Annotated in this window: 53 protein-coding genes and 2 CRISPR repeat arrays (2 of these 55 running past the window's edge); of the genes, 31 read left to right on the top strand and 22 right to left on the bottom strand. The window is 68.2% G+C overall.

Annotation, left to right across the window (positions count from 1 at the left end; all coding sequences use genetic code 11):
- Positions 1 to 101 carry the final stretch of an RHS repeat-associated core domain-containing protein gene (locus ACZ6TI_RS17090; RefSeq protein WP_465346019.1) on the top strand. Its footprint begins 4,273 nt before the window's first position, so the window shows 101 of its 4,374 coding nt (coding positions 4,274–4,374); the start codon falls outside the window, past its left edge; the stop codon is at positions 99 to 101.
- 78 nt (positions 102 to 179) lie between these two features.
- Positions 180 to 3,053: a hypothetical protein gene (locus ACZ6TI_RS17085; RefSeq protein WP_465346018.1), complete on the top strand. Its 2,874-nt coding sequence runs from the start codon at positions 180 to 182 to the stop codon at positions 3,051 to 3,053.
- Here the strand turns inward: ACZ6TI_RS17085 and ACZ6TI_RS17080 are convergent.
- The 6 genes from ACZ6TI_RS17080 to ACZ6TI_RS17055 form a co-directional block, all read right to left on the bottom strand.
- Positions 3,050 to 3,994 (bottom strand): phosphotransferase family protein, encoded by a 945-nt coding sequence (locus ACZ6TI_RS17080; protein WP_465346017.1) that lies wholly within the window; start codon positions 3,992 to 3,994, stop codon positions 3,050 to 3,052. The genes ACZ6TI_RS17085 and ACZ6TI_RS17080 overlap by 4 nt on opposite strands.
- A gap of 30 nt (positions 3,995 to 4,024) precedes the next feature.
- The gene (locus ACZ6TI_RS17075; protein ID WP_465346016.1) at positions 4,025 to 5,044 is read right to left on the bottom strand and encodes an ABC transporter permease; all 1,020 of its coding nucleotides are present in this window, start codon (positions 5,042 to 5,044) and stop codon (positions 4,025 to 4,027) included.
- Entirely contained in the window at positions 5,041 to 6,012 is a 972-nt protein-coding gene (locus ACZ6TI_RS17070; protein ID WP_465346015.1) for an ABC transporter permease, read from the bottom strand. Before ACZ6TI_RS17070 ends, ACZ6TI_RS17075 begins: the two co-directional genes overlap by 4 nt.
- Positions 5,999 to 7,534, bottom strand: coding sequence for a sugar ABC transporter ATP-binding protein (locus tag ACZ6TI_RS17065; RefSeq protein ID WP_465346014.1), 1,536 nt, complete (start codon positions 7,532 to 7,534; stop codon positions 5,999 to 6,001). The genes ACZ6TI_RS17070 and ACZ6TI_RS17065 overlap by 14 nt, the downstream gene beginning before the upstream one ends.
- A gap of 96 nt (positions 7,535 to 7,630) precedes the next feature.
- A complete protein-coding gene (locus ACZ6TI_RS17060) occupies positions 7,631 to 10,384 on the bottom strand; it encodes an AbfB domain-containing protein (RefSeq protein WP_465346013.1) in 2,754 nt (917 codons plus the stop codon).
- Positions 10,385 to 10,534: 150 nt separating this feature from the next.
- A complete protein-coding gene (locus tag ACZ6TI_RS17055; protein WP_465346012.1) occupies positions 10,535 to 11,620 on the bottom strand; it encodes an ABC transporter substrate-binding protein in 1,086 nt (361 codons plus the stop codon).
- 253 nt (positions 11,621 to 11,873) lie between these two features.
- On the opposite strand from ACZ6TI_RS17055, the gene ACZ6TI_RS17050 reads away from it, so the two are divergent.
- The 3 genes from ACZ6TI_RS17050 (at position 11,874) to ACZ6TI_RS17040 (ending at position 13,989) form a co-directional block, all read left to right on the top strand.
- The gene (locus ACZ6TI_RS17050) at positions 11,874 to 12,191 is read left to right on the top strand and encodes a hypothetical protein (RefSeq protein ID WP_465346011.1); all 318 of its coding nucleotides are present in this window, start codon (positions 11,874 to 11,876) and stop codon (positions 12,189 to 12,191) included.
- A gap of 89 nt (positions 12,192 to 12,280) precedes the next feature.
- Complete coding sequence (locus tag ACZ6TI_RS17045; protein ID WP_465346316.1) at positions 12,281 to 12,904, top strand: helix-turn-helix transcriptional regulator; 624 nt, start codon at positions 12,281 to 12,283, stop codon at positions 12,902 to 12,904.
- Positions 12,905 to 12,945: 41 nt separating this feature from the next.
- Positions 12,946 to 13,989, top strand: coding sequence for a S66 peptidase family protein (locus ACZ6TI_RS17040; protein ID WP_465346010.1), 1,044 nt, complete (start codon positions 12,946 to 12,948; stop codon positions 13,987 to 13,989).
- Here ACZ6TI_RS17040 and ACZ6TI_RS17035 read toward each other — a convergent pair.
- Positions 13,983 to 14,612 (bottom strand): TetR/AcrR family transcriptional regulator, encoded by a 630-nt coding sequence (locus ACZ6TI_RS17035; RefSeq protein WP_465346009.1) that lies wholly within the window; start codon positions 14,610 to 14,612, stop codon positions 13,983 to 13,985. The genes ACZ6TI_RS17040 and ACZ6TI_RS17035 overlap by 7 nt on opposite strands.
- A 128-nt stretch (positions 14,613 to 14,740) precedes the next feature.
- Here ACZ6TI_RS17035 and ACZ6TI_RS17030 point away from each other — a divergent pair, with 128 nt between their 5' ends.
- The gene (locus ACZ6TI_RS17030; protein ID WP_465346008.1) at positions 14,741 to 15,634 is read left to right on the top strand and encodes a helix-turn-helix domain-containing protein; all 894 of its coding nucleotides are present in this window, start codon (positions 14,741 to 14,743) and stop codon (positions 15,632 to 15,634) included.
- A 7-nt stretch (positions 15,635 to 15,641) separates the two neighbouring features.
- A complete protein-coding gene (locus tag ACZ6TI_RS17025) occupies positions 15,642 to 15,875 on the top strand; it encodes a mycothiol transferase (RefSeq protein WP_465346007.1) in 234 nt (77 codons plus the stop codon).
- 4 nt (positions 15,876 to 15,879) lie between these two features.
- On the opposite strand, the gene ACZ6TI_RS17020 is transcribed toward ACZ6TI_RS17025, so the two are convergent.
- Both ACZ6TI_RS17020 and ACZ6TI_RS17015 read right to left on the bottom strand, forming a co-directional pair.
- Positions 15,880 to 16,479, bottom strand: coding sequence for a methyltransferase domain-containing protein (locus ACZ6TI_RS17020; protein WP_465346315.1), 600 nt, complete (start codon positions 16,477 to 16,479; stop codon positions 15,880 to 15,882).
- Positions 16,480 to 16,676: 197 nt separating this feature from the next.
- Positions 16,677 to 17,807: a hypothetical protein gene (locus ACZ6TI_RS17015; RefSeq protein WP_465346006.1), complete on the bottom strand. Its 1,131-nt coding sequence runs from the start codon at positions 17,805 to 17,807 to the stop codon at positions 16,677 to 16,679.
- A gap of 465 nt (positions 17,808 to 18,272) precedes the next feature.
- On the opposite strand from ACZ6TI_RS17015, the gene ACZ6TI_RS17010 reads away from it, so the two are divergent.
- Together ACZ6TI_RS17010 and ACZ6TI_RS17005 are read left to right on the top strand one after the other, a co-directional pair.
- The gene (locus ACZ6TI_RS17010) at positions 18,273 to 19,154 is read left to right on the top strand and encodes a DUF2637 domain-containing protein (RefSeq protein ID WP_465346005.1); all 882 of its coding nucleotides are present in this window, start codon (positions 18,273 to 18,275) and stop codon (positions 19,152 to 19,154) included.
- Between the two features lie 298 nt (positions 19,155 to 19,452).
- Positions 19,453 to 20,829: a helix-turn-helix domain-containing protein gene (locus ACZ6TI_RS17005; protein WP_465346004.1), complete on the top strand. Its 1,377-nt coding sequence runs from the start codon at positions 19,453 to 19,455 to the stop codon at positions 20,827 to 20,829.
- Here the strand turns inward: ACZ6TI_RS17005 and ACZ6TI_RS17000 are convergent.
- Complete coding sequence (locus ACZ6TI_RS17000; protein WP_465346003.1) at positions 20,826 to 21,389, bottom strand: NUDIX hydrolase; 564 nt, start codon at positions 21,387 to 21,389, stop codon at positions 20,826 to 20,828. The genes ACZ6TI_RS17005 and ACZ6TI_RS17000 overlap by 4 nt on opposite strands.
- Before the next feature lie 339 nt (positions 21,390 to 21,728).
- Between ACZ6TI_RS17000 and ACZ6TI_RS16995 the strand changes: the two genes are divergently transcribed.
- The 12 genes from ACZ6TI_RS16995 to ACZ6TI_RS16940 all read left to right on the top strand — a co-directional run bounded on the left by ACZ6TI_RS16995 (position 21,729) and on the right by ACZ6TI_RS16940 (position 32,702).
- On the top strand, positions 21,729 to 21,974 hold the full coding sequence (locus tag ACZ6TI_RS16995) for a hypothetical protein (RefSeq protein WP_465346002.1): 246 nt from the start codon (positions 21,729 to 21,731) through the stop codon (positions 21,972 to 21,974).
- 166 nt (positions 21,975 to 22,140) lie between these two features.
- On the top strand, positions 22,141 to 22,917 hold the full coding sequence (locus ACZ6TI_RS16990) for a GOLPH3/VPS74 family protein (protein ID WP_465346001.1): 777 nt from the start codon (positions 22,141 to 22,143) through the stop codon (positions 22,915 to 22,917).
- Between the two features lie 66 nt (positions 22,918 to 22,983).
- Complete coding sequence (locus tag ACZ6TI_RS16985; protein ID WP_465346000.1) at positions 22,984 to 24,474, top strand: APC family permease; 1,491 nt, start codon at positions 22,984 to 22,986, stop codon at positions 24,472 to 24,474.
- Positions 24,475 to 24,492: 18 nt separating this feature from the next.
- Positions 24,493 to 25,098, top strand: a complete 606-nt coding sequence (locus ACZ6TI_RS16980; RefSeq protein WP_465345999.1) for a GNAT family N-acetyltransferase — start codon at positions 24,493 to 24,495, stop codon at positions 25,096 to 25,098.
- Between the two features lie 73 nt (positions 25,099 to 25,171).
- Positions 25,172 to 25,981 carry an SAM-dependent methyltransferase gene (locus tag ACZ6TI_RS16975; protein ID WP_465345998.1) on the top strand — a complete coding sequence of 270 codons (810 nt, stop codon included), beginning with the start codon at positions 25,172 to 25,174 and terminating at the stop codon, positions 25,979 to 25,981.
- Positions 25,982 to 26,226: 245 nt separating this feature from the next.
- A complete protein-coding gene (locus ACZ6TI_RS16970) occupies positions 26,227 to 27,351 on the top strand; it encodes a radical SAM protein (protein WP_465345997.1) in 1,125 nt (374 codons plus the stop codon).
- Positions 27,348 to 27,515 carry a hypothetical protein gene (locus tag ACZ6TI_RS16965; protein WP_465345996.1) on the top strand — a complete coding sequence of 56 codons (168 nt, stop codon included), beginning with the start codon at positions 27,348 to 27,350 and terminating at the stop codon, positions 27,513 to 27,515. The genes ACZ6TI_RS16970 and ACZ6TI_RS16965 overlap by 4 nt, the downstream gene beginning before the upstream one ends.
- A gap of 85 nt (positions 27,516 to 27,600) precedes the next feature.
- A complete protein-coding gene (locus ACZ6TI_RS16960) occupies positions 27,601 to 28,410 on the top strand; it encodes a protein kinase family protein (protein WP_465345995.1) in 810 nt (269 codons plus the stop codon).
- A 233-nt stretch (positions 28,411 to 28,643) separates the two neighbouring features.
- Positions 28,644 to 29,501 (top strand): hypothetical protein, encoded by an 858-nt coding sequence (locus ACZ6TI_RS16955; protein WP_465345994.1) that lies wholly within the window; start codon positions 28,644 to 28,646, stop codon positions 29,499 to 29,501.
- Positions 29,502 to 29,761: 260 nt separating this feature from the next.
- Positions 29,762 to 30,655: a replication-relaxation family protein gene (locus tag ACZ6TI_RS16950; RefSeq protein WP_465345993.1), complete on the top strand. Its 894-nt coding sequence runs from the start codon at positions 29,762 to 29,764 to the stop codon at positions 30,653 to 30,655.
- Positions 30,656 to 30,895: 240 nt separating this feature from the next.
- A complete protein-coding gene (locus tag ACZ6TI_RS16945) occupies positions 30,896 to 31,183 on the top strand; it encodes a hypothetical protein (RefSeq protein ID WP_465345992.1) in 288 nt (95 codons plus the stop codon).
- Between the two features lie 817 nt (positions 31,184 to 32,000).
- Entirely contained in the window at positions 32,001 to 32,702 is a 702-nt protein-coding gene (locus ACZ6TI_RS16940; protein WP_465345991.1) for a hypothetical protein, read from the top strand.
- Between the two features lie 334 nt (positions 32,703 to 33,036).
- On the opposite strand, the gene ACZ6TI_RS16935 is transcribed toward ACZ6TI_RS16940, so the two are convergent.
- The 3 genes from ACZ6TI_RS16935 to ACZ6TI_RS16925 form a co-directional block, all read right to left on the bottom strand.
- Positions 33,037 to 33,537, bottom strand: coding sequence for a hypothetical protein (locus ACZ6TI_RS16935; protein ID WP_465345990.1), 501 nt, complete (start codon positions 33,535 to 33,537; stop codon positions 33,037 to 33,039).
- Positions 33,530 to 35,209, bottom strand: a complete 1,680-nt coding sequence (locus ACZ6TI_RS16930; RefSeq protein WP_465345989.1) for a tetratricopeptide repeat protein — start codon at positions 35,207 to 35,209, stop codon at positions 33,530 to 33,532. The genes ACZ6TI_RS16935 and ACZ6TI_RS16930 overlap by 8 nt, the downstream gene beginning before the upstream one ends.
- A 436-nt stretch (positions 35,210 to 35,645) precedes the next feature.
- The gene (locus ACZ6TI_RS16925; RefSeq protein WP_465346314.1) at positions 35,646 to 35,885 is read right to left on the bottom strand and encodes an STAS domain-containing protein; all 240 of its coding nucleotides are present in this window, start codon (positions 35,883 to 35,885) and stop codon (positions 35,646 to 35,648) included.
- A gap of 589 nt (positions 35,886 to 36,474) precedes the next feature.
- Here ACZ6TI_RS16925 and cas3 point away from each other — a divergent pair.
- From cas3 to cas2, 8 genes are all read left to right on the top strand, one after another.
- Entirely contained in the window at positions 36,475 to 38,727 is a 2,253-nt protein-coding gene (gene cas3, locus ACZ6TI_RS16920; protein ID WP_465345988.1) for a CRISPR-associated helicase Cas3', read from the top strand.
- Positions 38,724 to 39,431, top strand: a complete 708-nt coding sequence (gene cas5c / locus ACZ6TI_RS16915) for a type I-C CRISPR-associated protein Cas5c (RefSeq protein WP_465345987.1) — start codon at positions 38,724 to 38,726, stop codon at positions 39,429 to 39,431. Before cas3 ends, cas5c begins: the two co-directional genes overlap by 4 nt.
- Entirely contained in the window at positions 39,431 to 41,248 is a 1,818-nt protein-coding gene (gene cas8c, locus ACZ6TI_RS16910; RefSeq protein ID WP_465345986.1) for a type I-C CRISPR-associated protein Cas8c/Csd1, read from the top strand. Before cas5c ends, cas8c begins: the two co-directional genes overlap by 1 nt.
- Positions 41,245 to 42,111, top strand: a complete 867-nt coding sequence (gene cas7c / locus ACZ6TI_RS16905) for a type I-C CRISPR-associated protein Cas7/Csd2 (RefSeq protein ID WP_465345985.1) — start codon at positions 41,245 to 41,247, stop codon at positions 42,109 to 42,111. Before cas8c ends, cas7c begins: the two co-directional genes overlap by 4 nt.
- Positions 42,112 to 42,194: 83 nt before the next feature.
- Positions 42,195 to 42,425, top strand: coding sequence for a CRISPR-associated protein Cas4 (locus ACZ6TI_RS16900; protein WP_465345984.1), 231 nt, complete (start codon positions 42,195 to 42,197; stop codon positions 42,423 to 42,425).
- 34 nt (positions 42,426 to 42,459) lie between these two features.
- Positions 42,460 to 42,837 (top strand): CRISPR-associated protein Cas4, encoded by a 378-nt coding sequence (locus ACZ6TI_RS16895; protein ID WP_465345983.1) that lies wholly within the window; start codon positions 42,460 to 42,462, stop codon positions 42,835 to 42,837.
- Positions 42,830 to 43,861 (top strand): type I-C CRISPR-associated endonuclease Cas1c, encoded by a 1,032-nt coding sequence (gene cas1c / locus ACZ6TI_RS16890; RefSeq protein ID WP_465345982.1) that lies wholly within the window; start codon positions 42,830 to 42,832, stop codon positions 43,859 to 43,861. Before ACZ6TI_RS16895 ends, cas1c begins: the two co-directional genes overlap by 8 nt.
- Entirely contained in the window at positions 43,858 to 44,151 is a 294-nt protein-coding gene (cas2, locus tag ACZ6TI_RS16885; protein ID WP_465345981.1) for a CRISPR-associated endonuclease Cas2, read from the top strand. Before cas1c ends, cas2 begins: the two co-directional genes overlap by 4 nt.
- A gap of 135 nt (positions 44,152 to 44,286) precedes the next feature.
- A CRISPR array of direct repeats spans positions 44,287 to 46,154; the repeat unit is 37 nt; unit sequence CCAGCGCCGACGGTTCGCCGTCGGCGAGGATCTCAAC.
- Positions 46,155 to 46,253: 99 nt separating this feature from the next.
- Positions 46,254 to 46,693: a CRISPR direct-repeat array (repeat unit 37 nt; unit sequence CCAGCGCCGACGGTTCGCCGTCGGCGAGGATCTCAAC).
- A gap of 496 nt (positions 46,694 to 47,189) precedes the next feature.
- On the opposite strand, the gene ACZ6TI_RS16880 is transcribed toward cas2, so the two are convergent.
- The 9 genes from ACZ6TI_RS16880 to ACZ6TI_RS16840 form a co-directional block, all read right to left on the bottom strand.
- Positions 47,190 to 48,674, bottom strand: coding sequence for a recombinase family protein (locus ACZ6TI_RS16880; RefSeq protein WP_465345980.1), 1,485 nt, complete (start codon positions 48,672 to 48,674; stop codon positions 47,190 to 47,192).
- Positions 48,675 to 48,806: 132 nt separating this feature from the next.
- Positions 48,807 to 49,247, bottom strand: coding sequence for a sigma-70 family RNA polymerase sigma factor (locus tag ACZ6TI_RS16875; RefSeq protein WP_465345979.1), 441 nt, complete (start codon positions 49,245 to 49,247; stop codon positions 48,807 to 48,809).
- Between the two features lie 262 nt (positions 49,248 to 49,509).
- Positions 49,510 to 50,976 (bottom strand): DHA2 family efflux MFS transporter permease subunit, encoded by a 1,467-nt coding sequence (locus tag ACZ6TI_RS16870; RefSeq protein WP_465345978.1) that lies wholly within the window; start codon positions 50,974 to 50,976, stop codon positions 49,510 to 49,512.
- Between the two features lie 27 nt (positions 50,977 to 51,003).
- Positions 51,004 to 51,792: an NAD(P)H-binding protein gene (locus ACZ6TI_RS16865; protein ID WP_465345977.1), complete on the bottom strand. Its 789-nt coding sequence runs from the start codon at positions 51,790 to 51,792 to the stop codon at positions 51,004 to 51,006.
- A gap of 33 nt (positions 51,793 to 51,825) precedes the next feature.
- Positions 51,826 to 52,305, bottom strand: a complete 480-nt coding sequence (locus tag ACZ6TI_RS16860; RefSeq protein WP_465345976.1) for a response regulator transcription factor — start codon at positions 52,303 to 52,305, stop codon at positions 51,826 to 51,828.
- A gap of 113 nt (positions 52,306 to 52,418) precedes the next feature.
- Positions 52,419 to 53,093: a DedA family protein gene (locus tag ACZ6TI_RS16855; protein WP_465345975.1), complete on the bottom strand. Its 675-nt coding sequence runs from the start codon at positions 53,091 to 53,093 to the stop codon at positions 52,419 to 52,421.
- The gene (locus tag ACZ6TI_RS16850; RefSeq protein ID WP_465345974.1) at positions 53,093 to 53,719 is read right to left on the bottom strand and encodes a DUF998 domain-containing protein; all 627 of its coding nucleotides are present in this window, start codon (positions 53,717 to 53,719) and stop codon (positions 53,093 to 53,095) included. Before ACZ6TI_RS16850 ends, ACZ6TI_RS16855 begins: the two co-directional genes overlap by 1 nt.
- A gap of 56 nt (positions 53,720 to 53,775) precedes the next feature.
- Positions 53,776 to 54,963 carry a glycosyltransferase gene (locus tag ACZ6TI_RS16845; protein ID WP_465345973.1) on the bottom strand — a complete coding sequence of 396 codons (1,188 nt, stop codon included), beginning with the start codon at positions 54,961 to 54,963 and terminating at the stop codon, positions 53,776 to 53,778.
- Positions 54,964 to 54,977: 14 nt separating this feature from the next.
- Positions 54,978 to 55,577 (bottom strand): DedA family protein, encoded by a 600-nt coding sequence (locus ACZ6TI_RS16840; protein ID WP_465345972.1) that lies wholly within the window; start codon positions 55,575 to 55,577, stop codon positions 54,978 to 54,980.
- A gap of 125 nt (positions 55,578 to 55,702) precedes the next feature.
- Here ACZ6TI_RS16840 and ACZ6TI_RS16835 point away from each other — a divergent pair, with 125 nt between their 5' ends.
- On the top strand, positions 55,703 to 56,893 hold the full coding sequence (locus tag ACZ6TI_RS16835; protein WP_465345971.1) for a sensor histidine kinase: 1,191 nt from the start codon (positions 55,703 to 55,705) through the stop codon (positions 56,891 to 56,893).
- Positions 56,890 to 57,055, top strand: partial view of a response regulator gene (locus tag ACZ6TI_RS16830; protein ID WP_465345970.1) — the beginning only. Its footprint extends 509 nt past the window's final position; the window shows 166 of its 675 coding nt (coding positions 1–166); the start codon lies at positions 56,890 to 56,892; its stop codon lies off the right edge, out of view. Before ACZ6TI_RS16835 ends, ACZ6TI_RS16830 begins: the two co-directional genes overlap by 4 nt.

Here is a 57,055-nt window from a genome sequence, read left to right as displayed (position 1 = left end):
TCGCGATGCCGCGCCCGGCCAACGTTCCGGCCCGGCTGACCCCGGCCCAGGGCGAGCAACTGAAGCAGTGGATCGCGGACACCTACTGGCGCAACCAATAGGGCCAACCATCGTCAGTGGACGGTGTTAGGCTCCCCGCGCTTCCGCCCGGCAGAGGGCGCGACGCGGGGGAGAGAGACATGCACCGTTGGGGACACGCCCTGCTCGCGATCGCGCTGGGCAGCGCCGTTGTCGTGACCGGGTTCGCCCAGCCCGCACAGGCGATGAACTACACGTCGGCGGACGTGACGAAATGGACCTATGTCGACGCGGCCGACCCGTCGACGCCGCGGATCAACCCGGAGGGCGACGCGCCGCTGGGTTCCTCCCGGGACGCCGACGGGGTGCGGCACACGGTCCGGGCCTACGTCACGTTCGACCTGACCCGATACCGCGGCCAGGTGCTGCACCGGGCCAGCCTCTACACCTCGGAGCGGTCGGTGGTGGACTGCACGCGGGCCACCACGGTGGAGATCTGGCGCACCAGGCCGGTCACCGCGACCACCACCTGGCAGCACCGGCCCAAGGACCTCGAGCTGGTCGACGAGCATCACCTGGGCGCCGGGACGATCTGCCCGGGCGCCTACTTCGACGCCGACGTGCTGGGCCTGGTCAACGCGGCGCTCGCCCGGCGGGAGAGCACGATCAGCTTCGGCATCCGGGTGGCCGGCGGCGGCGAGACCGACCCGCGCCTGGGCCGCACGGTGCGGCCGTTCGCCCTGAGCTTCTCGTCCAACCACGCCCCTGAGGTCAGTGATCTGAAGCTGATCTCGCCCGACCGCCCATGCGGCACGCTCGCCAAGCACCCGGTAGCCGGGTCGTTCACCTACTTCTCCGCCACGGTCACCGATGCCGATCCGCGCGGGTACCAGTCGCGCTGGTTCGCGATCTGGCCGGTCGAGCACCCCGACCAGCGCGCCGAGTTCAACCGCATGGATTACGACCTGCGCGGCTTCGCGGACGGCACGGTGCTCGCCTGGAGCGCACAGGGTCGCGATGACGACGACGCCGGGCCCTGGGGCCGCACGTGCTATCTGACCGTGGACAACACCGCGCCCGCCGCGGCGCCGGTGGTGACCTCCAAGAAGTACGGCCCCGGCGACTACCCCGGCACCGGCGGCACCGGAGTCCCGGGCACCTTCGTGCTGGACGCGTTCGGCGATCGCGACGTGGTGGGCTTCGACTACCGGGACTCGAGTGCCGGCTTCCCGCGGACCGCGATCGCCCGCGGACCGGGCGGCCGGGCCAAGGTGACCGTCACCCCGTCCCGCTGGGGTCCCAACGAGCTGACCGTGCGGTCGTTCGACGCGGCCGGCAACCGCGGCCCCTGGACGACCTACCGGTTCTATGTCCGCAACACCGCGCCGGCCGCCGAGGTGGAGATGAACGGCGTCGGCCTGACCAGCCGCATCACGCTGTTCACCCGGATCGAGGGAGTGACCGCCTTCGGCTACGCGATCGGCGACGGCCCGGAGACCCGGGTGCCGGCGGCCGAGGGCACCGGCGCCGGCGACCTCGTCTTCGACCACACCGGCTTCACCTATGTGCGGGTCCGGTCTTTCGCCGGCCGCAAGTTGGTCGGGTCGGACACCGTGGGCGTCCCGGTGACCGACGAGCCGCGCGTCACGTCGGAGGAGTTCGACTGGTCCACCGATCCGATCGCGGGCGAGCCGGGCAGCTTCACCTTCGCCCCGCGCATGCCGCACGTGGTGGCCTACGAGTACGACTTCGGCGACGGCGTCCGGCAGAGCATCCCGGCCGCTGCGGACGGCACCGCGGTGCTGCCCTGGACTCCGGCCGAAGGCGGCTACTACTCGATGTCGGTGTGGGCGGTGAACGACGACGGCGACAGGTCGTTGGCGGCCAGGCACTACTTCGTCGTCATCGATCCCCGGCCGCGGGTGACGGTCGGCGGCGGCACCGGCGACTTCGACGGCGTGGGTGTGCCGGTGCGCATCGACCTCTACAGCGAGCTGCCGGACGCCACCGGGTTCGTCTACCGCTTCGACGGCGGGCCGGAACAGACCGTCGCCGGCTCCTATGCGGACATCGAGGTCGTGCCCACCCACGCGGGCGAGAACCCGTTCACCGTGCGGGCCACGCTGGCGGACGGCACGCTCTCGCCGGAGCGAGCGATGACCTTCACGGTCACCTCGGCGCCGCTGGTCTCGACCGCCGGTCCCTACGGTGCCAACCCGGTGATCGGGCGGGAGTCGACGTTCACCTTCCGGCCGGGCCTGCCCGGCGTGACGCACTACCGCTTCGCCTGGAACCCCTGGGGTGAGGATGTGCAGACCGTGCCGGCCGGCCCGGACGGATCCGCGACCGTCGCCTACACCCCGAGCTCGACCTGGGAGGTGCTCGAGGTGACCAGCGTGGCGACCGACGGCAGCGTCTCGGACACCCGCCGGTTCGGCTTCACGCCGGACGACCCGGCGGTGGGCGTCGGCGGAACCTGGGACTCGTGGAGCCCGACCGGCGGCCTCGGGGTGCCGGGCAGCTTCGTCTTCTACGACTCTCTCTGGGCGGTCGTGGCGAAGTACCAGTGGCGGGTCGACGACGGCCCGGTGCACGAGACCGCGCCGGTCGAGGACTACGGGGTGCGCGTGCCGTGGACGCCCGATCGCATCGGGGAGCACACGCTGCGGGTGTGGGCGGAGTTCACCGACGGCGCGTCCTCGCCGGTCGTCGAATACCCGTTCCTGGTGGGCACGCAGCCGATGGCCGAGTCCGCCGTCTATCCGGCCGATGGCTGGGGTGGCGGCGCCGGCGTGCCGGGCGGGTTCCGGCTCAGCGGCGGCATGCCGGGCGTGGTGTCCTTCGACTACCGCATCGTGAACTACTCCACCGACGAGGAGGCGGCCGCCGGCACGCTGCCCGCGGACGCGGCCGGCGTGGCCGAGATGACGTTCACCCCGGCGGAGTCCGGCTGGTTCACGCTCACGATCACCGGGCACACCGCGGACGGCACGGCGACGGACATCGGGCGGGTCGGCTTCGGAGTGAGCTCTTAGCCGAGGCGCCGTAGCGCTGTCTCGACAGCTACCTCGACCCGGGAGGTCATGCCGGGCACATCGACGGGACGGCGCCCAGCGACCTGACCGCTGATCCACTTTGCCCCGCTGTCGTCATAGTGCAGCAGGGCATACAGGTCCCACCACGGATCGAGAGTCACCCCGGCGATCGACTCGTAGAGCGACCGCAGCTGCTCCGACCACTCGGGCGAGTAGAGCGCCGCCAGGTATCGCCGGCAGTGCCCGACGTCGATCGCGCGCGACCCCCGATGGATGGAGTTCCAGTCGGTCAGCCCGGTGATCCGCCCGCGCGACCACAGCATGTTGACCGGCAGGAGATCGCAGTGCAGAAAGACGGCAGGGTCCTTGGGCGGCGGCGTCGCCATGACACCGAACGCCGCACTCCACACAGCCGGCTTCGGTGCGTCGACCGGCACCTGAAATCCGCCTGGAGGAGCGATCCAGGAATCCGTCCAAGGTCTGAACGTCTGTGCGGGGAGATCTTGGGAGTGCAGCAACACAGCGAGTTCCGCGATCCTCGTCATCCACGACCGAGGTTCCGCCGGACTGAGTTGCACATGCCCCGGTAACCGTGTCATCAGCAACGACGGCGCGCCTCCCGTCGAAGCGCCGGCGACATCAGCGGCCAGGATGCTCGGAACCGGGAGCCCGCTGCCCGCGACCACACCAAGGTTGGCGATCTCCTTCGCCAAGCTGCCCTGTAGGTCGAGCCCGCCCGGGTACTGCCGCAGCACCACGGACGTTCGCACTCCACGTCGCTCGACGGTCAGCCGGTGCACCGCGGAGCAGACGCCACCGGTCAATCGGCGGTGGCCGACGATGCGGCTGCCCCGGCCCATCGACGCCGCCACCCAGGCGAGAGTCTCCTCGGAGGGCCGACGCCGCCGGAACTCGCCGTCCCGCCAGTCGCCGTCGGTCATGAGCGCGAGCTTATCCGGAGCATCGGCGTACTAGGTGACTCGTCTGAGCTTGTTCAGATAGGTCTGCGCGACCACGACGACGGCCAGGAACGCGCCGCTGATCACCTGCTGGTAGCTGGACTGCACGTTGCCCACCTGATTGATCATGTTCTGGATCACGCCGAGAAGCAGGACTCCCGCGATGGTGCCGGCGATCGTGCCGGCGCCACCGGTGAGCAGCGTCCCGCCGATCACCACCGCGGCGATCGCGTCGAGCTCCATGCCCGTGCCCAGCACGGTCACGCCGGAGCCGAGCTTCGCCGCGTTGATCGCCCCGGCCAGGCCGGCGAGCAGCCCGCTCAGAACATAGACCCAGATCTTGGTACGCCGCACCGCGATCCCCATCAGGCTGGCCGCGTCCTCACTGCCACCCACCGCATAGACCGCATGCCCGAACCGGGTGCGCGCGAGCACCACGATGCCGATCACCACGAGCACGGCCACGAGCCACACCTGGTAACCGATGCCGAGGAACGACCCCGTGCCGAAGCGGCGGAACGCGTCGCTCTGCACCAGATAGGTGTTCGAGCCCTCGGTGCTGAGCGCGCGCATCAGCCCGCGCGCGCCGAGCAGCGCGGCCAGCGTGACGATGAACGGCGCCATCCGGGTGTACGCGATCAGCACCCCGTTGATGACCCCGATCGCCCCGCAGAGCAGCAGCGGCGCCAGAAACGCGGCCCACAGTCCCCACTGCGACGCATAGGCCGAGACCACCCCGCCGAGCACATAGAGCGAGCCGACCGACAGGTCGATGCCGCCCGTGATGATCACGAAGGTCATGCCCAGCGCGATCAGCATCGGCGGCGCCGCGGCCACCAGGATCGTCGCCGCGTTGTCGTAGCTCCGGAAGTTCGTCCAGGAGATCGACGCGATCAGCACGACCACCACGAGCACCGCCAGCGCGCCCTGCCGCTGCACGACGCCGACGATCCGGTCGGTGCGCTCGGCCCGGCGCACATCCGCCGCGACCACCGCCGCCGGGACCTCAGGATCGGTAGCCAACTGGGTCACCGGGTCTTCCTCTCACGGGCGACGTAGACGGCGATCAGGATGATGACCGCCTGCACCATCTCGGTGGTGGACGGCTGCAGGTTGTGCTTGATCATGGTGGCGACCACCAGCTGCATCAGCAGGGCGCCGGCCACCGTGCCGAGGACGCGCACCTTGCCGCCGGTCAGCGGGGTGCCGCCGACCACCACCGCGGTGATCGCGGACAGCTCGATCAGCAGGCCGACCGCCGAGGCGTCACTGGACTGGATGCGGGCCACCGCCAGCACGCCGGCGATCGAGGCGAGCATCGCGCACACCACGTACACGGTGATCAGGACTCTTTTGACCGGCAGACCGGCGAGCTCGGCCGAGGCCCGGTTGCCGCCGATGGCCAGCAGCCGGCGGCCGAAGACCGTGCGGCGCACCACGAACGCGACCACCAGCACCAGCACCGCGGCGATCCACACCAGCACCGGCAGACCGAAGAGGTCGCCGGAGCCGAGGTAGATGAAGTCCTCGTTGCGGATGTCCTTGAGCTGGCCGCCGGAGATCACCAGGGCGAGCCCTCGACCGCCGACGAACAAGGCGAGGGTCGCGACGATCGGTTGCAACCCGACCCGCGCCACCAGGGTGCCGTTGATCAGGCCGACCACCAGCCCGGCGATCAGCGAGATCAGGATCGCGGCGAACACGCCGTAGCCCAGGTAGAGCGGGATCAGCGCGGCGGCCAGCGCCATCACCGAGCCGACCGACAGGTCGATGCCCTCGGTGCCGATCACCAGCGCCATGCCGAGCGCCACGATCACGATCGGCGCCACCTGGATCAGCTGGATGCGCAGGTTGCTCCAGGTCAGGAAGTTCGGCGTGAAGAACACGTTGTAGAGCACCAGCAGCACGATCGCGGCGTAGACGCCGTAGACCGGCAGCCAGGCCTTGACCCGGGCCAGATCGATGCCCGGCCGGGCGGCGGCGACTTCAGTGGTCGTCATCGTTCTCCTCGGTGGACGCCGCGGCGATGACCGCCAGCAGGTCCTCAGTCGTCACCTGGTCGCCGGTGAGCGTGCCGACCACCACCCCGTCGCGCAGCACGACCACCCGGTCCGCGCCTTCGATCAGCTCCTCGGCGTCCGAGGAGACCAGCACCACGCCGAGCCCCTCGCCGGCCAGTTCGTCGATCAGCGACTGCACCTCGGCCTTGGCGCCCACGTCGATGCCGCGGGTCGGCTCGTCCAGCAGCAGCACCTTGGGCTCGGTGGCGAGCAGCCGGGCGAGCAGCACCTTCTGCTGGTTGCCGCCGGACAGGTCGCCGACCCGCTGGTGCGGGCTGGACGCCTTGATCTGCAGTCGCTTCATGTAGCGGTCGACCACCGCGTCGATCTTCGCGTCCGACACCACGCCGAGTCGCGACATCCGGGGCAGGACCGCAAGAGCGATGTTCTCCCGTACGGACAGCCCGGCGACGATGCCCTCGGCCTTGCGGTCCTCGGGCTGGATCGCGATGCCCGCCTTGACCGCCCGCACCGTGGTCGGGCGGCCCAGATCCCGCCCGTCCACCTCGACGTGCCCGCCGTCCAGCGGGTACGCCCCACCGATCGCCTTGATCGTCTCGCTGCGCCCGGCACCGAGCAGCCCGCCGAGCCCGACCACCTCACCGGGCCGCACGTCGAAGCTGATGTCGTGCAGCTTGTGCCGGCTGTTCAGGTCGCGGGCCCGCAGCACCGGCGGGGCCTGCGTGTCACCGGTCATCTCGCCGGAGAACGCGGTGGCGCCCTCGCGCCGCACCTCGGACATGTCCCGCCCGAGCATCAGCGAGACCAGCCGGATCCGTTCCAGGTCCTTGATCTGCCCGGCGTGCACCACACGCCCGTCCCGCAGGATGGTGACCGCATCGCAGATCCGATAGAGCTCGTCCAGCCGGTGGCTCACATAGACGATGCCGATGCCCTGCTCGTGCAGCCGGCGGATGACCCCGAACAGCGTCTCCACCTCGCGCGGCTCCAGTGAGGACGTCGGCTCGTCCATGATCACCACGCGCGCGTCGATCATCACCGCGCGGGCCAGCGCCACCATCTGCTGCGCGCCCAGCGCCAGCGTGCCGAGCCGGCGCCGCACGTCCGCGGTGACGCCGTAGCGGCTGAGGATCTCGCCGGCCTCGCGGTTCATCCGGGCCTCGTCGAGCATGCCGAAGCGGTTGCGCGGCTCGCGGCCGAGGAAGAGGTTGTGCGCCACGCTCATCAGCGGGATCAGGTTGACCTCTTGATAGATGGTCGAGATCCCGGACCGCTGCGCGTCCATCGGGGTGGCGAACGAGGCCGGCTCGTCCTGGTAGCGGATCTCGCCGCCGTCCGGCTGGTAGACCCCGGTGAGCACCTTGATCAGGGTCGATTTGCCGGCGCCGTTCTCGCCCACCAGCGCGTGCACCTCACCGGCCCGCAGGGTGAAGGAGACGTCGTCCAGGGCGCGCACGCCCGGGAACACCTTGGAAACGCCTTCGACTTCTAGCAGCGGCATGAACGCATTCACTCACTTCCACACATATTCCGTCAAGACTTGAACATTGACGAGGCCGGACGCCGTGGCGCCCGGCCTCGTCACCACCTCAGCCGCTCAGCCCAGCGGCGCCGCGTTGTTCCAGGTCGCGTCGGCGTTGTAGCTGCCCGGGTTGTCCCAGGCGTTGCCGCCGCCGTTGCCCGCGATGTAGACCGCTTCGCCGTAGTGGCGCCAGTGGTAGCCGGGGTAGTTGATGGACTCCAGCGACACGTTGCCCGCGCCACCGTTCAGCGGTTGCTGCGCGCAGAATGTCGCGTCCTGTGCGAACACCGCGGTGCCGTCGTTCGAGGCCTTCTGCACCCGGTATCCCGCGTGCCGCAGATATTGGCCCGGGTAGTTCGCCGACTCGAACGTGTAGCAGCTGCTCTCCGCCAGCCCGGCCCGCACGATGAAGGTCGCGTCCAGCCTGTCGGTGGCCGCACTGCCGGTGTTGATCACGTCGGTGCGGGCCAGGTTGTCCCGGTGCCGCAGATAACGGGTGTCGTAGCCGGCCGTGGTGACCCGGAACGACCGCCGCGCGCCCAGCGCCAGATCGGCGCCGCTGCGCCACCAGCCGCTGGTGACGGCCCAGGTGGCGTCGGCCGTGAACGAGCCGCCGTTGTTCTGGTCCATCCAGACCTCAGCGCTGCGGTGCCGCATGTAGAAGCCCGCCATGTTGGCCGACTCCAGCGACGTGCCGCCCCCGGAGAGGCCCGGCCTGGCACAGAACGTGGCGTCCGCGTTGAACGTCCCGCCGGTGCTCGCCTCGGCGTACACGCGGTTGGCGCGGTGCCGCAGGTAGCGCCCCGGGAAGTTGCGCGACTCGAACGAGTAGCAGGCGCTGTTGGACAGGCCGGCCCGCACGAAGAACGTGGCGTCCTGCTTGTCACCGACCGCGCTGCCCGCGCCGATCACGTCGGTGCGCGCGGCGCCGTCCCGATGCCGCAGGTAGCGGTCGGTATAGCCGGCCGTGGTCACCCGCAGCGAGACCGGCTTGTTCAGCGACAGCGTGGTCCCGTTCGCCGCGCCCAGCACCCGCTGGTGCACCTCGCGCACGCGAGCGAAGTCCATCTTCTGCAGCTGCCGGTCGTAGGTGAAGAAGCCGTTGAGCTCCTCCTCCACGTCGGTCGGCTCGGTGTAGACCGACCCGGAGAGCCCGTTGCTGTTCATCAGCTCGATCAGCCGTGCGGTGATCTGGACGTACCGGTTGGTCAGCGCGTTCGAGTCGGGCAGCCACTCGTAGGCGAACTTGCCCGCGGTCGGCCACTCCCGGTTGGTGCGCAGGCCGAGCCCGCCGTATTCACCATTCACCGCGATCCGGGTGGCCGTCGGCGGGCGACTGATCCCCGGGCCCACATAGGCGTGGTCGTCGATCACGTCGCCGTTGCCCGGGTCCGGGTCGGAGTCGCAGCAGTTCGAGCCGGAGTTGTGGTTCACCAGGCGGTTCGGGTCCCAGCTCTTGACCAGGTCGGCGATCCGGCCGGCGTCGTATTCGCCCCAGCCCTCGTTGAACGGCACCCACTGCACGATCGACGTGATGCCCTTGTGCTCGTCGATCATCTCGCGCAGTTCCCTCTCGAACCGGGTGCGCCCGGCCTGCGAGGGTTCCCGGCCGCTGGCCAGCGCCGGCATGTCCTGCCAGACCATCAGGCCGAGCCGGTCCGCGTGATAGAACCAGCGGTCGTTCTCCACCTTGATGTGCTTGCGGACCATGTTGAAGCCGAGCGCCTTCTGCTGCTCGAGGTCGAAGGCGAGCGCGGTGTCGGTCGGCGCGGTGTAGATGCCGTCCGGCCAGTAGCCCTGGTCCAGCGTGCCGAGCTGGAAGACGAACTTGCCGTTCAGGGTGGGTCGCAGGGTGCCGCCGAGCATCGCCTTGCCCACCGAGCGCATCCCGAAATAGCCGCCCACGGCGTCACCCGAGGCGGTGGTCACCCTCAGGTTGTAGAGGAACGGATCGTCGGGCGACCACAACCGGGCATTGGGTACGGGGATCCGGAAGCTGGTGCCGGTGGTGCCGTTCGCGGTGCCGACCACAGTGGAGCCGCTGAGCACCTGGGCCGTCACGCTCTGCCCGGCCTGGGTGCCCTGCACGACGAGGTCGAGCCCGCCGGCCGCGACGTTCGGCGTGGTGTCCAGCCGGGTGATGCGCTGGGCCGTGGTCGGCTCCAGCCAGACGGTCTGCCAGATGCCGGAGGACGGCGTGTACATGATGCCGCCGCGGTTGAGCCGCTGCTTGCCGACCGGGATGTCCTGACCCTCGACCGGGTCCCAGACGCCGACGATGACCTCGTTGGCGCCGGCCCGCAGCTGGGCGGTGATGTCGTAGGAGAACTTGTCGTAGCCGCCCTCGTGCGTACCCATCAGGGTGCCGTTGATCCAGACCTTGCTCTGCCAGTCCACGGCGCCGAAGTTGAGCTGCACGTTGCGCCCGGACCAGCCGGCCGGCACGGAGAACGTTTTGCGGTAGTACATGAAGTTCTCGTGCCGCATGATGCCCGAGAGAGCGCTCTCGATCGGGTACGGAACAAGCACCTCTTCGCCCAGGGTCTGGTTCACCGGCGGGGTGTTGATGTTCCCGGCCCCGGCGAACTGCCAGATGCCGTTGAGGCTCTGCCAATCGGGCCTGGTCAGCTGCGGTCGCGGATATTCGGGCAGCGGGTTCGAGGTGGACACCTGGCCGGTCCACGGGGTGGTCAGCGGGGGAGTCTTGGGGATGAAGGCGGCCGCAGGGGTGGCGAAGGCGACCACAGCGCCGGCCGAGGCGACGAGCGCCGCGGTGGCCGTGGCGAGTAACCGGCGCCAGGAGGACGGGGAGCGGGGATGTGCAGTCACGTTCTCTCTCCTTCGAGAAAGTTCGCTGGTGGGGGAACTCATCGTGACCCGAACACACATCTGGGTGCAATAGATGCGCATCAATACTGCGAAGCGGAAACGGCGGCGCCGCTCGTGACGACGCCGCCGTTGCCTGCTGCCTGGCTCAGCTCAGTACGCGCTGCCCAGGTCCGCCTTCGCGTTGGTGGCGTCGTACTGCCGGTCGGAGATGATGATGTCCTCCGGGATCGGCTCGCCGTTGAAGAACTTCGTCGCGGTCTCGAACGCCAGCGGGCCGAAGCGCGGGTTGGACTCGATGACCGCCGAGGCCCAGCCGTCCACGACCGCCTGCACGGCGCCCTTGGTGCCGTCGATCGTCACGATCTTGACGTCGCCGGCCTTCTTGGCGGCGCCCTTCAGCGCGACGATCGCGCCCAGCGCCATCTCGTCGTTCTCCGCGTAGATGCCGTTGATGTCGCCGTTGGACTGCAGCAGCTGCTCGGAGACCTTCTGGCCCTCCTCGCGGGAGAAGTTGCCGGTCTGCTCGAAGGTGATCTGCACGTCCGGGGCGACCTTGGCGATCTGGTCCTTGAAGCCCTTGGTGCGCAGCGTGGTGACGTTGTTGCCGGGCGCGCCCAGCAGGATCGCCACCTTGCCCTTGTTGCCCAGCGCCTTGGCCATCTCGTCGGCCGCGCGCTGACCCTGCTTCTCGAAGTCCGATCCGATGAAGGTCAGGTAGTCGGTGCAGGACTTGGCGTTGATCTTGCGGTCGATGGTGATGATCGGGACCTTCTTGGCCGACGCCTTGGCGAAGACCGAGTCCCAGCCGTCCGAGTTCAGCGGCGCGATGACCAGCAGCTGCACGCCCGAGTCGATCATCTGCTCGACGTCGCTGATCTGCTTGTTGAACTGCGAGTTGGCGTTCGTGGTCTGCAGGTTCGCGGCCGGGATGCCGATCTTGGCGGCCTCGTCCTTGATGGACTGCGTCTCGGCGATCCGGAACGGGTTGGCCTCCTTCTCCGACTGGGAGAAGCCGACCTTCGCGGTCTTCAGGTCCACCTTGGTGCCGCCGTACTGGTCCAGCGTGCAGGTCGCGGCGCCGGGCGCGGCCGACTCCGCCACCTGCGCGCCGCCCGTCGCGGGGGTGCCGGTGCTGCCGGTCCCGCTGTCCTCGGATTTGGCGCAGGCGCTGATCAACAGCAGAGCCGCGCTGAGAGTAATGACCGCCGGCCTGAGACGGCCGGTGCGAGCACTCATGACATGAGCTCCTTGAGGGGTGGGTGAGACATCAGGGGGTAATCACCCGGAAACACATTCACCCACTATCAAACTTTTGTTGTCAAGGTCGTGACCATAACCAATCAGAAACGAACGTGGCGCGGGTGAGGGAGCGCTCTCCCGCTGGTCACGGCTTACCGTTCAGTGTCGACACGGGCAGAAAAACAAGGCCAGCGGGGCATCGACCGCCACCCCGCTTCCCGCCACCCGCCAGGCCTGATGAACTGTTCCCATGTCCGAGGGCCAGCCGTTCGCCGGCGACGTCTTCCTCGATCTGGTCCGCGACGGGCGGCTGACGATCGAGGCGGCCGAGGCCGCCCGTCTGGTGTGCGGTCTGGAGCGAACCCTGGCCACGGTGACCGAGCGGCTGCGGGTGGTCCGCCGGTGGCGGGAATTGGACGCGCCGAGCCTGGACGGGCTGCCCGGACCAGCCGCGCAGATGGTCGCGGACGCCGTCTTCCAAGACCAGACGCTGCCCGGCCGGCTCGAGGAAGCAGCCATTGAGCTGCCCAAATACATCGATGCCCTGCGGCGGGCCGCCCGCGCGTAGACGCGCGTGGAGCGGATGTAGAGCGAATGTAGAGATCGACCTCCGAGACTTTGCCTCGTCGTCAGGTGAGGTACGTCGAGGAGGACTCCGTGCACCAGATCAGCGTCGTCGTGCAGTCGTCGGACCCGTTGACCCGGGCCGGCCTGCACACCCATCTGCAGGACAGCGCCGGGGTCAGCGTGGTGCCGCAGGACCGGTGGCTCGACGCCGGTGTCCGGGTGGTCGCCACCGACCGGCTGCGCCCCGAGTCGGTGACCGCGCTGCGGCGCTCGGCGACCGACAGCACGGCGCCGGTGGTGCTGATCGTCGACGAGGTGTCCGAGCACGACCTGCTGGTGGCCGTCGAGTGCCGAGTGGTGGCCGTGCTGCCGCGGGCCGCGGTGACCGCCGAGCGGCTGGTGCACTCGGTGCGCACCGCGGCGTCGGGTGGCGGGGTGCTGCCGCCGCAGCTGGTCGGCGAGCTGATCAAACACGTCGAGCGGATGCAGCGCGAGGTGCTCACCCCGACCGGCCCGGGCACCGCCGGGCTGTCCGCGCGGGAGATCGACGTGCTCCGACTGATGGCCGACGGCCTGGACACCAACGAGATCGCCGGGAAGCTGTGCTATTCCGAGCGGACCGTGAAGAACGTCATCTACGGCGTCACCCACCGGCTGAAGCTGCGCAACCGCTCGCACGCGGTGGCCTACGCGCTGCGTACCGGAGTGATCTGAAATTGGGTTAAATGGTTTGCCCGGGTGGGTTTGATGGGGGCATGCCACCCGAACTCGTGAGTCCGCCCAAGCTTCGTCCCGGCGACAAGGTCGCGGTGGTGTCGCCGTCCTGGGCCGGGCCTGGGGTCTATCCGGATCTGCACGAGCTGGCCATGCGCCGGCTGCGTGAGGACTTCGAGCTGGAGCCGGTGGAGTTCCCGACCACGCGCACCCAGGCCTCGGCCGCCGAGCGGGCGGCCGACCTGATGGCGGCGTGGGCCGATCCCTCGATCCGGGCGGTGCTGGCCACCATCGGCGGCGACGACCAGATCACCGTGCTGCCGCACCTCGACCCGGCGGTGTTCCGCGCCGACCCCAAGCCGTTCTTCGGCTACTCCGACAACACCAACCTGCTGAACTGGCTGTGGACGCACGGGCTGGCGGCCTACCACGGCGGGTCGACCATGGTGCATCTCGCGCGCGGCGCCGGGCTGCACCCGATCTCCGCCGACTCGCTGCGGGCGGCGCTGTTCACCAGCGGTGACCTCGAAATCCGGCCGGTGCCCGAGTTCAGCGAGGAGGAGAGCGCCTGGGGGTCGCTCGAGTCGCTGGTCTCCTCGCCGCCGACGATTCCGAGTCCGGGCTGGGTGTGGCACCGGCCGGACCGGGTGGTCAGCGCCCCGACCTGGGGCGGCAACCTGGAGGTCCTGTCCTGGAACCTGGCCGCGAACCGGTGGATCCGCCCGGTCGAGGACTATGCCGGCGGGGTGCTGATCCTGGAGACCTCGGAGGAGTTGCCCGCTGCCGAAGAGGTGTTCCGGATGCTTCGCAACTTCGGCGAGCGCGGCCTCCTGCAGCAGTTCCCGGTCGTGCTGATGGCCACCGCGAAGGCGGCGTTCTTCGGGAAACCCCCGTCACCGTCGGCGCGGACCTCTTATCGCGAGGACCAGCGGGCCGCGGTGCTGCGCGCGCTGGCCGACTACAACCCGTCCGCGATGGCGGTCTTCGGTGTCGATTTCGGACACACCGACCCGCAGTACGTGTTGCCCTATGGCGGCCGGATCACCGTCGACGGGCCGGGCCGGAGGGTCGTCGCGCACTACTGAAGTGCCCGCACCTCGAGGTCGAACAACCGGTCGGCACTCAGGCCCATCGAGGCGAAGTTGCCCTCGATCTCCAGGCTGACCAGGCCGTGCAGCCGGCTCCACGCGGTCATCGCGTGCAGCACCACCGCCGGATCGGCCTCGCCCATCTGGCGCCGCCGGGCCCAGGCCGCGATCTCGGCGCTCAGCTCGGGCCCGGGGTCGGCGGCCGCCGGGCCGAGCCGGTCGAGCAACACCCGCATCGCCGCCTGCGAGGCCGCCACCAGGCGTTCGTGGTGCGCGTCGTAGCCGGGGAGCGGCGCGGCGAACAGCAGGCGATAGCGATGCGGCTGGGCCACTGCCCAGGCGCGGTAGGCCGCGGCCAGTGATTCCAGGCCCGGCTCGGCGGCCTGCATGGCGGCGGCCAGGTCCGCATAGGCGTCCAGGATCAGCTCGGTGAGCAGGGCGTCGCGTCCGGCGTAGTAGCGATAGAGCGCCGGCCCGGAGACCCCGAGTTGCTTGGCGATGGCACTCACCGACAGTGCCGGCGGGCCACCCTCGGCCAGCTGGCGCAGGGCAGCATCCTTGATCTCCTGAAGCATCTGTGTGCGGAATCGGTCACGAATCCCGCCTGCGGTCGGCGCCATCACATCACCCTCTCACCAGAGCTAGAAGGTATCACGCTCACCGGCATTTGCGGTCCTTGCATCTGCACGTGCATGCACGTGTGCATCGGTCCTTGCAGAAGTCGCCGTGCGCGCGGCAGGATACGCCCGTGCTGAGAACACCATCGGGCATCAACGCCCGGGAGATGCTGGGGCGAGTGCTGCGCGACCTGCGCGTGCAGAGCGGGACGTCGCGTGCCGAAGCGAGCACGCACCTCGACGCGTCGCCGTCGAAGATCAGCCGGATGGAGCTGGGCCGGGTCGCCGCGAAGGAGTTCGACGTGCGGCGCCTGCTCACCCGCTACCGGGTCGACCCGGCCGAGCGTCCCGCCGTCATCGACCTCGTCCGGCAGCTCGGCGAACGGCAGTGGTGGCACGACTATCCCGAGCTGCCCGGCTGGTTCTGCTCCTACCTGGTGTTCGAATCCGTGGCGCAGCGCATCCACACCTACGAGGTCCGCTTCATCCCGGGGATCCTGCAGACGCCGGCCTATGCCGAGGCGCTCATGCGCACCCGCTATCGCGATCCGGAGGAGCTGCGCCGCCGGGTCGAGGTCCGGATGCAACGGCGCGATCTGCTGCTCAAGGGGCGCCCGCCGCTGCTCTGGGCGGTGATCGACGAGGGCGCGCTGAGCGAGCGGATCGGCGGTCCCCGGATCATGCGCGCGCAGATCGACTTCCTGATCCAGATGGCCAGGCATCCGAACGTGCACCTCCAGGTGCTCGACACCGGGCGGGGCGGCTACATCGGGGTCGGCAACTCGTTCTCCACGCTGCGGCTGCCGATCGCGAGCCTGCCGGACATCGTCTATCTCGAGCAGATCGAGACGGCCAACTTCTTCAGCAGCCGGGAGGAGTCGGAGCCGTACATGGAAGCGTTCGTCAGCCTGACCGTCGAGGCGGGCGACCTGCGCGAAACGAAGCCCATCGACGTCGTGGAGAAGCTGACGCAGGCCCGCGATCGGATCGGGAGCCTTCCCCGCCGTCCGGACCGATCCGCATGACGCCGACATGCTGGTCGACGAGAGCGACACAGTGGACCACTGGGTCGGCTACTACCGGGAGCAGATCGAGGAGTCCCGCGCCATCGTCGCTTCGATGGATCTCGACAGTCCCTGCGCGCGAAAAGACATCATCGAGTGCAACGTGCGTTACGTCCTCTTCCACATGATCGAGGAGACCGCACGCCACGGCGGCCACGCGGACATCATCCGCGAGACCATCGACGGCATCCGCCAAAGCTGACGAGTCAGCGGATCGCGGTCACCAGATAGATGACGGCGGTCGCCAGCATCGGAGCCTTTTCCAGACGGGCGAGCCAGGGCGCGGCGTCGCGCTCGCGGACGGCGCGCACCTGGATCGCCTTCGCGGTGGTGCGGCGCAGGCCGAGGATCCGGTCCGCGGTGGCGAAGTCGCGGAACAGCACCGGGATCGCCTCCACCGAGCGGATCTCGAAGCCCGCGGCGGGGGCCAGCCGGATCAGCTGACGGCCGATCGTGCAGTTGGCGACGAGGCCGGCGGTGAACCGCGCGAAGGCCCGGCTCATCGCGATGTCCTCATCGGACACGGTGAGCGTGTCCCAGTCCGGCTCGGCCATCGCCAGCACACCACCCGGCCGCAGCACCCGATGCAGCTCCGCGAGCGCGGCGGCCGGGTCACGCAGGTGCTGCAGGATCCGGTCGGTGCGGGCACGATCCACCGACGCGTCACGCAACGGCAAGTGGTGGGCATCCCCGGCGCGGAACGAGACCGTGGCGAGGTCACCCAGCCGCCGGGCCGCCTCGTCGAGCATCGCGGTGTCGTGGTCGACACCGATGACCGAGCCGGTCGCGCCCGCCCGCTCGGCCAGACCACGCAGGTCGATCCCGGGCCCGCAGCACCACGTGGCCGGGGCGGACGTCGAGCGCGGCGGCGGCCCGGTCCTTGTAGTCGGATCCGGCCGCCGCCGCGTCCAGGTATTCGATGGTGTCGGGCCGGCTCATCCGTCCACCACATCAGAGAGTTGTGTGCGATCGGTGATGCGCCGGTGCCGGTTCAGTGGCGCCTTCAGCAGCGCCAGACGATCGGCGTCGAGCTCTCCTCGTGGGTGTGTTCGCCGGCGATCACCCGGCCGTCGGCGCTGACCGCCGTCGCCGTTTCGAGGTCGCGGGGTCCGGTGAGCGCCGGCAGGGTCACCGGTGTGCCGGCCCGGCGCACCAGGGCGTCCCGGTAGGGCGGGGTGGCGGCCGGCACGTCGTCGGTGCCGACCAGGTCGCCGGCGGCGGTGATCCCCGACGCCTCCATGCCGTTGATCGGCTCGACCGTTCCGCGGCTCAGACTCCAGCGCACCTGGCGGTTGCCGGACGTGCCGAGCACCCAGTCGCCGGCGATGGCGGTCGCGGTGCCGGTGGTCTGGCCGTTCAGGCCCGGCAGGGCCCGGGTCTCGTCGGTGTTCAGATCCCACAGCTGCGGGACGCCCGCGCCGGAACCCACCATCTGACCGGTGGCGGAGATCCCGGAGGCGGTGGAGGGCACCGGCCCGACCGGCGCACGCACGATGCCGGGCCGGCCGGCCTCCCAGACCACCGCCTGGTCCCGATCCTTCGGGCCGTGCGCGCCGCCGGCGATGTCGCCGCGGTCGTTCACGTCGAACGCGACCATCTGATGCCCCGGCAGCGCGGCCAGGATCTCGATCCGGCCGTCCCGGAAGGCCCACGCGACCTGACGATGGTCGCGGGTGACGCCGCCGACCACCGTGCCGCTCGAGTTCACCGCCAGCGGCGTCGGGCTCAGCCCCTCGACGTCCAGCACGCGCAGCCGGCCGTTGTCCCAGAGCAGGGCCGTGCCGTCCACGCCGGTCTCCTCCGAGCCGAGCACCGCGCCGGCCACGAAACGCCCGTCCGGCGAGACCGCTGTGGCCGTCGCGGGCGTCCCACCCGCGGGCACCGGCAGCGCGGCGACCGTGCAGCGCAGACGCGTTTCGGTGACCACCGGTGCCGGGGTCTCGGAGCGATCGGTGAGCGCGACGACGCCACCGGTCACCGCGAGCACGCCGGCCGAGACCGCCGCGACGGTCCTGGTGCGCTGCCGCCGGCGCCCGGTGGCCACCGCGCGCTGGATGCTGACGTCGAGCGGCGGCACGTCCTGGTCGCGCAGCGGCGCCAGGGTGTCCACCCCGTACTTGCTTTCGGTGTCCATCACGACTCCAAGAGGACGGTGTCCGGGTGATTCAAGAGGCGGCGCATGGTGGCGAGGCCCTTCGAGGTCTGGCTCTTGACGGTAGTCAATGAACGAAAAAAGCCAATCGCGTTGTGGAACCCGTTCCGCATGCGAAAACCGTTGCACCGTAAGGCATCCCGCCTTATGTGATTCCACCGTGTGCACTGCCGACCCGGCCAGTCAGGTCAACGAACACCGGTCCGGCCCAGGTGGCGAACACCGGTCCGCTCCCATCCCGCTCAACCTCACTGCGGCCATGTGGCTACCGGTCCGCGAGGGGACGGCGTGGCTGTCCCAGTCGTGCGCCCCGTGGCCGTGCGCTGTCTTCCTGCGTGTGCAGGTCGGGGACGTGGAGTTGTCCTTGTCCGCCGACGACGCCGTGCCGGTGCTCGATGCCCTGTCAGCGCTGCTCGCGTTGGCATGCCCTGCCGAGGGGGTGACTCGATGAACACCCGAACCGACAAGACCTTGTTGATCCTTACTGCGTTGTTCGTCGGCGGGCTGGCCGTTGTCGCGGGCGCCATCAGCTTCTCCCACATGCGCGAGCTCGCCATGCAACATGGGCAGTTGGGATGGAAGTCGTTGGCGTTCCCGATCAGCGTGGACGGGTTGGAGATCGTGGCCAGCCTCTATCTGGTAGCGCAGCGTCGGGCCGGGCGGCCCACGGGCTGGGTCCCGTGGATTGCGCTGATCGTCGGCACCGTGGCGAGTCTCGCCGCGAACGTCGCGGTAGGCGGCGCGGACCCGGTCGGCAGGGCCCTCGCAGGGTGGCCGGCGCTTTCAATGTTGGTCTCGGTCAAACTGCTGTTCTCCATGTTCGATCATGAAAGTGTTGATCAGCGGACGACCGTCCCGGACGATCAGCGGACGTCCGGGACGGTCCGCCCTACGCAACGGGACGACGCGGCACCGTCCGGGACCGTTCCCACCGAGCGGACGAACACCGTCGCGCCGTCCGCAACCGCCCCGGACGACCGGCCAGCCGACCCCGCCTCGGGCCAGTCGGGCACCTCCGGCGACGCGGCCCCGGCCCGCACCAGCGACCTCGGCCACCGGGCTGCGCTGCACGACACCCGCACCGTGGCACACCTGATCCCGGCCGCGCGGGCGGCCCGCGCGACGCTGGCCGGCGTCGGCCGGTCGCTGTCGCGAGACAACCTCGCGGACGTCCTGCGCGAGGATGGGCACGGCGTGTCCAACGCACGCGCCTCACTCCTGCTGAAGATCCTCAAGACAGAACAGGGCGTGGGCGTGACCACGATCGGCTCGGCGTCCGTCCGGCCCGGTTTGGAAACCTGGGGCCCTCGGTCTGAGGACGTGGCATAGGGCGGCGGCGTGGCGCCCGGCCGAGGAGCCAGCGGCGCGGGGGCCAGCGGCGCAGGGGCCCAGCAGAGCCCACAACGGTGGGGCCCATTGCAGGCGCTCTTGCGACGTACAGCAGTCGGGTGATTGCGATCGCCGCTGGTTCGCCGGGCCGAGCTGTGTCAACAATGCCGTCAAGGCCGATGTCATACACGTATATCGCGGACGGCTGCAAACGCGGGGTACGCTCGTGTGCACACCAGAGTCGCCCGCCATTCTCGCCGACCCCGTTCGTCCTTGTCCGCTACCCGGGGAGCGCTTCATGCCACGACGTATGGTCATAGTCGATCCGGCTTTCGCGCCGCGGCTCAAGGAGATGCGCGGACAGCAGGGATTGTCCCTTCGCCGACTCGGCCAACAAATCCACTGTTCACACGGCTATCTGTGGGACTTGGAGGCGGGGACTAAGCGGCCCAGTGTTTCCGTCGCAGCTCTACTTGACGCTGCCCTCGGCGGCAAAGGTCAACTCTCCGCCATGGTGCATGAGGTGTCAGCCGACACTGGTGAACATGCCGCTGCGGCTCAATCAGGGGGTGGGCTACCGCCGTCGGGGCTAGAGTTCGCGCCGGACTGGCGGCACGGCGTGGATGTCGCGGCGACCTTGTGGCAGGGAGATATGCAGCGGCGGGAAGTATTGCGGGCGGTCGGCTTCAGTGCTGCGGCGTTCATGCCGCCCTCCATGCGCTGGCTTATGTCACCGATGGACGAACGTCCCACCGGCAATGGTGAGCGCCTGGTCGGCGAGCCGGACATTGAAATGATCAAGCGGATTACTTCCACATATCGCACTCTTGACAATCAGTACGGCGGAGGGCACGTACGCGAAAGCCTAGTTCGGTTCCTTGATGCAGAGGTATCCGTAATGCTGCGCGGTCGCTATGACGCTGATACCGGACGCGCGTTGCTGTCGGCGGCCGCGGAGACAACACAGTTAGCCGGTTGGGCTTCCTACGATGCCGGGATGAACGGCCTGGCGCAGCGGTATATGGTTCAGGCATTGAGATTGGCCGGCGGTGCGGGCGACCGCGCATTGGGTGCGGAGATTCTCGCTGCGATGAGCCATCAGGCGGCATACATGTTCGCTTCCGCTGAGGCCGTCGACCTCGCTCGCGCTTCCGGCAAAGCCGCTACGGAAGCAGGTGTTGTGGCGATCCAGGCCGAGTCTGCGGTGCTTGAGGCGCAGGGACACGCATCCGGCGGCGATGAGGCGGCGTGCGCAGCGGCACTGGACCGCGCTGAGCGAGCCTTCGACAAGGCTGATCGGACGAGCGATCCGCAATGGATCGGATACTTTGATGAAGCGTACCTAGCCGCCAAATTCGGGCATTGCTTTGCGGCCCTCGGGCGTGGTGATCTCGCGCAGCGTTTCGCCGCTCGCTCCCTGCAGATGGATGGTCGACACTACGCGCGTGGAAAGCAGTTCAACCTGGTCCTGCTGGCCGTTGCTCACGCGCAGTCGGGCGAAATCGAGCAAGCCAGCGAGGTAGGAGTCTCCGCAGTGGAAGCAACGGAAGGTTTGGATTCGTCGCGCGCCAGAGACTACCTGACGGATCTGTCCAATCGCCTCGCAAAGCACGTTGGACTACCTGCCGTGCGGACTTTCGCGGAACGAGCGCAATCCCTTCTGCGGTCAGCCTAAAGTCGCCCGGTGGCTTTCAGTAGCAGCACTGACAATAGGCCGGAGACAGAGCCGGCGCCGATGATCTCGCCGTCGGTCATGAGTTGTTGAATCTGGGTAAGTGGAATCCATTCGACCCGCTCTGCCTCATTAACGTCAGGCGCGGTGCCAGTATAATCCGCGCCACGCGCAAGGTAGATCACATTCTCTTGGTCAATGGTTCCAACCATGGGCTGGAACCGCACCAACTGTTCGATCGCACGGGGACGCCAACCCGTTTCCTCTTCAACTTCTCTTGCCGCGCCGGTTACCGGGTCCTCATCCGGATCGAGATAGCCGCCAGGTAGTTCCCATACCCAGCGGTTGAGGATGAATCGATGGCGCCACATCATGAGCACACGGTCGGCGTCGTCAACCACGATCACCATTGCGGCAGCCGGCATACGAAGCACGTATTGCTCGAAGCGGACTCCATCAGGCAATTCCACGTCCGCAACGCTGAGGATAGCGCGTCTGGTGTCGTCGACCACTCGCTCGCCGTGAATCGTCCATTCGCTAGCCCTCTTCGCATCGCCGCTCATGGACGGCACCCTAGTTGACGCGGCCTTTCGATGTACTGCCGGTCTGCGTTCGTGTCGGCTGACAGAGGCTGACGCCTGTCGTCTTCACGACCACGGCATGCGGCCATCACGCTACTGATCGAGGGTCGTGGTGGTCGCCGTCGGTCTACATACCACCTCCCCGTCATCCCGAGCACAGGGAACGATTGAGGTGATCATCGTGTTGATCGGCGCCGTAGTTTCTGCCCTGCTGGTGGGCTTCCTCGCAGGACTGCTGTCGTTCAATGTCAAGAACCGGTGGTGTCCCGACTGTGGAGCCACGACCAGTGACATTGCCGGTCGGCACGCAAGGCGCCTGCGATGACCGCACCCCAGATCGGCGACGTCATCGACGTCGAGGACAACGACTACAGGTACGGGATCGGGCGGCTGATCCTGCGCGTCACCACGATCGGGAATCGGCAGAGCACAGCCGATGGCGACTGGGTTGACCTCGATGGGCTCGAACTCCGACCGGACGGCACGCAACTCGGCGTGCAACCGCGCCATGCCGCAATCCGGATAACCGCGCTGCGCAATCAACGGCGACCGGGAGCACGGCCATGAGCGCCACGACCGAAATGGTCGCCCGCCGGACCGCGTCACCAGCACTGACAACGGCGGCTCACCCACCGTCGGCTCGCACGGCGCCGCGACAGCCTCTTACCCCTGCTCGGACACCCGGCACCCCCGATTGCCTGCTCGGAAGCGTCACTTGTGAAAGGGACTGTTGATGCCACCAGTGGAGCCGCGCGGGCTCGCCGATGATCTGTGGCTCGCGGCGCACGACAGCGTCAATGGCAAGTCCCAGATTGGTGACTGGCCATTGGGTGTCGGGTTGGCTACTGGGCTGATCGCCGAGCTGGTCCACCGCGGATTCCTCGAGTTCCGTCAGGGTGAACTGTTCCGTACCACGGCTGAGCTGCCCGATGATCCCGCCCTGCGCCCACTGTTGATCAAGATGGACGCCGAGGAACAGACCTGGCCGCCGCCCCCGCCAGCGCGAGCGGCGGGGAGGGCACGAGATGACTTCGACTGGCCGCCGAGGGCGTCTGACGGCCGAGGTTGGTCGTCACCGGTGCAGGAGGAGAACCGGCACCGCAGGCGCGGCCATGAACTCGGCGTGTGGATGTCGTATCTGGCCTACGAACAACGCGCCGAGACCCGCGTCCTTGACCGGCTCTCCCGTACCGGCCTGGTCCGGCGTGAACAGCGCCGCCGGCTGCTGGGCGGCACGACGGTCAGCTATCTACCTCTCGACTCCGTGGTCTCCGGAACCCCGGCAAACACGATCACGATCGCCGTGCAGAGCAGCCGTCGCCTCGACCGGTCCCAACTGGTGCTCGCGGGCCTGTTCCTGGCCACCGGCTTGCATCACCACGCGCTGGCCACGCTGACCCCGTTCGAGCGCTCGCAGCTGGCCGAGGAACTCAAACGGGGTCTGGACGACACGTCACGGGAGTTGCTGCGCGCCGCGGACGCCGCGGTCGGTGAGGCCGCCATGCGCTGACCACCACCTCCCACCATCCCATCACCTCCACCACACCCCTCGACCCTTTGCAGGAGGAACCTCACGGTGTCCGCATCATCCCGCCTCAAAGCGCCGACCAGCGTGACTCACGCGCTGGCCCGTAACCGGCTCGGCCCGTTCGCCATCGGCGCAGCCATCGCCTCGTCCGTGGCGCCGGAGACCGTCGTCGCGTTGGTCGTCAGCAGCGCCCTGGCCGTCACCGGCCTGCTCGGCTTCCCGATCGCCATCGTCGCCGTCGCCGCGATCCTGCTGATCTTCGTCGTCGGCTACCTGGCGATGGCCCGGCACATCCCCAACGCCGGAGCGTTCGGCGCCTACGTCGCGCACGGCATCGGCCGGCCGTTCGGCGTCGGCACCTCCTGGTTCGCCCTGGCCACCTACACCAGTTTCCAGCTGTGCTGCTACGGCGGGCTCGGCGCCGCGATCGGCGCCCCGCTGCTCAAAGCCTGGTCCGGCTACGACGTGCCCTGGTACGTGCTGGCGTTCGCCGCCTGGATCCTCATCGGAGTCCTCGGCGCCAACGAGGTCAAACTCTCCGAGAAAGTCCTGGTGGTCCTCGTCGTCGCCGAAACCCTCCTGGTCGTGTTCTACAGCCTTGCCATCATGCTCGGCCCCGGATTCGCCTTCACCGGCGCGGCCCTGGCCCTGGACAACCTGTGGGGACCGTCCGCCGGTGTGCTGATCGTGCTCGGCATGACCGCGTTCGCCGGTGTCGAGCAATCCGCGGTGTACATCGAGGAGAGCAAGGACCCGAAGCGCACCATCCCGGTCGCGACCTACGCCACCGTGCTGACCATCGCCGCGGTGTACGTCCTCGCCTCGTGGGTGCAGATCTCCGCCGGCGGCCCGCAGATCATCGAACGGGCCACTGCCGAAGGGGCGGACCTGTTCTTCAACCAGGCCGCCGTCCTGCTCGGCGACCTCGCCGTCACCGTGGGCCGGGTGTTGCTGTTCACCGGCCTGATCGCCGCTTTGCTGGCCTTCCACAACGCCATCGCCCGGTACACCTTCGCGCTCGGCCGCGAAGGTGTGCTGCCGCGGGCGTTCGGCCGCACCACCATCAAAGGTGCCCCGCGTAACGCCTCCCTGGCGCAGACCGCGGTCGCGTTCGTCGTGCTCACCGGGTACGCGGTCGCCGGCTGGGACCCCCTGGTCCAGTTGTTCTACTGGGGCAGCACCAGCGGCGGCCTGGGTGTCCTGCTGCTCTACACCCTGACCAGCATCGCCGTCATCTGCTTCTTCGCCCGCGACGCGCGCGGCGAAAGGCTGTGGCAGCGGCTCATCGCCCCGCTGATCGCTACCGGGATCCTGCTGTTCCTCTCCTACCTGGCGCTGGTCAACTTGGCCACGCTGTACGGCGTCACTGCTGGCACCGGTCCCGCCCAGGTCGTACCCATCGCGTTGATGATCATCTTCGCCGCCGGAACCGTCTGGGGCCTGATCCTCAAACGCACCAAACCTGAGGTCTACCAGGGCATCGGCCGCGGCACCCGCAGCGCCACCGCCACCAACTCTGGCCTGTCCGCCATCCTCTGACCGAAAGGACATCTACCGATGACCAGCACCACCGCGGTCCTCCGCATCGCCGGTCCGGGTGACATCGACACCGTCGCCGACATCGTCGCGGACTCCTTCCTGCACCTGGACGCCATTCGCTTCCTGGTTCCCGATGACCAGCGGCGGCGGCGGGCGTCCCGGGATTGGTACCGGCTGTACATCGCTCATGCCGTCGCGGGCGCGGGGCAGGTCGTCATGACCGAGGACGCCAGCGCAGCGGCGGTGTGGTTCGACCGCACCGGCGAGTTCGCTGAGCCCGTGGGTTACGCCAAGCACTTGGCCGACCTCGCCGGTGACGACCTGCCGCGCTTCGCCGAACTCGACCGGCAGATGGACGCCCACCACCCGAGCGACTCGCACTGGCACCTGCTGTTCCTCGCCGTACACCCCGACCGGTGGAACCAAGGGCTGGGCAGCACGCTGATGAACTACACCCACGCCCGCCTCGACGCCGGCGGCATCCCGGCATACCTGGAAGCCACCAGTGAGCAGAACCGGCGACTGTACCGGCGGCACGGCTACACCGACATGAGCCCACCAACCCTAGAACTGTCCGACGGGACGGCCCTGTTCCGGATGTGGCGTCCGGTGCGAACCGGCTGACTTCGCCCCATCCGTCGCCTCGACTGCTCACCCCTGTTTCGCAGCAGCTAACCCACAGCAAGGACCTGACCTGATGGACCCCGCCGAGCCAGACTTCGTCTTCGACGCCTCGGTCGCGCATCCCGCGCGGCGCTACAACTACTGGCTCGGCGGGAAGGACAACTTCCAGGCTGACCGCGAATCGGCCGACGTGATCGAGGCGATCTACCCGCACGTGCGTACCGCCGCGGTGCAGAACCGGCGGTTCCTGCACCGGGTCGTGCGTTACCTCGTCGAACAAGCCGGCGTCCGGCAGTTCCTGGACATCGGCACCGGGCTACCCACCGCCGCCGACAACACGCACGAGGTCGCCCAACGCATCGACCCGGCCGCCCGGGTGGTCTATGTGGACAACGATCCGCTCGTGATGACCCATGCCCGCGCGCTGCTCACCAGCAACCCGGCCGGCAGAACAGCCTTTGTCGACGCCGACCTCCTCGACCCGCAGCGAATCCTCACCGACACCGAACTCGCCACCACTGTGAACATGGACGAACCCGTCGCGGTGCTGCTCATGGCAGTGCTGCATTTCCTGCCGGACACCGAGGCCGCTTACAGCGTCGTCAAAACGTTGACCGACGCGCTACCGGCGGGCAGCTACCTCGCCGTCTCGCACGCCATCGACGACTTCCTACCACCGGAGACCGCTGAAGCGTTCCGGACGAACAAATTCGACTTCACCAGCCGCAACCGCGCCCAGGTCAACGGGTTCTTCGACGGCCTTGACGTCATCCCACCCGGGGTCACTGTTGTCAGCCAGTGGCGCAACCCCGACACCGAACCGCCCCCGCCGGAACACGTCTCGGTCTACGGCGGCCTCGCCCGCAAACCAGGCAGCCGGTGACCCCCACTACCCATTCACACCGGCCCCCGCAGAGCGGCGTGTCGCCGCTACGACATGCCGACATCCGCACCACGCTGCGGCACCTCACCGGCCTGACAGTGCCGCCCACGGTGGGCGGCGCACCCGGCCCCATCGTCGGATCGCCCGGAGCGCACCGCCACCACCGGCCCGACCGTGCAACTCGCCCGATCGCCGGCCTGATGCTCGAACAAGCCGACCGGCCCGCAACCGGAACGAGGTAGGAGATGTCAGTCATCGTCAGCCCGCAGGAGGACATCTACGTCGCCGTGCGCCCCGGCGCACAAGCAGGCATGCAGCTCCCGGCGACCCACTACGACGAACTGGCGACGGCGGCGGCCAGCGGCGTTGCCGTGCCGTCCTGGTTCGTCACCGCCGCCCAGCAGGCATGGCAGATCGACATCACCGGCCTGCCCACCGCTGATGCCTTGGCGGTTCGGCCCCGTCCGGTCGGCCCGGTGACCTACAGCCGCGCCTCGTGGGAAATCAACAAGGGCTGCAACTTCTCCTGCGAGCACTGCTACCTGGAACAACGACCGTTCGCCGGATTGCCCTTGCAGGACAAGCTGCGCCTGGTCGACATGCTGGCCGACATGGGTGTGCTCTGGTTCCAGATCACCGGCGGCGAACCGCTGATCGACCCCGACTTCCCGCCCGCCTACCAACGCGCACACGACGCCGCGATGATGCTGGAAATCCTCACCAACGGCTCCCGCCTCGCCCGCCCAGAGCTGATCGACCTGTTCACCGAGGCCCCACCACACAAGATCACCGTGTCGATGTACGGGGCCAGCCCGGAGACCGCCGACGCCCTTACCCAAACCCGCGGCGCGTTCAAGAACACCTACCGTGGACTGCTGGCAGCTGCCGACGCCGGCCTGCCGGTCGAGGTCACGATCATCATCACCAAACACAGCGTCGACGAGCTGGAAGCCATGCGCGCTCTCGTCGACGAACTCGGTTTCGCGCGCAACGAGTACGGGTCGATTTCACCGACCTACACCGGCAACGGCACCACCCTGCAAACGCAGGCGCCCGGCTACCTCGACAAAAGCGCCGTCTTCGCCGGTTGCCCCGCCGGGCACACCTCGTTCCACGTCGACCCGCACGGCTTCGCCACCATGTGCAAGGTCGGCCGGGACAACCCCATCAGCCTGATCACTGAAGGCCCTGAAGGGCTGTCGCGCCTGCCCACGATCGCAGACGCCCAAATGCTTCGCACAGGCGGATGCACAGGCTGCACCCTGTCGTCCACCTGCCGGGTATGCCGACCCATGGCACGCGTGTACCAGGAAGCGAAGGCACCACTGCAAAATTACTGTCAGCACGGCGAAAGGAACACGTCATCATGACCGTCACCGCTGTCGAGATCACCAACCGTCCCGCCGCAACCGGCCCCGCCAACCGTGACACCGGCCGCCCGGCCGAGCCTTCCGGCGTGGTCATCGTCGCCAACGTCGACTCCCTGACCACCAGCAACCAGCGCGGCTGCGGCAACGACAACCCCTACAACTGACCCCACGTCCAACGTGAGCGCCCCGGATCATTGGCGGGCCATGACCCAGAGATCCGGGGGCGCGCCCCCTACTGAGGAACTTCTCTTGCCGCTCACCCGCATCTCGTACCGGCACCTCCCGACCAGCGTCCGCAACAAGGTCGAGGAGACGACCGGGACCGTCACCGCAGCCTCATCGGTCGGCGCGGGACTGAACAGTTCCGTCGCCGCCCTGCTGCGCACCACTGCTGGTCGCTACTTCGTGAAGGCGCTGCCATGCGGCCACCGCTGGGCATGGACGCAGGCACGAGAAGCCGAGATCGCTGAGCACGTACGCCCGGTCGCTCCGAGGCTGCACACCCGCATCGTGACCGACAACTGGGACGTGCTCGTCTTCGAAGCACTGCACGGACGCCACGCGGACTACGCCCCCGGCTCCGCCGACCTCGCACACGTCGCAGACCTGCTCATCCGGATCGGGAAGCTACCCTGCCCCGACATCACCTTGCGACACGCCGAACAACGCCTCCAGGCGTACGCCGAGGCAGAAGACTTGCACTACTTCACTGGTGACGCTCTGCTGCACACCGACTGGAACAACGCCAACATCATCATCGACTCTGACAGCGCCCGCATCGTCGACTGGGGATGGGCAACCCGCGGCGCCGCATGGCTCGACGCCGCCTACTGGGTGATCTGGCTGATCATGGCGGGCCATGAACCCGCCGACGCCGAACAACACGCCGCCGCCATCCCCTCCTGGCAAGCGGCGCCGCCTGCCGGCCTCGACGCCTTCGCCGCCGCGAACGCGCGACTTTGGACAGCAACCGCCGGCCACGAACCGGACGCCTTCACCGCACCGCTGGCCGACGCCGCTCAGCTATGGCACCGACACCGCTCACTACGCCTGTACTGAGAGAAATTGCCGGGCTGGTGCCCATAGAATTCAGCAAGCCGGGCATCCGAAAGGCGACATTTGTCATCGGCCGTTCGGGTGATTGGGTGGACAGCGGTGTTCAGGTAAGCGCTTTCCTGCGGCTATGTGTAGGTGAGAGTTCGGTGGGCCGACTGGCACGGTCCGCAAGGGACGCTGGTCTGTGTCGAGGCGTAGACCGGACCGGTTCGAGTGGCAGGGGCGGGGGTTCCGGGATGGGGCGTCGCTATCAGGTCGGTCCCGAGCAGAGCCGGTTCTGGCGGCCGTCCGGCCTCTCGGCGCAGGTTGATCTGCGCGGGGTCCGTGACCGGCATTGGGAGCTGCTGGCCGTGCTGGCGCAGTACGCGGTGCTGGACACCGGGCAGGTCGCCGGGTTGATGTTCGGCAGTAGACCGGCGGCGGTGCGGCATCTCGGGGTGCTGGTGAAGGCCGGGCTGGTGTGGCGGTTCGTGTACGACAACGACTCGTCGCACCGGGCCTTCTACGAGGTCAGCGCCAGCGGAATCGTGCAACTCACGCGGCGGCTGCACGGGGCTTCGCACCCGGTGCCGGCGAGTCTGGGTGTAGCGCACCGCGATCAAGTCGACGTGAACGGGTTCATGATCGGATTGACCAGGGCGGCGCGGGCCAGCCAGGGTCAGGCCTGGCTGTACGGGTGGCGGCCCGGCGCGGACGTGGTGACGTGGCTGCACCGGCTGGGCATCCGATGGGTGCAGCCCCGCGCGGCCGGGGTCTGGTTGCAGGACGGCCGCGCGCTGCGGTTCCTGCTGCACGTCGACGACGACACCCCAGCCCCATTCAGCGGCGACCCGGCACCTCGTCCGGTGCAAGCCCTGCACGGCTACCGGCACGCCGACACCGGTGTACCCGCCAGTTGCCTGCTCATGCTGTGCCCCACCCCAGCCCGGGAACAACAACTCCACGAGGACCTGGCCACCGATCCAGTACCGGTGCCGGTCGCGACCACCACGCTCGACCGGCTCCACGCCACGGCCGACCCGAGCGGACCTATCTGGACGGTCACCGCTCCCGGAACCGCATTGGTTCGGCTGACCGAGGTGCCCGGCATATAGCCACCGACAGCTGCCGCCTGCGCATCGGCTGCCGTGGAAACAGCTTCGCGGTGTGGTGTCCGGCGGGGGCATCGCCGGGGTGTACGGGTGGGTGTCCGCCTTGATCCGGACCCCTAGACCGACCCCCACGCTTGTCTGACAGTGCAGGCCAGCGCCGTTCTGACAGACTCCGCGCGGGTCGCGACAGACCCTCTCTGGGGGTCTCCCGGTGGGGGTGAAAGTGCGTATGGCTGTCGTCTCTGATCGAAGGGTGTTCGTGTATGGAGGAACGTTTCCTGCGGGTCCAAGCCCGTCTTACCGACCGTGATCACGTCCTGCTCGGCTGGCTCGCCGATCATGGTGTGCTGACCTCATTCCAGATCGCCCACGCCCTGTACGGGTCACTGGACTTCGCCCAGCGCCGGCTCCGCAAGCTCTGTCAGGTCGACTTGCTGGCCCGGTTCCGGCCGTTTCGGGCCGAGGGCGGCACCTACCCGTACCACTACGTCCTCGGCCAACTCGGGACTGAGGTCGTTGCCGCGCACCGCGGGGAGGATCTGCCCCGCAAGGACCAGGCCCGTAAGCGCCGCTGGCATCTGACCAACCGGGCGAACCTGCCGCACCTGCTGGGGGTCAACCAGTTCTTCACCGACCTCGCCGGGCATGCCCGTACCCATCCTGGTGCGGCGCTGGAACGGTGGTGGCCAGCGGCACGGTTCACCACGATGGGCGGGTTCATGGAGCCCGGCGACCCGCCCACCCTGATGGCCCGCATCCCGCGGGTCCGCCCGGACGGGCACGGCGTGTACGCCGAGCACGAACGGCGGACGCCGTTCTTCCTGGAGTACGACACCGGCACCGAACCCCTACCCGTGCTGATCGCGAAGATCGACGGCTACGAGAACCTGGCCCGCGCGACCGGCCGCGCCTATCCGGTGCTGTTCTGGCTGCACTCCACAGTGCGGGAACATCATCTGCACCACCAGCTCACCAAGGCCGGCATCCGATACCCCATCGCCACCGCCGCCCGCGACGCCATCACCGGTACCGGGCTGAGCCCCGCCGACGACGTCTGGCGCCTGCACCAGCGTGCAGGGGCGGCACTACGGCTAACGGACCTACCGACGTCGGCCGCAGCGCGGCGGCCCGTGGCTGAACCGCGTACGACTCCCTGAGATCTCCGCTGTCGAAGATCCGTACGCACGGCGGGCAGGGTGTCAACCCAACCGGCATCACCGCGACCCAACAGCACCCAACCGGGCCGCGGCTGATCGCGCCCAACCCGACCAACCACATCCTTTGACTCGCAATGTCTTTCCGTCCGGCACCGGCCGGCCGGGATGTCTCGAGAGGAGAACCCCCATGCCCACCACGATCATCTGCGCCTGGCACATCAGTGTCCCGCGAGGAGGACGATGGTTCGACGCCATCATGACCAACGGCTGAACCCCCACGCACCGCAAGACCCGTCGCCCGTCGCCCCGTCTGGGGCGGCGGGCGAACTCGCATCGGCGGACAACCCGCACGCCAACACGCCAGGACACCCCGACGCCCGCGGCACCCTGCCGATGGCCCACAAACTCACCGACCCCGCCATCGAAGAGGAGATCCAGGCCCTCGCCGCCGAGGCACCCCTACCCACCATCGATCAAGCCGCACGCCTTGCCCGGCTCCTGCGGCTCCATCGCGTCAACGCGGCCTGACCATCGTGGGCGTGGGGGCGGACGCGGCAAGGATCCGACGTCCGCCCCTCCGCGGTGATCGCTTTAGCCTCGCCCCCAGGCCGACCACTCCGAACCTCACTTCACCCCGAGCCGTATGCCCGCTTGGAGATCGGCAAGCGCCGCCTCTACGAGGGCCCGGAAGCAGAGCGATCGTGTGGAATGGGGCACCAGTTGTCAGCGCTCACGGAATTCCGCAGGCCGTGATCCGCTCACGTAATTCCCCCAGTCGGCGGTCGCCATGGCCGAGGGCGGTCGCTCGTCGTCCGCGGCGTCGGGCCGGCGGGCGTAAGAGCAAAGAGCAGCACCGAGGAGGGGACGAGGCAAGGTCGTAGCAGATGGTTCAGCTGATTCGGCCCGGCCTCTTGGGCCGTCGCTCGTCGTCCCCCAGGGGAATTCCGTGAGCCGATGCCAGAGGAAACTCGTGAGCGTCCACACCGGGACGGCACTGCCATGAAAGCAGAGTAGCTGCTCCTCGGCTGTGGTGCTCTGCCTGGGCCGGCGAATCGTCAACTGGGGTGGCGTCGGCTCCACGACCTCGGCAGCCACAGGACCCCTCGTTTGTAAGTTCTGGGCGCGTCGGCTGGCGACGTCCGTCTGTGGCCGTGGCCTCGGAAGGTTGTCCGTCGCCGCGTCGCCCTGGTCGTCGTCGTACGCGCCGGTTGCTGTCAGCGTTGCTGTCAGAACGACTCCCAGGCTGCCAGGACGTTCGTCGGCTACGACCGCCGGCCTTCAAGCGTCGGGGCTTGGAACGAGGCTACCTGCGGCACCCAGATGCCGGAGTGGCTATCCTGCTGCGGTGGGTGAATTCGTGCGGTGGTTAAGCAGCAACGCTGACAACGTCATCTTGACGGTGGCCTCCGTCTTCATCGGCGCCCTCATCAGTTGGTACTTCTTCATGCGACAGAAGCAGCCGAAAACATTAGACTACGCCGTTCTCTCTAATGAGCCGATCAGTACTAGGGCGGCGGATAACGATGATCGGCTCAAGGTCGTATGGGACGGCGAGGTACCCGGGTATACCGAGAGACAGCACGTCCTTAAGGATCCTCGAATTTGCCGTCTTCGCATCCGCAACACAGGTAAGAGGGAAATTCAAGAAGCGGATTTGCAGCAGCCAATCGAAGTGAGCGTTCCTCGCGGAATCATCCTTGATGTATCCGTCACCGAGTCCTCTCATCCTGGAATATACCCTTTGGGTAGCATCAAGGGCGATGACAGATTTCAATGCGAGTTTAAGCCTAAACTGATGAATTCGGGGGATTGGATCGACTTAACGCTAATCACTGACCGAGCTATAGATGACCCAGAAGTTAAGTGTTGGATAACCGGAGAGTCCCGACCAATTCGCCGAGTGGCAGGATTGTCAACGGAGTCGCCACTAAAGATCTTCAAGAACGCTCTCCTCTTGGTGCTAAAAGAGGACAGAGGCATATCTGGCGTTGCAGCGGCAGGGCTCGTGGCGGCTCTCGCTGGCATTCTATCCGGCTTCTTGTCCTGAGGAGCGAGTCGACAGGACAACGTGGAATTGGCCGGTCCCAATACTGATGGCCCATGTCAATGAGAAGCCAAGCCACCACACGACCCCTTGACGCCCAGGCAACCGACAGAGTTCTTTGACCTGGCTCCGTAGGGACGATGACCTGCGGCTCTAGGCCGTAAGCGTCCGTGGTTGTCCGTCGTGGTTACTGGCGATTGTCACTCAGTTAGTCACTCAGGCCAACTAGCGGTAACTCGTCTGCCAATATCCGCCGGCCGAGGTCGACGTGTGGACCGACCAAATGCGGGGCATGCCAAGACCTGGTCCGCGACTTTGACGGGGGCGTAGCCAGGACCTAGACACCAAGCGCGGCCTTCAGGGCCGCGGCCGCAACGGTAGTGCCGATAGTCGTAGCACCCGCAAGCGCCCACTTTCCTGCCTGTCTTAGATGCTGTACTGCACGCGGTCCGTCGCCGTCACTTGCAGCAACCTGCGCCTTGCTGATGGAAGCAACAGATTCATCCTGCTCGGGCGTCTCAGCTTCCTGCCGTAGATGCGCCCGAAGTCTCTTCAATTCGTCGGTCAGCGCCTCAATGTCGACATTAGGGGCTGCTCCTTGCCAGATTTGCTGAAAGTTGACGTTCTCCGCTTTGGCGTATCTGCCCACCGCGCCTGCTTGGCCAACGTTATAGTTCTCGCTCATGCTGGTCCTAATTTCTACGATCGAATCCGACACATGCAGTATCTGCTGCTTGTCCATCTTTGCCAGATCATTGGCTACCAACAGACGACTTTCAATTATATCTAGCACGCGCAAAAGAACTGTAATTTCATCAGGCTTTTCCGCGTCAGTCATTCGGTTGACCGGATTCTGTCGCTAGGCCTCCGCGTCTAGTGGCTCCATCCAACATCTTCAAGATCTGTTTGCTCGTCGGGTGATTTGGGCCAAGCCTTTGTTCGGAAAGCCTTGTTGCCCTTTGCAATAAAGTTATCCCCTCGGTGTATCGGCCCAGAGCGAAGTAGGCCGTGGCCAAGTTGGCCAGGTGAATGGCAACCTCGGGGTCGTCGGGTCCTACGGCATCCTCAATGATGCTGAGTGCCCGTTCAAAGAGGGGTGCGGCGTCGGCCGACCTACCGAGGGCACTGTAGTTTGTGGCGAGGTTGCCCAAATAGGAGGCGACGATAGGGTGGCTCGGGCCAAATGTGCGTTCCGCGATGCGTTGGGCGCGTTCAGATAACGGCACCGCTTCGGCGGGCCGCCCCAAGTCGAAGTAGCTGGTTGCTAGATTGCCTAGGTAGGTTGCCACGTCGGGATGGTCTGGGCCGAAAGCTGCCTCAGCGATCTCAAGCGCCCGCTGCTGCAACGGCACCGCCTCGCTCGACCGCCCCAAAGCTGAATAGGCGGTCGCCAGGTTTCCGAGATGAATTGCGACGTCGGGGTGATCAGGTCCGAGAGTCATTTCGATCAGTGCTAGAGCCCGCTGGAAAAGGGGCACCGCCTCGGCCGGTCGACCCAGAGCGCGGTAACTGGTCGCAAGGTTACCCAAATAGGTTGCCACGACTGGGTGGTCTGGGCCGAGAGCCGCCTCAGCGATCCCAAGCGCCCGCTGCTGCAACGGCACCGCCTCCGCCGACCGACCCAAAGCGCGGTAACTGGTCGCAAGGTTACCCAAATAGGTTGCCACATCGGGGTGGTCTGGGCCGAGAGCCGCCTCAGCGATCCCAAGCGCCCGCTGCTGCAACGGCACCGCCTCCGCCGGTCGACCCAAGTTGAAATAGCTGCTTGCCAGGTTTCCCAGGGCCGCAGCAAGGGCTGGATCATCGGGACCTAGAGCGGACTCTGCCAAGGTCAATGCGCGCTGAAACAGAGAGGTTGCCTCACCATGCCGACCAATAGCTGAGTAGCTTGTTGCCAAATTTCCTAGAGCGGGAATTAGGTCTGGACTATCGGAGTCGTGAGTAGATTCCGTGATCGCCAAGGCCCGTTGAAAGAGGGGGACTGCCTCGCTAACTCGGCCACGAGTAGACAGGCTAGTCGCTAAGTTGCCCAGTTTTGCGGCAAGAGCGGGATCGGTAGTGTCGGCTTCATCATTGGCGACATGCTGGCGGTAGGCCCCCACATCCGGCCGGCCATCTCCCGTACTAACAATCCCGGAGTTGGCACCGATCGCGACGGAACGTTGCCCTGATGCCGTAACGGAAAAGTCGGCAGAAGGCAGTATTGTGGCCACTTCCCGGGCAAGATCAGAATCCGCGTTGAGAGCCTTGCGAAGCTGCAGCCTAAACGCTGCAACGCTGTCCTCTTCCCCCGCAACAAGATCAAGGATTGCGTTCTCGATCATCTGCCGCGATTTCTCGCCACGCAGGATGCGTTTGAGCAGTCGACGTCCAATATCCAACGCTGTGCCAGGCGCTTCGGAAGCGTCGGTCTCCGGCATGGTGTCCAGTGTTTTCATCCCGTAGGCGGTGACTGCAGAGATGACGTACGGCGTTGCCGCAGAGGCGACCTGTATTGTGTCGAGTTCCACCGAACCTGCATACACCGGACAGCCGGTGCAGGGAAGCGCCGATCGGGCATCGGACGTGGGATCTCCCATCGCCGATGAAGTTGCTCGGCTGCGGGGCGGCGTCGTAGATGAACAGACGAGATCAGCAAAGCATCCCGTCACCCTCGACCCGCCCACCGTGGGAGCGGGGCACCGTCGGCGCCCGCCGCGTCAAGACGGCCTTGACGCTAGGCAGCCAGGCCGGTGGTTACCGGCGGGGGTCTGCTCGGCTTTGCCCGGGGCGATGGTGGCGAGGTGCGCGCATCCCGGAGCCGGGAGAGCCCCCGCCGGAGGCGCGCTAACCGCGACTGAGCCGAAGTGTCTGGCGCGCAACGTCCTGGCGCGAGCAGCTCGGCCCCGTCGCCCAGGCTGTGCGGTCCGGCTGCTCGCACGCCCTTCTGTGCTGTGCCAGTCCAGCTCACCAGCGGCCCAGGTCGTCCGCCCTACACGCCAGCCAGCGGGCGATGGCGTGGCCGAGCGAACGCTTCACCGGCAGTCGGCCCGGCCGTCGGTCGTCGCCGGTCAACACCAGCAAGACAACGGGCACGGCAAGGACGCGCTGCACGATTGGCTGTGCGTTGACAACGGTCAGTGTGACGCCGTTGTTGGTCGCGCGGTCGTGGGCGCGCACGAGTGCCGTGATGCCCGTCGAGTCCATGAACGTCACGCCGCCCCTGCCGGCACGGCATCACGCGACGCACCCTTGGAGGCGGTGAGGTCGGAGCGCCTCGGCACCGCGGAAGAGTCGGCGATGACGATCAGGAACCCGAAGGAGATGCTGCCGATGAGTGCACGCCCACCCCGGCCACCCGACGGTGATCCGCAACTGCGACTCGTGCTTGTCGTACTGGCGGCGCCGGTCGTCGGGATCATCGTCGCCCTTCTCGTAACCGCCGACGGAGGAGCACTTCCAAGCGCAGTTCTCGGGGGAGGCGCTTCGTCAGCCGGCACGGTGGCACTCATGTTGTCGGCGCTGAGTTACCTGCATGGGTAGCCTCGGCGCTGCTCAGGGTTGCTGCGGATGCCTATTCATGATCTGCCGTGCTGAGTTGCGAACACGATCGCGGAGTAATAGGCGGGGTTGTGAAGTGTCGGTTGTCTGACAGTTGAGCGCCGGTGCCGCGGTTTCTGTCGTACCTGTCTGCTTTGCTGAGCGCCGTCATGATTTCGTCAATGCGGGTACCCCTAGATCGTTTCCGCATCGAATAGTACGCCGGCCATTCGGACTTCTTGAGGAGGTTTCACAAGTGTCGGCAGCCTGTCCTCTTTGGGCTCACACTCCGCCAGTTGGCGCTGGCCCCTGGCATTCCCTGGATGCACACCTGCGAGCGACGGCCGAACTAGGGCACCGTTTCGCCGCTCCGTTCGGTGGAGGTGGTGTCGCGTATTGGCTCGGACGGCTTCACGATCTTGGAAAAGCGAGTCAAGCCTGGCAAAAGCGTCTCGCGGCCGTTGCTAGCGCCAGCGAGAAAGTGGGAATTGATCACAAGGTGGCCGGTGCCCGACTCGGGTTCGATCGAGGCCTCCGTGGCTTCGCCGTGGCGATTCTCGGCCATCACGGCGGATTGGTGGATGTTCCTTCCTTGCGCAGGGAGTTCGCCAAAGGTAGCGACGTGAATGATGTTGATGCGCTGAGTTCGCTGCCGGGTCTCCTCCCAGATCTTCCCGATGATCTTTCGGCGATGGTGCCGACGGCGTGGCTACAAGATTTGTTGGTGGGCGAGCTGGGCGCGCGGATGTGTTTCAGTGCGCTGGTGGACGCCGATTTCCTGGACACTGAGGCCCATTTCCGTCAGCTCGCTGCTCCCCGGCTGGCTGCGGAACCGGACTTCGCGCTGTTGATGGAGCGGTTCGAAGCGGCCCGGGTTCGGTCGCTGGAGGGTCGTCGTAGCTCGTCGATCGATGTGATGCGGGAGAAGGTCTACGCCGACTGCGTATCGGCTGCGGCGTTGCCGCCCGGAATCTTCCGGCTGCCGGCGCCGACGGGTTCGGGTAAGACGCTGGCCGCGGCGGGGTTCGGATTGCAGCATGCGGCCACGCACGGCCATCGGAGGGTGATCGTCGCGGTGCCGTTCTTGACGATCACGGAACAGAACGCGGCCGTCTACCGGGACCTCTTGGCAGACAGCAGCGGCGGCAGGGGACAGGTGGTGCTGGAGCACCACAGTGGTGTCGATTTGGATGCGGAAGGTCGTGGTCCTTGGGATCGGCTGGCCGCGGAGAACTGGGACGCACCGTTCGTGGTGACGACGTTCGTGCGACTGTTCGAGTCGCTGTTCGGGCGGAAACCCTCGGCGATGCGCCGGGTGCATCGGTTGGCTGGTGCGGTGATCGTCCTCGATGAGATCCAGGCTCTGCCGCACGCGATGCTGGCGCCGATCCTGGATGGGCTGCGGCTGCTGGTGAAGCATTTCGGGACGACGGTGGTGTTGTCGTCGGCGACGCAGCCGGACTTCTGGGCGTTGCGGGAGTTCGACGATCTCGATCCGGTCGATCTTGTTGACGATTCGAAAGGGCTGGCGCAACGGCTGCGGCGGGTCCGTTTCGAGTGGCAGGTGGATCCTGGGCCGTCGCTGGCGGATATCGCCGCGCAGGCGGCGGCAATGGATGCGGCGCTGGTCGTGGTGAACACGACCGCCGACGCGGCCACGGTCTATGACGGCTGGCGTGACCTGCCCGATGGGGAGGCGTGGCATCTGTCCACTCGAATGTGTCCTCGGCATCGACGGGCGGTGCTGGAGACGGTACGGGCGCGGTTGACGGCTGGGCAGCGAACGTTGCTGGTGTCGACTCAGTTGATCGAAGCTGGGGTGGATCTTGATTTTCCGGTGGTTTTCCGTGCGGTGGCGCCGGTGGATTCGTTGTTGCAGGCGGCCGGGCGGGCCAACCGGGACGGCAGGATGGCTGAGCTTGGCCGGGTGGTCATCTTCAACCCGTCCGACGGCGGCATGCCACCGGGTTACCGGATCGCGGTCGATCAGACGCTGCTGCATTTCGGCCCGGGAAAGAAGCAGCCGGACGACCTTGACGCGCATCCCGCCTACTACCAAGGGCTGTATGACGCGTTGGCGCTGCACGACTCGGCGCACGTGGGACAGCGCATCCAGGCCGCCCGCCGTCGCTGGGAGTTCCAGACGGTCGCGGACGGGCCGATGGATCCCCGCACCAAGGCACGTGATCGTTGCTTGGCGTTTCGGATGATCAGCGATTCCGGCGTCTCGGTGGTCACCCCGCAAGCGGCCCAGGGCGCAAAGCGCAGTGAGGTTCGTGCGCTGATCGAGCGGCTCGGCGGCGACCAGCCGTCGGCAGCCGATTTCCGCAGGCTGCAGCCGTACGTCACCAATCTGCATCCGAGCCTGCTCCAGCGGCCGGACGTCGTCGCGCAACTCGCCCCGATCAAAGGTGTTCTGGGTCCGGGCGGCCTCGCGGAATGGCTGGGCGGCTACGACGAGGCGACCGGTATCAACCTCGATCCGGCAGTAGAGGAGTTTCTGCTATGACAAGCCATCCCCACCAGGCCTCGCCCGCTCTGGTGCTGCCTCGCGACAGTAACGGTGACCCCCCTGTCGTGGTCCAGGTCGCCGGTGAGGCGGCGTTGTTCTCCCGCCCGGAGTTGAAGGTTGAGCGGGTCAGCTATCCGGTGATGACACCGCCCGCTGCGGTGGGCGTGCTGGAGGCCATCTTCTGGAAGCCGGAGATGCGTTACCAGGTGGTCGCGATCGAGGTGCTGCGCCCGATCCGGCAGTTCTCGGTGCGGCGCAACGAAACCACCGACGTAGCACCGTTGTCGGACGCGATCCGGGGGGTACGACGCGTTGACACGGTCGCTAACCGCGACCAGCGCAACGCGGTATGCCTGCGCGACGTGGCTTACCGGATCCACGCTCACATTCACGTCCAGGCGCACGCCGACCGGCGGCCGGCCGCCTACCGCGACCAGTTCCGCCGCCGGGTCCGGCGGGGCGCCTGTTTCCAGCAGCCGTTCCTCGGCACCAGGGAGTTCTCCGCAGACTTCGGCGACAGCGACGACACGCCACGGCTGACCGACCTGAACCAAGAGATCGGCATCATGCTGCACTCCATTCACCGCGACAGCGGCGGCAGCGCCCGGATGCAGTGGTTCGCCGCCGGCATCAAGCAGGGTGTGTTGCATGTCCCGGAGCACGGCATGGAGTTGGCCCTGCCAACTGGTGGGGGCCTCTGATGCTGTTACAGCGGCTGGTCGAGTACGCCAATGCCACCGCCGACGCGGATGACGTTGCACTGTTCTACCGGCGCAAACCGGTGCGGTGGTTGCTTGACATCTCCGCGGACGGCACCCTGCGAGGCAAGCCGACCGACCTGGCCGACGCCGACAGCAAATTCGGGCCGCGCCGACCCGTACCGGCCATCACCCGCACGGTCGGGATCGCACCGACGCTGGCGGTGGACAACGCCGAATACGTCCTGGGATGGGCATTCGAGGGCTCGAACCCCGCCCGACTCCCCAAACAGGCAGCGGCTTTCCGGCAATTGATCGAGGACTGGGCAGCTACCGACCCGAAGGGGCCTGGCACGGCGATCGCCGCGTTCTACCGCGACGGCCACCACCTCACCGTTGACCACAACGACTTCCCTGCCTGGGGCCGAGGCGACCTCGCCGCGTTCCGCGTCGACCAGGTCTGGGCCTGCAACACCCCATCGGCAGTCAGCTACTGGGCCCAAGTCGCCGGCGACCGGAAAGGCTCGGGAAACACCGGACTGTGCATGGTGTGCCAGCGTGTCCAACCGCTGTTGAAGACCATCCCGCAACAGATTCCCCGCCGGCTTCTGCCCGGCGCGAAGCAGAGCGCCTCACTGGTCAGCGTCAACGAGGCTGTGCACGGCTACGAACTGCAAAAGTTCCTCGGACACACGCCCATCTGCGCCGACTGTGCCCTGAAATTCATGGGCACGCTGGAAACACTGCTGTCGGACCAGTCGCACAGCTACACCCTGCCCGGTCAGAACGCCCGCCTGGTCTGGTGGGTCACCGGCGGGCCAACATTCGACCCGATGGGCCCCTTGGAACAACCCGACCCGGCGCACATCCGAGACATGATGGCCGCCCCGGTCGACGCCTCCGGACCGGGCGGGGACGACCTGTCGCTGTACTGCTCGGTGACCCTCGGCGGCAACGTCGCCCGGGTCGTCGTCCGTGACTGGATCGAGATACCCGTCCCGCAGGTGAAAGCCAACCTGCTGCGCTGGTTCACCGACCACGAGATCATCGATGCCTGGACCGGCGACACCGCCCGCATCAGCCTCGCGCAACTGGCCAGGGCGACCGGCCGCTGGCAGAACAACCGCGGCCGCGCCGGCGAATGGGTCAAGTTCGGTGGCTCCGGCGAGGATCGCCCGTCCGGTGTCTTTCATGCGTTGCTGCGCTCAGCGCTACTCGGCAGACCGCTGCCGCCCAGCCTGCTCGCCCACCTACTGCACCGCGTCCGCACCGACGGACGCATCGATACAGCCCGGGCAGCCCTGATCCGGCTCGCCCTGCGCCGCCCACCTCACCGCAGAGAGGCCCTGATGCCCACCCTCGACCTCACGAACCCCGACGCCGCCTACCACTGCGGCCGTGCCTTCGCCATCCTCGACGAGCTGCAACGCGCCGTGTTCCGGGCCGCGAAGCAGCCACTCAACACCAGCTTCGCCCAGCGCTACCTGGGCCGGGCCATCATCAACCCGCGAGCGGCCCTGATCTCAGGGCAACGCACCGCCCCCGCCTGGCTGCGCCGGCTCGGCGGCCCGCTGCACCGTCCCGGATCGGCAACCGCCTACCAGCAGCGACTGGACGACGTGTACTCCCAGATCGCCCAGCGCGGCGGATTCCCCGCTCAGGCCCTGCTCGTCCAGCAGGGCAACTTCATCCTCGGCTACCACCAGCAGCGCGCCGACATGCACGCCGAACGCGCCGCAGCGGCAGAGGCCAAGAAGAACCCCGTCAATCAGGACCCCGAACCCGGCACCAACGACGAACCGCAAGGAGACCCAGCATGACCGCCGCCCACCTCGACCCCGCCCGCCGTCACGACGCCGTGTTGCTGTTCGAGGTGATGGACGGCAACCCCAACGGGGATCCAGACGCGGGTAACCAACCACGCATCGACGACGAGACCGGCCAGGGCCTGGTCACTGACGTCGCCCTCAAACGCAAGATCCGCGACACCGTCTCGCTGATCCACGGCGGCGACCCCAACTACGGCATCTTCGTCGAGGCCGGGCACGCCCTCAACACCCGCATCGAAGAGGCACTCAAAGCCAACCCCGGCAAAAGTGATGACGCCAAGGCGTGGCTGTGCGAACACTACTTCGACATCCGCATGTTCGGCGGCGTGCTCAGCACCGGAGCCGTCAAGGGTGGCGCCGGCCAGGTCCGCGGACCGGTGCAGCTGACCTTCGCCCGCAGCATCGATCCCGTGCTCCCCACCGATCACACCATCACCCGGGTCACCCAGACCCGGCAGGAAGACGTCGACAAAGGGGAGAGCACCGAGATCGGCTCCAAGTGGACCGTCCCGTACGGCCTTTACCGTGCACACCTGTTTCACTCCGCGTCCCGCGCGGCCAAGACCGGGGTCACCGAGCAGGACCTGGCCGCCCTGTGGCAGGCCATCACCGTGATGTTCGACCACGACCGGTCCGCCAGCCGCGGTGAGATGGCACTCTGCGGCCTCTACGTGTTCAGCCACCCCGACGCCTACGGCACCCAGCCCGCCAAAGCCCTCACCAGTCGGCTCACCCTCCAACGCAACGACCCCGAAAAGGCACCCCGCGCGCTCACCGATTACCGTCGTGAATGGGCCGACACCCCACTGGCCGACGGCATCGACCTCACCACGATCGTCGACCTCTGGCCGTGACTTCAGATGTCTGCGGACGGCCCACCTTAGGTCCGCCCGCAGACAGGGCTGCGTGTTGCCTACGTCCCAAAGGTGGTGGGTAGATGAGCTGGTGGCCCAACGGGGACGAAGACGCGTCTCGCCTTCCGATCTCCGCGCTGGAGCACTACGCGTACTGTCCCCGGCAGGCCGCCCTCATCCACGTCGAAGGCATCTTCACCGACGATGTGAATACCGTGCGCGGACATCTGGCCCACGAACGGGTGGACCGGCCCGGCATCCGGGCCACCTCCACCCCCGGCGCCAGGCAGCACTACGCCGTACCCGATCTATAGCCAGGCTCTGGGGCTCTACGGCCGCTGCGACGTCGTGGAGATCGGCCACGGCACCGCCGTGCCGATCGAGCACAAGATCGGCACCTACCGTCCGGGCGGCCCCGCCGACCTGCAAGCCGCCGCCCAGGCACTGTGCCTGCGCGAAACACTCGACCTCGAAGTCCCGTACGCGCAGGTGTTCACCCACGCCGACCGGCGCCGCCACCGCGTCGACCTCACCTCGGACGTCATCGACACGATCACCGGAATCGTCGCCGACCTCCGTACCGCCCTTGCCGCCCCGCAACTGCCGGCGCCGGTAGCTGACCGCCGCTGTCGGCGCTGCTCACTGCTCGACGACTGCCTGCCACGCGCCTTGCACGACCCCGCCGACCTGTTCACACCACGACCGCTGGGAACCTGGGATGCCTGAGATCATCAAAAACACGTTGTATGTGATGACACCCGGCTCCAGCCTGCACCTAGACAACGACGCCGTCCGCGTCTTCCACCCCGAAGCCGGCCCGAAACGGCTTCCACTGATCCGCATCGACCATGTCGTGGCCTTCGGCGGGGTCACCATCACCGACGACCTGCTCCACCGCTGCGCCGCCGACCAGCGCACCGTCACCTGGCTATCGGGCAACGGCCGGTTCCGCGCGCGGGTGATCGGTCCTCAGGCCGGTAACCCACTGCTGCGGGTAGCCCAGCACGACGCTCTGCGCGACCCGGTCCGGCGGCCGGGCATCTGCCGGGCCATCGTCGCCGGAAAGCTGCAGAACACCCGCCAGCTGTTACTCAAGGCAGCCGCCGACGCCTCCGGAACCCGGCAACAAACCCTACGCGCCACTGCTTCCGCCATCGCCGACGACCTGACCAGCTTGCCCGGCACCGACAACACCAACGTGATCCTCGGCATCGAAGGACAGGCCGCGAAACGATATGTGGCCAGCTGGCGGCACCTGGTCGTCGAGCAGGCCGACATCACCGCGCCCACTCACCGGGCAAGCCGGCCACCCACCGATCCGGTCAACGCCGCACTGTCCTTCGGGTACGGCATGCTGCGCGTCGCCGTGCACGGCGCGCTCGAACACGTCGGCCTCGACCCGTACATCGGCTACCTGCACGGGATCCGGCCCGGCAAACCCGCACTCGCGCTGGACCTCATGGAGGAGATGCGGCACCTGCTCGTCGACCGGCACGTCTTCACAGCTATCAACCGCCGGCAACTGAAACCCGCACACTTCGCCCGGCATCCCGGCGGCGGATGCGAGCTGAACGAGGACGGCCGGAGAGCGTTTCTCACTCTGTGGAGCGAGGGCCGGGCCCGCAACTGGCCACACCAGCAGCTCGGCCGCGACGTGCCCGCCGCGACCTTGCCGATCTTGCAAGCACGGCTCCTGGCCAGGTACCTACGCGGCGACACCACCACCTACACACCATGGAATCCGACATGATGGAATACCTGCTCACCTACGACGTCGACACCACCACCCCTGCCGGTCAACGCCGCCTGCGCCGCGTCGCGAAGACCTGCGAGGGGTACGGCATCCGCGTTCAGAAATCCGTCTTCGAAGTGGCTTGCACCGCGGCCCAGCTACCCAAGCTCAAACAGAAGCTGATCGACATCATCGACCAGGCCGTCGACGACATCCGGCTGTACCGCCTCACCGCAGGCACACTACAGACTGTAGAGCGCCTCGGCCGAGCCCAACTTGCCCCTCACCACGGCGACCACATCCTCTAAGGGGGATCTAGGAACCCCAAGCTCGACCGAAACACCTGAGAGGTTCCGCGCCCCAAAAATATGCAAAACGGTCAGATGGCCGCCGAGGACACCGAAAACGGCTCTGCCGTCTCGTATCTTTCCTGTTCGCGAAGCCCAGCGCCGACGGTTCGCCGTCGGCGAGGATCTCAACGCGCCGGCGATGGTCTGTAACAGCGTCATCATCCCGGCCAGCGCCGACGGTTCGCCGTCGGCGAGGATCTCAACATCCCGGTGCGCTCGGAGACCGGGATGAAACCCGCCCAGCGCCGACGGTTCGCTGTCGGCGAGGATCTCAACGATGTTTCCGCCGACCTGAATGACTTCCAGTTGCCAGCCAGCGCCGACGGTTCGCCGTCGGCGAGGATCTCAACGCCCTGCAGCAACTCGGCAAGCCCTACGTCTACGGCACCCAGCGCCGACGGTTCGCCGTCGGCGAGGATCTCAACCGATGTGGGCCTGCTGGGGTCGAGGCCACTCGGCGTCCGCCAGCGCCGACGGTTCGCCGTCGGCGAGGATCTCAACTCCCCCGCGCCGGCGCTGGATTGGTATCCGCGGGCGGCCAGCGCCGACGGTTCGCCGTCGGCGAGGATCTCAACTTCGCCCTGAACCTGGACGTGTACGACCAGACCCCAGCGCCGACGGTTCGCCGTCGGCGAGGATCTCAACAACGACAAGCTGAGCGTGGCGTTCAACCGGACCGGCCAGCGCCGACGGTTCGCCGTCGGCGAGGATCTCAACTCTCTGACAGCCTGCGCCGCCCGTAGAGCGCCCGCCCAGCGCCGACGGTTCGCCGTCGGCGAGGATCTCAACATCTGGTGCTTGTAGTAGCGGCCGCCGATCTGGCGGCCAGCGCCGACGGTTCGCCGTCGGCGAGGATCTCAACCGGCTCACCCGCCGATCGGGTCGCGATGGTGACCGTGACCCAGCGCCGACGGTTCGCCGTCGGCGAGGATCTCAACCCAAGACGGACGTCAGGATGACGCCGTGGGCGGTCCAGCGCCGACGGTTCGCCGTCGGCGAGGATCTCAACCGTAGACAGGCAAGCCTCGTCCGTTTGGTGGTCCGGCCAGCGCCGACGGTTCGCCGTCGGCGAGGATCTCAACGCTCCACGCGATGCGGCAAGCGTAGGCATGCCACCTCCAGCGCCGACGGTTCGCCGTCGGCGAGGATCTCAACGGTGATGCCTTCGATGATTTGGTCGATGACGCCGACCAGCGCCGACGGTTCGCCGTCGGCGAGGATCTCAACTTCGCCCCGGCCGCTAGGCCGTGTACCGCTGGCTAAGCCAGCGCCGACGGTTCGCCGTCGGCGAGGATCTCAACGTCCTGGTCTCCGATGGCCGGGCCGATGCGGCGGCCCCCAGCGCCGACGGTTCGCCGTCGGCGAGGATCTCAACATTTTCGCCTGCGTGCGCACGTCTCCGTCGACATGGGCCAGCGCCGACGGTTCGCCGTCGGCGAGGATCTCAACCTGGGTGTCCGCGACGGCCGCGCGGATCTGGTCGGGGGTCCAGCGCCGACGGTTCGCCGTCGGCGAGGATCTCAACGCGCTGCTCAGCGCGTCATGCTGCGGCCCTGTCGGCCAGCCCCGACGGTTCGCCGTCGGCGAGGATCTCAACTTGCCACCCTCAGCGACGTTGACCCGCCGGACCCGCGGCCAGCGCCGACGGTTCGCCGTCGGCGAGGATCTCAACGTGATCGGTCTGGTGTGGCTGGTCCGCCGCGTCGGCCAGCGCCGACGGTTGGCCGTCGGCGAGGATCTCAACGACGTTGTGTCTGTGTGCCCAACATCTGCGGGAACCAGCGCCGACGGTTCGCCGTCGGCGAGGATCTCAACATCTTCCAGCCGGGGATCTTCGACTTGAAGAACTCGACCCAGCGCCGACGGTTCGCCGTCGGCGAGGATCTCAACGCCCGCCCGGGCCGCGAGGCCGGCTCGTCACCCACCAGCGCCGACGGTTCGCCGTCGGCGAGGATCTCAACATCGCGCCGTGCAGGAACGGGGCTGCGACACCACGGATCCAGCGCCGTCGGCGAGGATCTCAACCAGCGCCTCGTTCGTTTCCAGCTCGGTCTTTTTTCGCCAGCGCCGACGGTTCGCCGTCGGCGAGGATCTCAACTCGATCTTTTCGCGAGTCTTGTCGAGGCCATCGGACCCAGCGCCGACGGTTCGCCGTCGGCGAGGATCTCAACACGCTGGCCGGAGTCCCCGGTCCGGGCTGGACGGTGCCAGCGCCGACGGTTCGCCGTCGGCGAGGATCTCAACTTGCCGGTGGTCCGGTAGCGTTCGAAGTCGCCGAGCCAGCGCCGACGGTTCGCCGTCGGCAGGGATCTCAACACCTCACCACTGGACACCTACCGGAGCCGGCGGTGATCCAGCGCCGGATCATCTCCTGCAGGGCGGCGACACGCCCAGCGCCGACGGTTCGCCGTCGGCGAGGATCTCAACAAGACGGTGATGCGTGACCCGCGCATCCACAAGTGGCCAGCGCCGACGGTTTGCCGTGGGCGACGATCTCAACACCGCCGAACAGGTGGACTCCCACTGGATCCGTGCCAGCGCCGAACAGTGTCGGGCTCACGTAATGGGCCTACCGCCCCGCTCGTCGTCCCCCATCAGAAAGATCGACGATCCTGGTGGCCCGCTCGTCGTACTCGTCTCGCGCGCGGCGACAGCCGAAACCCGCAGCGAGGTGTGGGGTGCCACTTCAGGGCAATGGCGCTGGCCTGGGCAAATGCCCTGCGGCAGGCTCGGCGGTGTGGTGGTTCATGCGATCGCGTTGCCGATAGTTCGCCGTGTTCTGGGTGTGCTGAGTTGCGGTCCGACACCGAACGCCGATGCTGTCAAGCCCGGGGCTTGACAGATTGTCAAACGTTCACCCACCAGGGGAACCTCTAGACACACAGCCCTGCGCCATGATCCTTTGGTTCGTATGCCGTAGCCTCAGCTCCACCGTTCACACCAGGTTGTCCCGCTTGCGGGTTAACGCGGGGGTTCGTGGTTGAACGCGCGCGGGGTCAGGCCGCCGCGTCGTCGTGTTCCTTGCCGAACTTCCATCGCCAGTCGAGGCGGTGCCGACCGAACGGGCGCCGGTTGCCCTTGCCTGCTGGGATGAGTCGGATGTCGGCCACGGTGCGGATGATGTCGCGTTTGACGGCTACCTCGTCGCCCAGTTCGGCCCACGCCGCGACCGCCTCAGCACCGATCCGGCCGCGCAGCACGGGCGGGATTCCCGCCTCGGCGGCGCGGGCGTCGTGCGCGGCGATCTGGGAGAGGAGCCCCTTTTCCGCGCGGGCGAACGAGATCGGGGTGACATCGCCGGCCTCGGCGAGTTTGCGCCAGTCTTCCAGATCGGTGCGCAGCCGAGCGGCTTCGGCGCGGGCGTGCGACACGTCGGCGTCGGTGGCGGTCTGCGCGGTCAACATCTCGTAGATGTCCGGCCGTGACAGCCACGCCACCACCACCCGTTGCACGTACTCGTCCATCAGCTCCATCGGCGCCGCCGCGCACCGCTTTTTGAGGCATGTGTACAGCTCACCGGTCCAGCCGCGCCGGGTCACGCTCTGCTTGGAGGTGGGGCCGCCGCACACCGAGCACGTCACGATGTAGGACAGCAGATGCACCGCCCGTCCCGGCCGCGTCGTCGTCCGGGACGGGTCTTGAAGCAAGCGGACGGCCGCCCAATAGCTGTCCTCGCTGACCAGGCCGTCCCACATGCCGTCCCCGATGATCTCCCCACGCAGGACGCGCTTACCGATGTAGGCCGGGTTCAACGCCATCTTGCGGATCACGCTGCGCCGCCACGCCGAGCCTTCCGGGGACGGGATACCACGGGCGTTCAGCTCGTCCTCGATGGTGATCAACGGAGTCCCGCTGGTCACCTTGTCGAAGATCTCCCGCACGATTCCCGCACGGGTGAACTCGCACACCACGCCGTCCGATGCCGTGGCGGTGCGAACTTCGGTGTCGGGCTCCTGGCGCTCCAACGCCCGGGTGCGGGTGTGATAAATCCGCCGATACCCGTAGGTGACCTTGCCGTGCGGGCGGCCCGCCTCGGCCGCACCGACGATCCCGCGCAGCACGTTGTCGCGGATCGAGTCGGCCAACCATTCCGCCTGCACGGCTTGGAAGCCGAGCATCATCCGGTCGTTCTTATCGCGCAGGTCGTACAGCACCCCGCCGACAAGCCAGAAGTTCAACCCGACCTGCGTGCACAGGTCCCGGATCTGCACGTACACGGCAAGGTCACGCTGATTGCGGGAGATCTCCCACACCACCAGCACATCGAACCTGCCCGCACGGATCGCATCCATCAACAGCTCGAACTGCGGGCGTTCCTTCGTCGCGTGCCGCGACGCGGACCGGTCGTTGTCGGTGAACGTCGCGGACTCGACCCACCCGTTGCGGTTGATCTCCGCAACGTTCAGCTTGCCCTGATCACCGACGCTCTTACCCTGCTCCTTCTTGTCCTGACTCGCCCGCTGATACCGCCCCGCGCGCACCTCAGCACCACCGGCCAACAGCGCCGCCTTACTGTCGAACCGAACCGCGTTCGCCGCCCGTGTCGTCCGCCGTACCATCGACCAGAGTCCCTTCCGATCGCGCCCCTTACCCGATACCGTCAACCTTAGCAGCTAACACCCCTTGGGAGTGCCGGGCGTGCAGTCGAGCAGCGTGGCCACCTCGTCGACCGGCTGGTCGTAGAGGAAGCGCATGACCAGCACGGCCCGCTGCCGCGGTGGCAGCCGACGCAGCGCTCCGATCAGCACCGACCGATCCTCCGGGCCGCTCGCCGCCGAGAACGGCAGGTCGGGGACGGTCGCGGTGAGCCGGATCCGGGCCCAGGGCGAACGCCGCTCGACCAGGAACTGGCGCAGCAGCATCTTGCGCACATACGCGTCCAGATGCTCGACGCCGCGCACCCCGGACCATTTCGTATAGAGCTTGACCAGGGTGTTCTGCACCAGGTCGGCGGCCCGATGGCGGTCGCCGCTCAGCATGAAGGCCAGGCGTTGCAGCCGCGCCAGGCTCGCCTCGGCGTACTCGACGTACTCGCGCTCCCACTCCGCGCGCATCGGCACCCCCCACGGTTTTGCTCGCCGCCCGGTCAATGCGCCGACCGCACCCCGAGGTTGCCCGGGCCGGAGGATTTATCCGACCACCGTGCCGCCGACGCCGGTGCGGCCGTCCGGCACGCCCACCAGCTCGACGTTCACGCCGGCCCGGACCTGCTCCCGGGCCCACTCAAATTACCTTTGACATCAAAGCTGATGAGGGGGCTGGCCCCGGCTCAGCGACGCACGGTCGTGGACACGATCCTGGCCTACGAGGCCGCGCTCACCCCCGGGCCCTAGCGACGGTCCGCGGCGGGCTTCCCGGGTCGCAGAACGAGTGCGGCTCCGGGTGGGCCGGCAGCCGGGACGGCACCAGCAGATAGGCCAGCACGCCGCCGGCCACCATCAGCCCGGCGCAGATCAGCATCGCGTTGCGATAGACCGGATGCAGCGACGACGCCTCGGTCAGGCTGCCGCCGCCGATTCCCGCCGCCAGCGGCAGCACCGCCACCGAGAGCAGTCCGGCGGCCCGCGCCACCGCGTTGTTCACGCCGCTGGCGATGCCCGCGTAGCGGTCCTCCAGAGCGCCCAGCGCGGTCGCGGTCAGCGGCGCCACCAGCAGCGACAGGCCCAGGCCGAGGATCACGACGGCGGGCAGCACGAGCTTGAAATAGGACGCGCCCGAGCCGACGAAGGAGAACAACACCAGGGCGACCGCGCAGACGAGCGGGCCCACGGTCATCGGGATCCGCGGCCCGATCCGCTGGCCGAGCGCGCCCGCCCGCGCCGACAGCAGCAGCATCAGCGCGGTGGCCGGCAGCAGCGAGATCCCGCCGGCCAGCGGCGAATATCCGGCCACCACCTGCAGGTTGAGCACCACCAGGAAGAACACGCCACCGTTCGCCGCATAGACCAGGAAGGTGACCAGGTTGGCCCCGCTGAACGACTTCGACCGGAAGATCGCCAGCGGCAGCATCGGGTGCGCCGACCGCCGCTCGGCCAGCACGAACGCGGTCAATCCCAGCACTCCGGCGGCCAGCGACAGCAGCACCGCGGGGCTGCCCGGCCCGTGTTCCGGCCAGGCGGTGAAGCCATAGGTCAGGCCGCCCAGCCCGATCGCGCCGGTCAGCACTCCCGCCACGTCGATCTGCCGGGCCGCGCCCGGATCGCGCGACTCCGGCACGTGCCGGGCCGTCACGATCAACACCAACACCGCGATGGGTACGTTGATCAGAAAGATCAGCCGCCAGTCGGCGAGCTCGACCAGCCACCCGCCGAGAAACGGCCCGAGCGCCCCGCCGATGCCGCCCAGCCCCGACCAGGCGCCGATCGCCCGTGACCGGTCCTCCTTGGCGAAGGACGCCTCCAGGATCGCCAGCGCCCCCGGCGTGAGCAGGGCGCCCCCGATGCCCTGCAGCACCCGCGCGGCGATCAGCGTCTCCACGTTCGGCGCGATCCCGCAGAGCAGCGACGCCACCGCGAACCAGCCCACTCCGATCAGGAACAGCCGCTTGCGCCCGAACCGGTCGCCGAGCGAACCCCCGAGCAGGATCAGCGACGCGAGGCTCAGCGCGTAGCCGTTGACCGTCCACTGCAGACCGGCCGCGTCCGCTTCGAGATCACGCCCGATCGCCGGCAGCGCGATGTTGACGACGGTCGAGTCGATGAACGCGAGGCTGGACCCGAGCACGGTCGCCAGCAACACCCAGCGACCGGACGCGGAACCATATTTGAGCAGGCCATCTGGCATGCCCGCCATGATTCACGGGCCGGCCCCTCAGCGGAAGTCCGCCACGTGGTCGGCCGCCCATTCGGTGAACGTCCGCGCCGGATGGCCGGTCACCCGGGCGACCGTGTCGGTGACCGGCTCGCCGCGGCCGACCAGCGACGCCCAATAGGTGAGCGCGCCGTCCACGAAACCCTCGTCGCCCCACTCCATCAGCAGCTGCTCGCGGGCCAGGCCGGACGGCAGCTCGACCCAGCGGACCGGCCGCCCGATCGCCTCCCCGATCAGCCGCACCTGCTCGGCCTGGGTGACGTTGGCCGGCCCGGTCAGCTCCAGGCGCTGCCCGACCAGGTCGTCGGTGAGCAACGCCCGCACGGCCACGTCCGCGATGTCCTTCTCATGGATCAAAGACCGAGACGCTTCCCCGTACGGCCACCGCACCTCGCCGCCGTCCCGGATCATGTCGGCCCAGCCCAGCGTGTTGGTCGCGAAGCCACCGGGGCGCAGGAACACCCAATCGGCGCCGGAGGCTTCGACGGCCTTCTCCACGGTGCCCCAGAAGCCGCTCTCGGCGCCCAGCGCGGAGAGGTAGACGACCTTCTTGACGCCGGCGGTGATCGCGGCGACGGCGGCCTCGATGCCGGGCACGGATGGCCCGGGCCAGACCAGGAAGACAGCGTCGACGTCGTCCAGCGCCGGCCGCAGGGTGACCGGATCGGTGAGGTCGGCGTGCACGTCGCCGCCGTGCCGTGCGGTGGTGCGTACCGGTGCGCCGGCCCGGCGCACGGCGAGCGCCACTTCACGTCCGACGTTGCCGGTCCCTCCGAAGACGAGAATCATCTGCTGACCCTCGTACCTGAAGCCGGGTTGAGGTCAAGCGATCCGGAGCCGGGGGCGCGCCGCCTCGATCCGGGGCCGGTGCAGGGCGTGCCGTGCGGCCAGCATGGCCGCGCCGGCCGCCGACGCCGAGCGACCCGGCGAGCAGGCCCGGCGCAGCAGCAGGTTGTCGATCCGGGTGCCCAGCTCGGAGCGGTGGAACGGCTTGGTCAGGTAGTCGTCCGCGCCGGCCTCCATGGCGGCCAGGATGCGGTGGTCGTTGACGTCCGCGGTGACGAACATGACCGGCAGGGCGGCGGTCTCCGGGCACTGCCGCAGCCGCGCGCAGAACTCGATGCCGGACTCGCCGGGCATCCGCACGTCGAGCAGCACCGCGTCCACGCCGCCGGCGTCCAGCAGCCGCCGGGCCTCGTTCGTGTCGGCGGCCTCGAGCACCTGGTGGCCGAAACGAGGGAGAGCGAGCGACATCAGCTCCCGGTGGTCGGCGTCGTCGTCGGTGATGAGCACGGTTGCCACGGCCTACCTCCTCACGGTCGTTCGTCAGGTCTGTTCGGCACAGCCCGGAATGCCGCTGAGGGGTTGTGCCGAACGAGATTCCTGAGTCCGGTGATGCGTGTTCGTGCGCAGAGCTAGCCGGCCGCGACCGGCTCCCGCAGGTCGGTGGGGGTCGGTGTGTCGCCGGGGTGTTGCGTATCTGTGTGCAGAGCAAGCGCACGGGAGCGGCGGCGGGCGAGGTGGCGGATCAGCTCGACCAGGCCGGTGATGCCGACCGACAGGCCGATGCCGAGGGCCAGCCCCATGACCGGATTGGCCGCGAAGGCCGCGCCGCCGATCAGGCCGATCACGCCGCTGTAGGTGGCCCAGATCGCCGCGGCCAGCGCCGTGGCGGCCGAGAACCGGCGCAGCGGGTAGCCCGCCGAACCGCAGGCCAGGGTCACCGCGGTGCGGCCGCCGGGGATGAACCGCGCGGCCACCAGCATGGTGCCACCACGGCGGTCGAGCTGCCGGGAGATCCGATCCACCGCCTTGCGCAACCGCGGCGATCGGTTCAGCAGCCGCGGTCCGAGGACGCTGCGCCCGATCGCGTAGGAGATGTGGTCGCCCACGAACGCGCCGGCCGCCGCGGCCGCGATCACCAGCGGCAGGTTCACGCCGCCGGTGGAAGCCGCGAAGACGCCGGCCGCGATGATCGCGCTCTCCGACGGGATCAGCGGGAACAGCACGTCGAGCGCGGCCAGGCCGCCGGTCACCGGATAGAGCAGCGGCGACGTCATCAGGGGTTCGACGTAGGCCATGACGTCCATCAGGCACCTACCTTCATGGGTTCCGGCCGGGCTGCCGGCTGCCGAACGGGCAGTTCGGCGCGCTGGGCACTCAGGTCACGGCCGATCAGGGCCAGCAGGACGAGCATCGTCGCGAAGAGCGCGCGCTCGGCCAGGCCGGCATAGGGGACGACGTCGCCGCCGAGCAGCACGGCGGGCCCGTGCGCCGCGCCGAACAGGGCCGCGCCGCCGGCCGTCGCCCAGGCCGCCGTCCGCGCCGCGCGGCTGCGGGCCATCAGCAGACCCACGAGCGGGGGTACGACCGCCACGACGGCCGCGCCGTAGCGGTGCACGACGGCGGCGTCGGTGAGCTCGGTCCCGGGCAGGTTGGTGGGGAACACCACGATCGCCACCAGCGACAACGCCCACCCCCCGAGCAACGCCTGCACCAGCCGTGGCCGTGGACCACGGCGGGCCGCGGCGGCGAGCACGCCCGCCACCACGACCAGCGCCGCACACGCCGTGCCCAGCAGCACCGCGCCGGTCGGCGAGACCACCGAGTCGCTGAGCATGCGCTGCAGCGGGTTGATCGGCGCGACCAGGTGCATCGCGGTGGCGGCCAGCACCACCACGACGATGGCCGCGTCGATCAGTCGCCGGGAGGTCATGCTGAGTGGTCTCAGGCATGCCCTCCTGGCCCTACGCTCCGCTTCGGTGCAGTCGGTCATGCCGCGGCCAGGAGGTGGACCGGCTGCGAGCGCAGGGCGTACAGGCGCTCGAACGCCGCCACGGTCGCCGCGATGTCGTGGTGCTCGGCGATTGCTCTGCTGCGTACCCCCATCGCCTTTGCCTTGTCGTGGTCGGCCAGCACGGTCACCAGGTGGCCGGCCAGCGCGTCCGCATCGCCCGGCGGGAACAGGAAGCCGTTGTGCCCGTGGTGCACGAGGTGCGGGAGGGCGGACGCGTGCGCGCCGAGCACCGGCAGGCCGCACGCCATCGCCTCCAGCACCACCAGGCTCTGCAGCTCGGCGGTGCCGGCGTTGACGAAGACATCCGCGGCCGCATAGGCGCCGGGCAGATCCGCGTCGTCCACGAAGCCGGTGCAGATCAGCGCGTCGGCGACGCCCAGCCGGGCCGCCAGCGACTCCAGCCGATGCTGCTGGTCGCCCTTGCCGATCAGCACGAGCTGCGCGTCGGCGATCCGGCGGCGCACCGCGGGCAGGGCCCGGACCAGCACGTCCAGGTTCTTCTCCTTGTCCAGCCGGCCGACGTAGGCGATCGTCGGCCGCTGCGGCACGCGGTACTTCAGCCGGAAGCCACTCGCCCCGCCGCCGCTGCCGAATCTGGACAGGTCCATGCCGCAGGAGATCGGCAGCACCGGGCCGGGCACGCCGTTGCGCTCGGCCAGCTCGGCGGCGTACGGCGTGGGCGCGGTCACCACGTCGGCGCCGGTGAACACCCGCGCGGCGTCCGCCCACGCCCAGCGCTGCACCTTCTCCAGCGTGCGACCGCGCACCGGCAGGTAGTGCGACAGGTTCTCGGGCATGAAGTGGTTGGTCGCCACCACCGGGATGCCGAGCTCGTTCGCCGCCTCGACCAGCGCCCGGCAGAGGAAGAAGTGGCTCTGCACGTGCACCACGTCCGGCTCGACGAACTGCAGGATCCGGCGGGCGGCGCGCACCAGGCCGACCGGCGCGCAGAACCGGAAACCCTTGCGCCGCAACACCGGCATCGACCGGACCCGGTGCTCGACCACGCCGTCGGCGAACACCGTGCGGCTCTCCGCGCTGGTCGCCGGGCAGACCACGTGCACTTCATGCGATGCCGCGAGCGCGTGGGCCAGCCGCTGGGCGAAGTAGGAGGCGCCGTTGACGTCGGGGGCGTAGGTGTCGGCGCCGATCAGGATCTTCATGATGAGGTTTCCCTTCAGATGCTTGTCAGAGGTCGAAATCGGCGACCGGCCCAGCGCCGGATCGCGAGGTGGATCAACCCCACGGCGACGGCGAGGCCGGCCGTAAGGGCCAGGGCGGTGGCGGGGGAGTCGAGCAGGTCGGCGGCCTGCCGGCCGAAGAGCATGCCGAGGCCGAGCAGCACGACCGCGCGGACCGCGCTGCCGGCCGCGACCCAGCTCACGAAGCGGCGGTACGGCACCTTGGCGAGCCCGGCCGCGAGGAACGCCGGCACCGCCGCGATGTCCACCGCCTTGGCCCCGGCGACGACCTTCGGCAGGTTGTCGTGCAGCGCGGCGGTGAGCCGCACCTTGCGCTTCTCGGTCAGCCCGAGGAAGCGCAGCACCCGGGCCATCCGTGGGCGCGTGCCGAACCGGCCGAGCAGATAGATCGCGCTGTCCGCGGTCACGTCCGCGACCACGACGATCAGCAGGATCGGCCAGAACGCCGCGATCCCGGCGCCGACCAGCGACCCGGCCAGCACCGTGGCGGCCGGCCCTTCGGCCAGCACCAGCGGTCCCAGCAGCGAGTACGGGTGGTCCAGCACCGCGTTCCACAACACCTGCGCCACATCCATGCCGGTGACTCTGGGTTCGCGGTTGCGCCCGGCACGTCCCTCGCAGGTATCGAGCGGGATACCTCCGAAGTAGGACGTCCGGCCGCCGGACCCCTAGGTACCGTCGGGTCGTGGTGGAGATGAGAATGCGACGACCGTCGCCCACGCTGCTCTGGTGGTTCGCCACCGGGACACTGGGCGCGGCGGTGCTCGTGGTGTCCGCACCCGTCGCGGCCTCGGTCTACGACGTGCCGCTGGTGATCGCGTTCATCGCGGCGACCGCCCAGGGGGTGGCCCTGCCGCTGACCCTGGTCCGACCCGTAGAGGCGACGCTGCTGCAGTTCGCCGGCGTGGTCGTCTTCGCGCTCTCGCCGCCGGAGGATCCGAACCTCACCTGGCCGCTGACCATCCCCGCGATGATCGCGCTGAGCCTGCACATCGGGCTGGTCGGTCTGCGGCACAGCTGGCGGATGGCGCTGGTCACGTGGTGGGGCAGCGTGCTGATGATCATCCTGGTGGCGGTGCTCGACCCGCGCGGCCGCGGCGTGCAGACCGCCGACGAGACGATGATCGTCTATGCCACCGACTCGGTGCTGGTGCTGATCGCGGCGATGGTGATCCGGCACTGGTCGGGCATCCGCCGCCAGCTCGCCGAGGCCCGCCAGGACATCGCGGTCGAGCAGAGCCAGCGCGCGGTGGTCGAGGAGCGCACCCGGATCGCCCGCGAGCTGCACGACGTGGTCGCGCACAGCATGTCGGTGATCCACATGCAGGCGACCTCGGCTTCCTATCGCCTGAAGAACGCCGACCCGGAGTCGAAGGAGGAGTTCGCCCGGATCGCGGCCGGCGCCCGGTCGGCGATGCGCGAGATGCGGCAGCTGCTGTCCGTGCTGCGCGACGAGAACTCGGCCGGCGACCCGGCCCTCGCGCCGGTGCCCGGCCTCGACCGGGTCGAGGAGCTGGCGGAGTCGACCCGGCAGGCGGGGGTCCCGGTGGACTTCAAGATGGGTACGGTGCCCGCGCTCCCGGACACCGTCGGCACGGCCGCCTACCGCATCGTGCAGGAGTCGCTGAGCAACGTGATTCGGCACGCGCCGGGCGCGCGTACCCTCGTGGTCGTTGATTTCGATCCGGGGGAGAGCGTGCTGGAGCTGTCCGTGTGCAATGACGCGGCGGCCTCGCCGTCGACCGAGAGCTCGCCCGGCGGGCACGGCTTGCACGGCATGCGCGAGCGGGTGCGGTTGCTCGGCGGGGCGCTGGAGACGGGCCCTCGCGAAGAGGGCGGTTACCGGGTGGCGGCGCGGTTGCCGGTCCGGCTCGACGGGAGCAGCGCGTGATCAGGATCCTCATCGTGGACGACCAGTCGATGATCCGCGTCGGCATCCGGGCCATCCTCGAGTCGCAGGACGACCTGACCGTGGTCGGCGAGGCGGAGAACGGCCGCGCGGGCGTCGACAAATACCGCAGCCTGCGTCCGGACGTGGTGCTGATGGACGTGC

The sequence above is a fragment of the Actinoplanes sp. NPDC051388 genome, assembly GCF_055586225.1.
Note: the sequence above shows the minus strand (reverse complement) of the source record. Positions and strands in the feature narration are given on the sequence as shown.

Bases quoted from the DNA above. Each gene is read 5' to 3' on its own strand.
- ACZ6TI_RS17015 (WP_465346006.1), bottom strand. From the start codon at position 17,807: ATGGACACCGAAAGCAAGTACGGGGTGGACACCCTGGCGCCGCTGCGC.
- ACZ6TI_RS16855 (WP_465345975.1), bottom strand. From the start codon at position 53,093: ATGGACGTCATGGCCTACGTCGAACCCCTGATGACGTCGCCGCTGCTC.
- ACZ6TI_RS16970 (WP_465345997.1), top strand. From the start codon at position 26,227: ATGTCAGTCATCGTCAGCCCGCAGGAGGACATCTACGTCGCCGTGCGC.
- ACZ6TI_RS16950 (WP_465345993.1), top strand. From the start codon at position 29,762: ATGGAGGAACGTTTCCTGCGGGTCCAAGCCCGTCTTACCGACCGTGAT.
- ACZ6TI_RS17050 (WP_465346011.1), top strand. From the start codon at position 11,874: ATGTCCGAGGGCCAGCCGTTCGCCGGCGACGTCTTCCTCGATCTGGTC.
- ACZ6TI_RS16990 (WP_465346001.1), top strand. From the start codon at position 22,141: ATGCCACCAGTGGAGCCGCGCGGGCTCGCCGATGATCTGTGGCTCGCG.
- ACZ6TI_RS16840 (WP_465345972.1), bottom strand. From the start codon at position 55,577: ATGGATGTGGCGCAGGTGTTGTGGAACGCGGTGCTGGACCACCCGTAC.
- ACZ6TI_RS16845 (WP_465345973.1), bottom strand. From the start codon at position 54,963: ATGAAGATCCTGATCGGCGCCGACACCTACGCCCCCGACGTCAACGGC.
- ACZ6TI_RS16995 (WP_465346002.1), top strand. From the start codon at position 21,729: ATGACCGCACCCCAGATCGGCGACGTCATCGACGTCGAGGACAACGAC.
- ACZ6TI_RS16875 (WP_465345979.1), bottom strand. From the start codon at position 49,247: ATGCGCGCGGAGTGGGAGCGCGAGTACGTCGAGTACGCCGAGGCGAGC.
- ACZ6TI_RS17005 (WP_465346004.1), top strand. From the start codon at position 19,453: ATGCCACGACGTATGGTCATAGTCGATCCGGCTTTCGCGCCGCGGCTC.
- ACZ6TI_RS17085 (WP_465346018.1), top strand. From the start codon at position 180: ATGCACCGTTGGGGACACGCCCTGCTCGCGATCGCGCTGGGCAGCGCC.
- ACZ6TI_RS17080 (WP_465346017.1), bottom strand. From the start codon at position 3,994: ATGACCGACGGCGACTGGCGGGACGGCGAGTTCCGGCGGCGTCGGCCC.
- ACZ6TI_RS17025 (WP_465346007.1), top strand. From the start codon at position 15,642: ATGCTGGTCGACGAGAGCGACACAGTGGACCACTGGGTCGGCTACTAC.
- ACZ6TI_RS16935 (WP_465345990.1), bottom strand. From the start codon at position 33,537: ATGACTGACGCGGAAAAGCCTGATGAAATTACAGTTCTTTTGCGCGTG.
- cas5c (WP_465345987.1), top strand. From the start codon at position 38,724: ATGACAAGCCATCCCCACCAGGCCTCGCCCGCTCTGGTGCTGCCTCGC.
- ACZ6TI_RS17070 (WP_465346015.1), bottom strand. From the start codon at position 6,012: ATGACGACCACTGAAGTCGCCGCCGCCCGGCCGGGCATCGATCTGGCC.
- ACZ6TI_RS17035 (WP_465346009.1), bottom strand. From the start codon at position 14,612: ATGGCGCCGACCGCAGGCGGGATTCGTGACCGATTCCGCACACAGATG.
- cas8c (WP_465345986.1), top strand. From the start codon at position 39,431: ATGCTGTTACAGCGGCTGGTCGAGTACGCCAATGCCACCGCCGACGCG.
- ACZ6TI_RS16900 (WP_465345984.1), top strand. From the start codon at position 42,195: ATGAGCTGGTGGCCCAACGGGGACGAAGACGCGTCTCGCCTTCCGATC.
- cas2 (WP_465345981.1), top strand. From the start codon at position 43,858: ATGATGGAATACCTGCTCACCTACGACGTCGACACCACCACCCCTGCC.
- cas1c (WP_465345982.1), top strand. From the start codon at position 42,830: ATGCCTGAGATCATCAAAAACACGTTGTATGTGATGACACCCGGCTCC.
- ACZ6TI_RS17065 (WP_465346014.1), bottom strand. From the start codon at position 7,534: ATGCCGCTGCTAGAAGTCGAAGGCGTTTCCAAGGTGTTCCCGGGCGTG.
- ACZ6TI_RS17040 (WP_465346010.1), top strand. From the start codon at position 12,946: ATGCCACCCGAACTCGTGAGTCCGCCCAAGCTTCGTCCCGGCGACAAG.
- ACZ6TI_RS16955 (WP_465345994.1), top strand. From the start codon at position 28,644: ATGGGGCGTCGCTATCAGGTCGGTCCCGAGCAGAGCCGGTTCTGGCGG.
- ACZ6TI_RS16850 (WP_465345974.1), bottom strand. From the start codon at position 53,719: ATGACCTCCCGGCGACTGATCGACGCGGCCATCGTCGTGGTGGTGCTG.
- ACZ6TI_RS16945 (WP_465345992.1), top strand. From the start codon at position 30,896: ATGGTTCGACGCCATCATGACCAACGGCTGAACCCCCACGCACCGCAA.
- ACZ6TI_RS17010 (WP_465346005.1), top strand. From the start codon at position 18,273: ATGAACACCCGAACCGACAAGACCTTGTTGATCCTTACTGCGTTGTTC.
- cas7c (WP_465345985.1), top strand. From the start codon at position 41,245: ATGACCGCCGCCCACCTCGACCCCGCCCGCCGTCACGACGCCGTGTTG.
- ACZ6TI_RS16835 (WP_465345971.1), top strand. From the start codon at position 55,703: ATGCGACGACCGTCGCCCACGCTGCTCTGGTGGTTCGCCACCGGGACA.
- ACZ6TI_RS16925 (WP_465346314.1), bottom strand. From the start codon at position 35,885: ATGGACTCGACGGGCATCACGGCACTCGTGCGCGCCCACGACCGCGCG.
- ACZ6TI_RS16975 (WP_465345998.1), top strand. From the start codon at position 25,172: ATGGACCCCGCCGAGCCAGACTTCGTCTTCGACGCCTCGGTCGCGCAT.
- ACZ6TI_RS17000 (WP_465346003.1), bottom strand. From the start codon at position 21,389: ATGAGCGGCGATGCGAAGAGGGCTAGCGAATGGACGATTCACGGCGAG.
- ACZ6TI_RS16870 (WP_465345978.1), bottom strand. From the start codon at position 50,976: ATGCCAGATGGCCTGCTCAAATATGGTTCCGCGTCCGGTCGCTGGGTG.
- ACZ6TI_RS17055 (WP_465346012.1), bottom strand. From the start codon at position 11,620: ATGAGTGCTCGCACCGGCCGTCTCAGGCCGGCGGTCATTACTCTCAGC.
- ACZ6TI_RS16980 (WP_465345999.1), top strand. From the start codon at position 24,493: ATGACCAGCACCACCGCGGTCCTCCGCATCGCCGGTCCGGGTGACATC.
- ACZ6TI_RS16965 (WP_465345996.1), top strand. From the start codon at position 27,348: ATGACCGTCACCGCTGTCGAGATCACCAACCGTCCCGCCGCAACCGGC.
- ACZ6TI_RS16865 (WP_465345977.1), bottom strand. From the start codon at position 51,792: ATGATTCTCGTCTTCGGAGGGACCGGCAACGTCGGACGTGAAGTGGCG.